Below are 57,671 nucleotides of genomic sequence, written 5' to 3'. Positions count from 1 at the left end.
CGGTGAGCGCGAAGGCCACCGTCAGCACCAGCCGGGGAGCCGTGCCGTGCAGCCTCTTGCCGGTGAGGGTGGAGGTGACGAAGGTGGCGGCCGCCAGCGGGAGCATTGCCAAACCGGCCCGGATGGGCCCCAGTCGGAGGGCGGATTGCAGCCAGAGCGAGGTGTAGACGAGACAGGCGAAGGCCCAGGCGGAGGTGATGGTTCCGAACATGACGGCCAGGAAGGAGCCATTGCGGAAGAGCGCGAGGTCCAGCATGGGACGGGCACGGCGGCGCTCCACGCCGAGGAACACCAGCAGCGCCAACGCGGACAGGGCGGCCGGGACCAGGGTGGCCGGCGCCGTCCAGCCGTCCGCGCCGGCCTTGATCAGTGCGAAGGTCAGGGCGCCGGAGCAGAGGCCGAAGGAGAGGATGCCGGGCAGGTCAACGGAGGCCCGCTCGCGCTGCCCCGCCTCCTCGACGGAGACCGCGGTCAGCACCACCGTCAGCACGGTCAGCGGCACATTGATATAGAAGACGGCCTGCCAGCCCAGGGCCTGGGTGAGCAGCCCGCCGAGCACCGGACCGGCCGCCGCCGCGGCGCCCACCACGGCGGACCACACACCGAGCGCGGTGGCCCGGGCCCGGTCCTGGTACATCCCGCCCAGCACGGCCATGCCGGTGACGAACACCGCCGAGCCACCGACGCCTTGCAGGCCCCGGGCGGCGATCAGCAGCCCGGCGCCGGGCGCCAGGGCACAGAGCAGGGACGCGGCGCCGAACAGGCAGAGGGAGAGCAGATAGACCCGGCGGCGGCCGAAGAGGTCGCCCAGTGAGCCCGCGCTGAGGGTGAGGGCCGCCAGTACCAGGGTGTAGATGTTCATCACCCACTGCAGGCCGGACAGCGAGGCGTTGAGGTCCCGCGCCATGTCCGGCAGGGCGACGGTCACCACCGTGGTGTCCGTGATCAGCATGAACGACCCCAGGCAGACCGCCGCCAATGGCCACCATTTGCGCATGAGAAGTCCTTTCGGGAACCCGGGGATCCGGGATCTGGAATCCGGGATCCGGGGATCTTTGGCAGACGTCCCACAGGCTCGGGGCCGGTGAGCGGCCCGCCCAGTCAGGGCGGGACGGGCGGCTGATTCCGGCACCAGGCGCCGGATGGTGACGGAATCAGGCTCCGAAGGGCAGCAGGGTCCCGGTTCGTTTGACCGTGCGGTCCACGGTGGCGGTCTCCACGGTGTGCACCTCGTCCAGCGCGGCCACGCGCTCGGTGAGATAGCGATAGAGATCCCCCGTGTCGCGGCAGACCACCGAGGCCATCACATTTGTGGGCCCCGTGGTGATCGCCACGAAGGACACTTCCCGATGCCCGGCCAGCGTCCGGGCCACCGACACCAGCGCGGAGGGCTTCACCGACAGCCACAGCCGGGCCTCGGCGTGGTAGCCCAGTGCCGCCATCGGCAGATCGACCTGGAAGGACAGCACCCCCAGGTGGCGCAGCCGCTCCAGCCGCCGCCGGACGGTGGACTCCGAAAGCCCGGTGTCGGCGGCCAGTTCGGCGTGGCCGGTCCGGCCGTCCAGGGACAGCAGCTCCAGCAGCGCCCGGTCGCCCTCGTCCAGGGCCGTCCGCCGCTCGTCCGGTGCCGGGGGCCGGGGACGCAGCAGCCGCTGCTGCTCCTCGCCGAGGCAGGCGAACCCGCTCCAGCTGCCGGGATCGGTGAAGCTCTGCAACAGCGAGTGGGCCGTCACCGAGTTGACCCGGCTGGTCCGGGAGAGCTTCTGCAACAGCAGACCCTCACCGCCCTCGCCGCCTCTGAGTGTCTGGGTGCCACAGGAGATCTCGGTGCCGCCGGAGAGCAGATGCACCCAGAAGGTGTCGTTCCGGCGGGCCAGGGCGGTGGCGATGGCGCCGGAGGCGTCCGGTGTGCACCGCAGCCGGATGGTCCAGGGCACATAGCCCAGCGGGCCCAGGTTGACCGAGGCGGTCACCCGCAGTACCCCGGCCGTGCGCAGCCGTCGGTAGCGGCGGGCCACGGTGCTCTCGGAGACCTCCAGCGCGATGGCGATCCGGTTGAACGGCGCCCGCCCGTCGATATGCAGCGCATGCACCAGCGCGCGGTCCAGCTCGTCCAGGGTGACGGTTTCCACCCGCCCGAGCCTAGACGGGGGCGGAAACCGTCACCAGCCGGTGTCAGTGCGGCAGTTGGCCGGGAGTGGGGTACGAGGGCTGGGCGCCTGCCCGGGTCACCGAGGCGGCGGAGACCCGTACCGCGAAGCGCACCGCCTCGGCCAGTGGCTCGCCGCGGGCCAGCCGGGCGGCCAGCGCGCCGGTGAAGGCGTCCCCGGCGCCGGTGGTGTCCACCGCCCGTACCTCGATCCCCGGAACGCGCACCGGCTCCCCGTCCGCGCCGTCCAGCGCCAGGGCGCCGGCCGGGCCCAGGGTGATCACCACCGACCGGGCCCCGGCGGCCCGCAGGGCCCGCGCCCAGGTGCCGGGGTCACCGTCCGCCGCGCCGGACAGCTGCCGGGCCTCGTGCTCATTGACCACCAGCGGGTCGGCGGCGGCCAGCAGCCGGGGGTCCAGTCCGTCCGGCGCGGGGGAGGGGTTGAGCACCACCCGGGTGCCGGTCTCCCCGGCCTGGGCGGCCGCCGCCCGTACCGTCTCCGGCGGGATCTCCAGTTGCAGCGAGATCACCGAGGCGGCGGCGAAGAGCTCGCGCGCCGCGGTCACATCGGCCGGGCTGAGGCGGGCGTTGGCGCCGGGGGAGACCACGATGCTGTTGTCCCCGTCCGGCCCCACCACGATCATCGCGGTGCCGCTCCGCGCCCCGGCCTCCACCAGGATGTGCCCGGTGTCGGCGCCGGCCTCGCGCTGGCCCGCCAGCAGCAGTTCGCCGAAGGCATCGTCGCCGATGCGGGCCAGCAGGGCGGTACGGGCGCCCAGCCGGGCGGCCGCCGCGGCCTGGTTGGCGCCCTTGCCGCCGGCCGACTCCACCAGGTCCGTGCCGAGCACCGTCTCGCCCGGCCCCGGCCGCCGCTCCACCCGGACCGTCAGGTCGGCATTGGCCGAGCCGACCACCAGCACGTCGTACCGCCGCCGGGCGTCCCCCGCGTCCTCGCTCATCGCCATGTCCTTGGTCATAGCCCCAGCCTCTCAACCCGTCCCACGCCGGCCCCCCGGCCCCCGTCGCCATCGCCCAGGGTGACGACCCGACCGCTCCAAGTCGCGCCCCGGGATGGGCCGGGGCATGCTGAAACGACCACGGCCGGTGCGCCGGCCGCCCTGTCACTGCCGCATCGACCTGCGGTGATGGACACCGCCACAGGGCGGGACCGTCCCCTCTGGTGCGCGAGCGAGGGGAGAACCGTTGAGATGGCCGAGACAGCGCTCCGTAAACGAAAGCGTGAACCGTCCGGCACCGAAGCCCTCTTCGCCCGGCTCGTCCAGCTCCCCGAGGGCGCCGAGCGCAGCAGGCTCCGCCAGGAGCTGATCGCCGCCTGGCTGCCGATGGCCGAGCGGATCAGCCTGCGCTACCGCTCCAGCGGCGAGAGCCCGGCGGATCTGCGCCAGGTGGCCGCGCTGGCCCTGGTGCGCGCGGTGGACCGGTTCGACCCCGCGCTGGGCTTCGCCTTCGAGTCCTTCGCCGTCCCCACCATCAACGGGGAACTCAAGCGCCATGTCCGGGACCATGTCTGGTCCTTGCACATCCCCCGCCGGGACCAGGAGCTGCGGGCCGCCGTACGCTCCGCCCGCACCCGGCTGGAACAGCAGGGCGGCGGCGCCAGGGTCACCACCGCGGCGCTGGCCGAGGAGACCGGGCTGACCGAGGCGGAGGTACGGCGCGGCATCGACGCGGACGGGGTGCACCACACCCTCTCCCTGGATCACCCGGTGGACGCGGCCGGGGAGCTGGCGCTCGCCGACACCCTGGGCCGTACCGACCGGGCGCTGGACCTGGTGATCGACCGGCAGTCGCTCCGGCCGCTGCTGCATGCCCTGCCCGACCGGGAGAAGTCCGTCCTGTACTGGCACTTCTTCGGCAATCTCACCCAGCAGCAGATCGGTGCCCGGCTGGGTGTCTCCCAGATGCAGATCTCCCGCATCCTCAGCCGCACCTGCGCTCAGCTGCGCCGCCAGCTGCTGACGCCGGTCTGAGCCGCGCGGCGCGGGGCGGGACCGATACGGACGATACGGATGAGGACGGTCCCATGACGGCACAGCACTCAGGGCTGACTCCGGACCTGCCGCCGGTCATCGAGGTGCCCGACCTGCCGGGCGCCAAGCTCTCCCGGTTCCCGGGCGGGGAGGAGTTCGCGGGCGGTGAGGAGTCCGCAGGCCGTGAGGACGAGGAGGAACCCGCCGCACCGGCCGGGGCCGGGCATGAGAGTGGCGCCCATCAGGAAGGCGATGGGCGCCACGGCTGCGCGGCCGGCGGTTCCGGCGGCTGACTGCGAACCGTCCCGCGCTGGTCGGCGATCCGGCAGTTGGTCCGCTGCGCGGTGATCCGTCAGGTGTTGATGCAGGTGTTGCCGAAGGTCGGGTTGAGCAGCCCGATGATGTCGATGGTGTTCCCGCACAGGTTGATCGGGATCTGGATCGGCACCTGGATGACGTCACCGGAGAGGACGCCGGGTGAGCCGGCGGCCACACCGTTGGCGTCCGCGTCGGCGAAAGCGACGCCGGTGGCGCCGGTGACGACGGCGCCTGCGGCGGCGGTCAGAAGGGCTGCCTTGGCGATACGCGACATGCTTGAACCTTTCTAGGGGGTGGTGAGCGTCAATTGTGACCATGGCTTTCATCAGCGAATGCACCAAATTGGGCCTGCGAAGCAGGAATTAACCCGTTAAGGGCAATAAGTCAGATGTGATACAAGGGATTTGAGCGTTGTATGCGGGCGCCGGGGCCGCCGGATGGGCCGTCCTGGGGTCTCGCGCCGTTGACGCCGGGTTTGGCGCGGCCGCCCTCGGCTACGTACCCTTCCCGGGAAGCTTTGATCGAACATATATATGGACTGGGAAACGACAGCGGCGATGACGGTCACTGAAGAGAGCCGCGGCGGGGCAGCGGACGAGGCGGGCGTGGAGCGGGGCATCGACCCGGAGCGCATGGCGGTCTGCCTGAGCGTGCTCCAGGAGCTGGACGAGCTGCCGCTGGACCACCCCGACGCGATCACCGTGCGGCGGGCCACCTCCGGCATCTACCGCATGGTCAAGCAGCGCCGGCGCCAGGAGCGCCGGGCCGCCAAGACCGCCCATGACAAGGCGGTGACCGAGGCCACGGCCACCGGCGCCGCGGACCGGATCGACGACGAGACCCGCGGCATCCCGCTGGCGGCGACCGCCACCTCCCGGATCGTCGGCATCCTGGAGCGCCCCCGGTCCTGCTACATCTGCAAGGGCCGCTACACCGAGGTGGACGCCTTCTACCACCAGCTCTGCCAGCCCTGCGCGGCGGAGAACCGGGCCCGCCGGGACGCCCGCGCCGACCTCAGCGGGCGCCGGGCACTGCTCACCGGCGGCCGGGCCAAGATCGGCATGTATATCGCGCTGCGGCTGCTGCGGGACGGGGCGCACACCACCATCACCACCCGCTTCCCCAATGACGCCATCCGCCGGTTCAAGGCCATGGAGGACAGTGCGGACTGGCTGCACCGGCTGAAGATCGTCGGTATCGACCTACGGGACCCCGCGCAGGTGGTGGCGCTGGCCGACTCGGTCAGCGCGGCAGGCCCGCTGGACATCCTGATCAACAACGCGGCCCAGACGGTACGCCGCAGCAATGCCGCCTACCGGGAGCTGATCAGCGCCGAGTCGGCGCCGCTGCCCGCCGGGGAGCTGCCCTCCTGTGAGGTGTTCGGCGCCTTCGGCAGCGGGGCGCAGCCCGAGCTGCCCGCCCCGGCGGGCAGCCGGCATGACGAGCTGACCCCGCAGGCGCTCACCGAACTGGCGCTGACCAGCGGCTCCGCGTCCCTGGCCCGGGTGGAGGCGGGCACCGCGATCGACGCGGGCGGGCTGGTGCCCGACCTGGACTCGACCAACAGCTGGATCCAGACGGTGGGCGAGGTCGATCCGGTGGAACTGCTGGAGGTCCAGCTGTGCAATGTCACCGCGCCCTTTGTGCTGGTCAACCGGTTGCGTCCGGCCATGGCGGCGGCCGCGGCACAGCGTAAGTACGTGGTCAACGTCTCCGCCATGGAAGGCGTGTTCAGCCGCGGCTACAAGGGGGCGGGGCACCCGCACACCAATATGGCCAAGGCCGCGCTGAACATGCTGACCCGCACCAGTGCGCAGGAGATGTTCGAGTCCGACGGAATCCTCATGACCAGCGTGGACACCGGCTGGATCACGGACGAACGCCCGCACCCGGACAAGGTCCGCCTGGCCGAGGCGGGCTTCCACGCCCCGCTGGACCTGGTGGACGGCGCGGCCCGGGTCTACGACCCGATCGTGCGGGGCGAGGCGGGCGAGGACCTCTACGGCTGCTTCCTCAAGGACTACCGCAGGGCGGACTGGTAGAAGGCTGCGTTCGGGCCGCGGGCCCGACCGGGGCGGGGTGTGCGCACGCGGCGGTGTGCGCCCATGCCCCTCGCGGGGCGCACCCGGCGACGCAACCTCAGGTGCCCGCCGGGCACAGCGCCGCGTACTCCAGTGGTGCCGAAGGGTCGATCGACACATTCAGCGGCGCGGGCGCGGCCCCCGCCCGCGCCAGCAGATCGCCCACCGCGGCGATCATCGCCCCATTGTCCGTGCACAACCGCAGCGGCGGAACCCGGAGTTCCACCCCCGCCGCCGCGCAGCGCTGCTGAGCCAGCGCGCGGACACGGGAGTTGGCGGCCACCCCGCCGACCACCACCAGCGTCCCCACCCCGTACTCCGTACACGCCGCGACCGCCTTCCGGGTGAGCACATCCGCCACCGCCTCCTGGAGGGAAGCCGCGCCGTCCGCGACCGGCAACTCCCGCCCCGCGGCCCCGTGTTGTTCCGCCCACCGGGCCGCGGCCGTCTTCAGACCCGAGAAGGAGAAGGCGTAGGGATCGTCACGCGGGCCCGTCAGCGGCCGCGGGAACGGCACCGCCCGCGGATCGCCCTCCCGCGCCGCCCGGTCCACCGCCGGTCCGCCCGGATAGGGCAGTCCGAAGACCCGGGCGACCTTGTCGAAGCACTCACCGGCCGCGTCGTCCAGGGTGTCCCCGAGATGTGTGATGGGGTCGCGCGCCAGGTCCCGGACCAGTAGCAGCGAGGTATGGCCGCCGGAGACGATCAGCACCACACAGGGGTTGGGCAGCGGCCCGTGCTCCAGGGTGTCGGCGGCCACATGCCCGGCCAGGTGGTGCACCCCGTACAGCGGTACGCCCAGGGAGTAGGCGAGCCCCTTCGCCGCCGCCACCCCCACCTGGAGGGCGCCGGACAGGCCCGGACCGGTGGTCACTGCCACCGCGCCGATATCGCCCATCGACAGCCCCGCCTCGTCCAGGGCGGCCCGTACCACCGGGGCCACCGAGTGCACATGGGCCCGCGCCGCGATCTCCGGGACCACGCCGCCATAGCGGGCGTGCTCGTCCATGCTGGAGGCCACCGCCTGCCCCAGCAGCCTGCCGTCCCGCACCAGCCCCGCGCCGGTCTCGTCACAGGACGACTCGATGCCCAGCACCACCGGCGAACGCCCCACGGCGCACCTCCTGCCTTTCATTGGTTATTGCACATTGTATGCAACAAGCTCCCGGGTGCCCGGCCGTCACCGCAGGTCAGTAGAGTTCCGACGTCCCCGTCACCGCCCCTTTCCGAGGTACGCCCGTGAGCCATGCGCCCGTGACCGTCGTAGGCATCGGCGCCGACGGCTGGCCCTCACTCGCCCCCGCCTCGCAGCGGGAGCTGCGCCGGGCCGAGGTGATCATCGGCGGGCCGCGCCAGCTGGACCTGCTGCCCGCGGACTGCCCCGGCGAGCGCGTCGCCTGGCCCTCGCCGCTGCGGCCCGCCGTCCCCGTCCTGTTCGCCCGGCACGCCGGACGGCGGATATGCGTACTGGCCAGCGGCGACCCCATGTTCTTCGGCATCGGCCGCACCCTGGCCGAGGAACTGGGCCCCGGCCGGCTGCGAGTGCTGCCGCACCCCTCCTCCGTCTCCTATGCCTGCGCCCGGCTGGCCTGGCCGCTGGAGGAGACCGAGGTGATCAGCCTGGTGGGACGGCCCCTGGAGGCGCTGGCCGCCGCCCTGCACCCGGGCCGCCGGCTGCTGCTGCTCAGCGCCGGGGCGGACACCCCCGCCCAGGCCGCCGGTCTGCTGACCCGGCACGGCTTCGGCCCCAGCCGGATGACCGTCCTGGCCCGGCTGGGCGCCGAACACGAAAGCCGCACCGAGGGCACCGCCGAGAACTGGCCGCATCCGCCCGGTGATCCGCTCAATGTGATCGCCGTGGAGTGCTGGCGCGCCGACGGTGCGCCCCGGCTGTCCCTCACCCCCGGCCTGCCGGACGAATTCTTCGAGCACGACGGTCAGTTGACCAAGCGTCATATCCGGGCCGCGACCCTGGCCGCGCTCGCCCCGGCCCCCGGTGAACTGCTCTGGGACATCGGTGGCGGCTCCGGCTCCATCGGCATCGAATGGATGCGCAGCCACCGCTCCTGCCGCGCCATCAGCGTCGAACGCGACCCGGTACGGGCCGAGCGCATCGCCCGTAACGCCCGCACCCTGGGCGTGCCCGGCCTGCGCGTCATCACCGGTGCCGCACCCGCCGCCCTCGGCCAACTCCCCGTCCCCGACGCGGTGTTCATCGGCGGCGGGCTCACCGCCCCCGGCGCGCTGGACGCCTGCTGGCAGGCCCTGCCGCCGGGCGGGCGGCTGGTCGCCAACGCCGTCACCCTGGAGTCCGAGGCCCTGCTCACCGACTGGTACCGCCGGCACGGCGGCGAACTCACCCGCCTCGCGGTGGCCCATGCCACGCCCGTGGGCGGCTTCACCGGCTGGCGGCAGGCCATGCCGGTCACCCAGTGGTCCGTGACCAAGAAGACCGCACGAACCGTGCGAACGGTACGAGGAGAGAACCAGCAGCCATGACGGTGTACTTCATCGGTGCCGGACCCGGCGCCGCCGACCTGATCACCCTGCGCGGCGCCCGCCTCCTCGCCCGGTGCGGGGTCTGCCTCTACGCGGGCAGCCTGGTCCCGGCCGAACTGCTCGCCGAATGCCCGCCCGGCGCACGGCTGGTGGACACCGCCCGGCTCAATCTGGACGAGATCACCGCCGAGTTCACCCGCGCCCATGAGGCCGGGCAGGACGTGGCCCGGCTGCACTCCGGGGACCCCTCGGTGTTCAGCGCGGTCGCCGAGCAGATGCGCCGCCTCGACGCGGCCGGCATCCCCTATGAGATCGTCCCCGGCGTCCCCGCCTTCGCCGCCGCAGCGGCCGCGCTCGGCCGCGAACTGACCGTACCCACCGTCGGCCAGACCGTCATCCTCACCCGCGTCGCCCAGCAGGCCACCCCCATGCCACCCGGCGAGGACCTGGCCACTCTGGGCCGCAGCGGCGCCCTGCTGGTGCTGCACCTGGCCGCCCGCTACACGGACCGGGTGGTCGCCGAACTGCTGCCGCACTATGGCGCGGACTGCCCCGCCGCCGTGGTGGCCCTGGCCAGCCGCCCGGACGAACTGGTGCTGCGCGGCACCCTGGCCGATATCGCCGGGCAGGTGAAGGCGGCCGGGGTGGTACGCACCGCGGTGATCATCGTCGGCCGCACCCTGGGCGCCGCCCAGTTCCCCGACAGCTACCTCTACTCACCCGCCCGCGACCGCGACCACTGCGCGGCCGGGGACCGGACCGGGGACTGAAACAGCCCTCAGGCGGCGGTCGGGTGGAGGTCCCGGACCTCCTTGCCGCTCTTCTCCCGCAGCTGCTCCGCCAGGTCCGCCAGCGCGCGGGCCCCGGCGAGCTCCTCGCCGATCATTGCCACATTGGGGTCCTTCGGGCTCCGGGTGGACTGCCCCTTGGCCCGCAGCTCCGTGCCATCCCGCAGCCGGAGCAGCGCGGCCGCCCGGACGTGGTGTTCGTCCTCGTCGAACTCGATCTCCACATGCCATCCGGCGACCTGCACGGGAATCACCTCCGCGAACACGGGACGCATGCCGCGACGCGGCACACGGCGGTGGCCGCTTCTCTCGGCTCCAGGCTACGTCCGGGGGGTGGCGGGTGCATGGCGGGTGGGGGGCCGCCCGGCGGCGATCCAGCACGGCGCACCACTCCGCCTGATCGCCCCGCCCCTGCCAGCTTGTCTCACCCTCGGCCAGGAACGACTTCACACGCTGGACCCTGGCCAACCGGTCCCGTGCCGACGGGGACCAGCGCGCACCAGGCTCAAGCTGCCCCGGCGGACGAGGCATCACCCTGCAAGTGGCCGGTCAGTGCACCAGCAGGTCGATCACACCCGTCAGATCCTCCTCGCCGCTGCCCGCGGCCAGGCGGCGGCGCATCAACTCGAAGTAGGGGCTGAGCAGTTGCGGGCTGACACCCTGTTCCTCGGCGGTGCTCAGGAAGGTCGGCGTGCCGGCCACCTGCATGGCGAGGTTGGAGACGACGCCCTTGGTGTAGTCGCCGCTTCGCAGATGGTCGGCGGTCCGGAGAACTGCCGGGGCCATCGCGACGAGCCAGTCGGCCAGCAGCGGGGCAAGCGACGCCGGGTCGATGTCCTCCTTGCGGATCAGGGCGAAGGCGTGTGCGGCCCCGGCGAACATCCCGTACATGGCGCTGAGCAGGGCCACGTCGTGCAGGGCCGCGAAGCCCGTGTCCTCGCCGACGTAGGTGGTGCCGACTGGGACGGCCAGGGTCTCCTGGTGTTGCTCGAACAGCTCGCGCGAGCCGCTGTAGAAGACATAGCCCCCGGCTTCGGGGACGCCGATCATCGGGGGGACAGCCATGATTCCGCCGTCCAGGTAGCGGGCGCCGCGCCGGCGGGCCCACTCGGCCCGGGCGCGGGCCTGGGCAGGGGTGCTGGTGGTCAGGTTGACCACGTCCTTGTCGGCCAGGTCGGTGCCGGCCAGCACCTCTTCGACCGAGGTGTCGTCCAACAGGCAAACGACGATCAGGGTATTCGCCGCGACCGCCTCAGCGGCGCTGTCCGCGACCCGTGCACCCTCGGCGGCGAGCGCCGCGGCGCGGGCCGGGGTGCGGTTCCAGACGGTGAGTGGGTGGCCGGCGGCAAGCCAGGTGCGGGCCAGCGCGGTGCCCATCGCGCCGAGGCCCAGCAGCGTGACGGAAGTTTTCTCAACAGTGCTCTGTGTCATGCCGATTAGGCTGGTCGCAGGGCCGGAGGTGATCAAGTACGCACTTGGTTGTGGGTGGTTACCCCGGGGTGAGTGAGCACGTCGGAAGGGTGGGGCATGACGACGCTGAACCGGCCGGGCGCACCGGACGGACATGTCTGCGGGATCGACGCCGCGATGGAGGTGATCGGCGGCAAGTGGAAGGTGCTGATCCTCTGGGCGCTCCATGAGCACCCTTACCGTCGCTTCGGCGAGCTGCGCCGATTGCTTCCAGGGGTCACCGAGAAGGTGCTGGCCTCTCACCTGCGTGAGCTGGAAGCGGACGGCGTAGTGCACCGCGTCTCCTACGACGAGGTGCCGCCCCGCGTCGAGTACTCACTGACCGCGGACGGGATGCGCCTCAACGACGCACTCCAGCCGCTGGCCGCCTGGGGACGCGAGCGGCCGACAACTCGCCTGGTGCGGGGCCGGCCCTGAACCTCTTTCTGCCTGTCCGGTGTTCAAGCCCGTCCCACGATCGTCCCCGCCCGGTCGATGCAGATGACGTCCACCGCCACCGGTGCCTCCCGCAGTACTGCCCTGGCCTGGTCGCGGGCGGTGGCGGCGACCAGGTCGCCCAGGGGGACGCCGCGGGCGGCGCAGCGCTGGAGGGCGTCCAGGCCGGTGTTGGCGGTGGCCACTTCGGCGGCCAGGGCCTCGTCCGCGCCGCCGGTACGGGCCAGTTGGGCCAGGAAGTTCTTGTCCACCTGGGAGCGGGAGGAGTGCAAGTCCAGGTGACCGGCGGCGAGTTTGGAGAGCTTTGCGAAGCCGCCGGCGATGGTGAGGCGGTCCACGGGGTGGCGGCGCAGGTATTTGAGGACCGCGCCGGCGAAGTCGCCCATGTCCAGGAGGGCGTCCTCGGGGAGGTGGTGGACGGCCACCGCGACCTTCTCGGAGGTGGAGCCGGTACAGCCGGCGACATGGGTGCGGCCGGCGGCGCGGGCCACATCGATGCCGCGGCGGATGCTGTCGATCCAGGCGGAGCAGGAGTAGGGGACCACGATGCCGGTGGTGCCCAGGATGGAGATGCCGCCCAGGATGCCCAGGCGGGGGTTCCAGGTGGAGCGGGCGATCTCCTCGCCGTGGTCCACCGAGATTTCCAGTTCCACATCGCCGGTGGCGCCATGGCGGGCGGCCACCTCGGCGAGGTGCTCGCGCATCATCCGGCGGGGGACCGGGTTGATGGCCGGTTCGCCGACGGGCAGGGGAAGGCCGGGGCGGGTGACGGTGCCCACGCCGGGGCCGGCCCGGAAGACCACGCCGGAGCCGGGCGGCAGGGCCCGTACCGTGGCGCGGATCAGTGCGCCATGGGTGACGTCCGGGTCGTCGCCCGCGTCCTTGACGATGGCGGCCATGGCGTGGCCGGCGCCCTTCTCCTCGGCGGCCAGGGCGAAGGCCGGGGTCTGGCCCTTGGGCAGGGTGATGGTCACCGGGTCCGGGAACTCGCCGGTGAGCAGGGCGGTGTACGCGGCGGTGGCGGCCGCGGTGGCGCAGGCGCCGGTGGTCCAGCCGTGCCGCAGCCCGGTGCGGGCGAGTTGCGCGGTGCGGCCGCCCGGTGTTTTGGTCTCAGTCACGTTCATCACCGAGGAAACCGACGAAGGGGCTGTGGAGAGTGACCGCCGAGCGGCATGTCCTGATCCTGGGCGGCACCACCGAGGGCCGTCGGCTGGCCGCCGAGCTGGCTGCCGTACCGGGGGTACGGGTCACCAGCTCGCTGGCCGGGCGGGTGGCACAGCCGCGGCTGCCGGTGGGACGGGTGCGCATCGGGGGCTTCGGCGGTCCCGAGGGCCTGGCCGACTGGCTGCGCCAGGAGCAGGTGGGCGCGCTCATCGACGCCACGCATCCCTTCGCCGGGAGGATCAGTTTCAACGCGGCCCGGGCGGCCGCCGACGTCCATGTTCCCCTGCTGGCTCTGCGCCGCCCAGGGTGGGTCCCCGGTGCGGGCGACCACTGGCATCCGGTGGCCTCCCTGGCCGAGGCGGCGGAGGTGCTGCCCGCGCTGGGGCGCCGGGTCTTTCTGACCACCGGGCGGATGGGGCTGGGGGCCTTCGCCCATCTGTCCGGGCTGTGGTTCCTGGTGCGTTCCGTGGACGCGCCGGAGCCGCCCGCGCCGCCGCGGATGGAGGTGCTGCTGGACCGGGGGCCGTTCACGGTAGAGGGGGAGCGGGAGCTGCTGCGGCGGTATGCGGTCGATGTGCTGGTCACCAAGGACAGCGGGGCGGCCGCCACGTCCGCCAAGCTGACCGCGGCGCGGGAGGCGGGCATCCCGGTGGTGGTCGTCCGGCGGCCACCGGTGCCGGAGGGGGTGCGGGTGGCCTCGGGGGTGGGGGAGGCGGTGGGGTGGGTGCGGGGTTTGCTGGGTTGACGGTTGCGCTCCGGGGCGTGGTGGCGGGCGGGTACGGTTCGTCGTGCGCCGTACCCGCACACGGAGGAGGACCGCATGACCGCACAGCCCGCCGAGGAACCGGCCGAGATCATTCCGCGGCCCGAGCTGACCTTTCCGGCCTTGCGGGCCGCCCTCGCCAAGGTCGCCTCCTCCCGGCTCGCGGAATTCCAGGCGGACCGCGACATGGCGTTCACGGCGGCGACGCAGCATGCGTCGTTCACTCCGATCCGCGCCTTCCAGCTGAAGTGGGCCACGGAGATCGAGATCGCCCGCCGCCCGGGCCTGGCGGCGCGCTACCAGGCGGCGCTGGACGCCGCCAACTCCCTGGACCGGGAGGATCCCAGATGGCGCGAGGCGATGGACACGTGCCTGGCGGTCCACAACGAGGCCCGCGCGTTTACCGGGCCACCCCCGTCGGCAACGAGTCTGTATTGTCAATGGGTCTTGCTGGGCTTTGAGTTGACGATTCGGCCCGCTGCTCCTCTTGGTGCCGCAGGCGCGCGCTGACCGGCGGGCCTTCGCTCATGGGCGCGGCTTGGTCGGGCACCGCCGGACCGAGCCGTGGCGGCTGATCGCCGTCGCGGCGGGGAGAGACCCGGGGGCTTGCGCCCCCGGAACCCGGGACCGTGGGGCGGCGGCCGGAGCTCTCTGCGGGACGGACGCATGAGCGGCTCCGGCCGTGCCCCCGTCACCCCTCCGGATACCGCCGCGGCGTCCACACGATCCGCTCGTCACCGCCCGGCCCCCGCCGCACCGTACGCGTCTGGCTGGAGCCGACGATCAGCAGTGTGCGCATATCGACCTCGGCGGGGTCGAGTTCGCCCAGGGCGACGATGCGCACCCGCTCCGTGGGGCCGCCCACATCGCGGGCCAGGACCACCGGGGTCTCCGGGGCGCGGTGCTCCAGCAGCAGGTCGCGGGCCTTGCCGACCTGCCAGATGCGGCTGTGGGAGCCGGGGTTGTAGAGGGCGAGCACCAAGTCGGCCTCGGCGGCGGCGCGCAGCCGGGCCGCGATGACTTCCCAGGGCTTGAGGCGGTCGGAGAGCGAGACCACCGCGTAGTCGTGGCCCAGCGGCGCGCCCGCCCGGGAGGCGGCGGCGTGGGCGGCGGTCATGCCGGGAACGATACGGACCGGGACCTCGCGGTACGGGTCCTCGGCGGCGACCTCCAGCACGGCGGTGGCCATGGCGAAGACGCCCGGGTCGCCGGAGGAGACCACCGCCACCCGCCGGCCCTGGCGGGCCAGGTCCAGGGCGAACTCGGCGCGTTCGGACTCCACCTTGTTGTCGGAGGAGTGCCGCAGCTGGCCGGGGCGTACCGGCACCCGGTCCACATAGGTGCTGTAGCCGACGATGTCCTGGGCCGCGGCCAGGGCGCCACGGGCCTCGGGGGTCAGCCACAGCGGCCCGGCGGGCCCGAGGCCCACCACCACGACCTCGCCGGCCGCCACGGCGGGCGGCGCGTCAACCCGGCTCGGCAGCACGGCCATCGAGAAGTACGGCACCGAGGCGGGATCGATCTCGCCCAGGGCGCCGGTGCGTTCGCCCGGCATGGTGGCGCGCTCCACATAACGCGCCTCGGGCAGACGGCCGGAGGCCTCCAGCGCGCCGCGTACGGCGGGGAAGGTGCGGCCCAGCTTCATCACCACCGCGGAGTCGGTGGCGGCCAGCCGGGCCGTCAGCTCCTCCTCGGGGAGGGTGCCGGGCAGGATGGTCAGCACCTCCTCGCCCTCCACCAGCGGTTCGCCCAGCCGGGCCGCCGCCGCGCTGAACGAGGTGACGCCGGGCACCACTTCGGTCGGGTAGCGGTGCGCCAGCCGCTTGTGCATATGCATATAGGAGCTGTAGAAGAGCGGATCGCCCTCGGCCAGGACGGCCACACTGCGCCCGGCGTCCAGGTGCGCGGCCAGCCGGGCGGCGGCCTCCGCATAGAACTCCTCCATCGCGCCCCGGTAGCCGCCGGGGTGATCGGTGGTCTCGGTGGTGACCGGATAGACCAGCGGCTCCTCGATCTGGCCGGGCCGCAGATGCCGTTCGGCGATGGAGCGGGCGATGCTCCGGCCGTGCCGGGCGCTGTGATACGCGACCACATCGGCGGCGCCGATCACCTCGACCGCCCGCACCGTCATCAGCGAGGGGTCGCCGGGGCCCAGCCCCACCCCGTACAACCGGCCCGTGGTCAAAGGCTGTTCGCTCACTCTTCCTCGCTCGCTATCGCATTGATCGCGGCCGCGGTCATCGCGCTGCCGCCCCGCCGGCCCCGTACCACCAGGTACTCCAGGCCCAAGTCGCTTTCCGCCAGCGCCTCTTTGGACTCGGCGGCGCCGATGAAGCCCACCGGGATGCCGAGCACCGCCGCCGGGCGCGGGGCACCGGCCGCCACCATCTCCAGGAGGTGGAACAGCGCGGTGGGCGCGTTGCCGATGGCGACCACGGAACCTGCCAGCCGGTCCCGCCACAGTTCCAGGGCGGCGGCGCTGCGGGTGGTGCCCAGTTCGCGGGCGAGGCCGGGCACGGCGGGGTCGGTGAGGGTGCACAGCACCTCGTTGTCCGCGGGCAGCCGGCGGCGGGTGACGCCGCTGGCGACCATGTTCGCGTCGCAGAGGATGGGCGCCCCGGCGCGCAGCGCCTCCCGGGCGCGGGCCACCACGCCCGGCGAGTAGGCCAGGTCGCGCACCAGGTCGGTCATGCCACAGGCGTGGATCATGCGGACCGCCACCTGGCTGACATCCGGCGGCAGTTGGCCGAGGTCGGCCTCGGCGCGGATGGTGGCGAAGGACTGGCGGTAGATGGACGCGCCGTCCTTTTCGTAGTCGAACACGGTTCCCTCGTCGTTCATCGGGTGGGGATACGGGCCGTCGCCACCGCGCCGGCCAGGTCGGAGGAGGCCACGGTGGTGGTGCGGCCGCCTGCCGTTACGCGGTAGCCGTCGCCGGTGGCCAGTACATCGACCCAGTCGCCGTCGGCCGGGTGGCCGCAACGCCGTTCACAGCCGGACCAGTACACCGGCAGTGGGACGGGCCCGCCGGGTTCGCCGGGACGGGCCGAGGCCAGGCAGGCGGCGGCGTCCGCCCGTACATCCGCCAGGGACTTGGCGCAGCCGGGACGGCCCGCGCAGGCGCCCGCGCGGTGCCAGGGGGAGTCGGCGGAGGTCACCAGTCCGGCGGCGGCCAGCCGCGGCAGGAGGTCCCCGTCGGTGCCGGGCAGCACAATGCCGCGCCAGGGCGTCACCCGGAGCTCGTCGCGGCCCGCGACGTCGGCCAGCAGGCGCCATTGGGCGGTGGTCAGGCGGCCCAGTGGTGCGGCCACCGAGAGGGAAGGGGTGTGGTCCGGCGCGGTGACCATGCCGGGCCGGGGCGGGCTACCGTGCGGCGGCTGGAAGCGGGGGAGGGGGGTGGTGGCGATGCCCGCGATGGCCAGCCGGGCCGCCAACGTCTCGGCGGCGGGCAGCAGTTCACGGGGCAGCTCGTGTATCCGCCAGGCCTGGATGCCGGAGGTGCGCAGCACGGCGAGGAATTCGGCGGCGGCCAGCAGGGCGGCGCGCGGGGCGTCCTCGGCGGCGAGCTCCAGTGCCGGGCCGGTGGCGGCGAGGCGGAGCGCGGCCCGGCCGTGCGACGTTGCGATCAATGTCACATCGGGGGACAGGGCCGTGATGTCACCCCGGCCGTCGTCCAGCCCGAAGAGGAACCTGCCCGATAGTCCGGACAGTTCGGGCAAACGGTCCTCATGCGAGCAGAGCAGGGCGTCCAGGGTGCGGGCCCAGCGCTGGACGTCGGCACCCATGCCCTGTCCGTCCAGGCCGCACAGCGGTGAGGCGGCCACATTGCGCACCCGGTCATGCCGGTCCGAGGGCAGCAGCCCCGCCCCCCGCAGCCGGGCGCCCAGTTCGGCCCCGCAGCCGGAAGCCAGGCCGCGCAGTTGGAGGTTGCCGCGCGAGGTGAGGTCGAAGTGCCCGTCCCCCAGGTCATCGGCCGCGTCCGCCAGGGCAATTGCCTGACGGCTCGTCAGCAGTCCGGCGGGAATCCGGATGCGGGCCAGCGCGCCGTCGGCCGCGGAATGCAGCCGCAGGGCGCCCGGGCAGGCGTCACCTCCGGGGCTGCGGCCCTGGTGGGCGGGGGGTACGGGCTCGACGGGCATGGCGGCGAGCATACCGACGGTTGGGGGTGGGGGTGCGTTGTGGCTTGTGCGCCGGGTGCGGGCCCGGTGGTGGGGGATTTCGCCCGGGCCGCACCCTTCGCTGCTTCCCTGGGAGCTCCGCCCCCAGGGGTCCGCCTCGGGGCCGTTGTCAAGTGCGGGCCTGCGGTGGCCGGTCGCACCCCGCGGCGGAGCCGCCCCGCGCCCCTGACAGGGCGCAGCCCCTGGCTACTATGGGCATCCGCCAGTAGACGGCGACAGGGGAGGAAGCCGGTGAGACTCCGGCGCGGTCCCGCCACTGTGAGCCCGGCAGCGATGCCGGGCGAGTCAGGAACTCCCGCCGTCTCCCACCGCCCGGGGCGCGGACCCCGAGGAAGGCCAAGCCTCGCGTGATCCTTCTCCTGTCCACTTCCGACACCGACCTGCTCAGTGCCCGCGCGGCTGGCGGCCCGGTGCCGTACCGGCTCGCCAACCCCTCCCGGCTGGTCCTCGATGACCTCCCGGCGCTCCTGGAGGGCACCGAGCTGGTTGTGGTGCGTCTCCTCGGCGGCATCCGCGCCTGGCAGGAAGGGCTGGACCAACTGCTGGCGGGTGACCGCCCGGTGGTGGTGCTCTCCGGCGAACAGGCCCCGGACGCCCAGCTGATGGAGGCGTCCACCGTCCCCGTCGGTATCGCCGCCGAGGCCCATGCCTATCTCGCCCACGGCGGCCCGGCCAACCTGGAGCAGCTGGCCCGCTTCCTCTCCGACACCGTGCTGCTCACCGGCCATGGCTTCGAGCCCCCGGCCGCCGCCCCCGCCTGGGGCGAGCTGGAGCGCACGCCCAGGGCCGCCAACGACGGGCCCACGGTGGCCGTGCTCTACTACCGCGCCCACCATATGAGCGGCAACACCGCGTTTGTGGACGCCCTCTGCGGCGCCATCGAGGAGGCCGGGGGGCGCGCGCTTCCGCTGTACGTTGCGTCGTTGCGCGCGCCGGAGCCCGAGCTGATCGACGCGCTGCGCGGCGCCGACGCCATCGTCACCACCGTGCTGGCGGCCGGCGGCACCCGCCCCGCCGAGGCCTCCGCGGGCGGCGACGACGAGTCCTGGGACGCGGGCGCCCTGGCCTCGCTGGACGTCCCCGTACTCCAGGCCCTCTGCCTGACCGGGTCGCGCAGCACCTGGGAGGACAACGACGAGGGACTCTCCCCGCTGGACGCCGCCACCCAGGTCGCCGTCCCCGAGTTCGACGGCCGGATCATCACCGTCCCCTTCTCCTTCAAGGAAGTTGACCCCGACGGCCTGCCCAGCTACGTCGCCGACCCCGAGCGGGCCGCCCGGGTCGCCGGGATCGCGGTCCGGCACGCCCGGCTGAAGCACATCGCGCCCGCCGGGAAGCGCATTGCGCTGGTCCTGTCCGCCTACCCCACCAAGCACTCCCGGATCGGCAATGCGGTGGGCCTGGACACCCCCGCCAGCGCCGTCGCCCTGCTGCGGCGGCTGCGCGAGGAGGGCTATGACTTCGGCACCGAGCCCGTACCCGGCCTGGAGTCGGGCGACGGCGATGAGCTGATCTACGCGCTGATCGAGGCCGGCGGCCATGACCAGGACTGGCTCACCGAGGAGCAGCTGGCCCGTAACCCGGTACGCATCCCGGCCGCCGACTACCGGCGCTGGTACGCCCGACTCCCGCGCGAACTGCGGGAGTCGGTGGAGGAGCACTGGGGCCCGCCGCCCGGCGAGATGTTCGTGGACCGCAGCCGCGACCCCGAGGGCGAGATCGTGCTGGCCGCGCTGCGCCGCGGCAATCTGCTGATCCTCATCCAGCCGCCGCGCGGCTTCGGCGAGAACCCGGTGGCCATCTACCACGACCCCGACCTGCCGCCCTCGCACCACTACTTGGCCGCCTACCGCTGGATCGCGGCCACCCGCGAGGACGGCGGCTTCGGCGCGGACGCCATGATCCACCTGGGCAAGCACGGCAATCTGGAGTGGCTGCCGGGCAAGAACGCGGGCCTGTCCGCGGCCTGCGGCCCGGATGCCGCCCTGGGCGATCTGCCGCTGGTCTACCCCTTCCTGGTCAATGACCCGGGCGAGGGCACCCAGGCCAAGCGCCGCGCCCATGCGACCCTGGTGGACCACCTGGTGCCGCCCATGGCCCGGGCCGACTCCTATGGCGATATCGCCCGCCTGGAACAGCTGCTGGACGAGTACGCCGCCATCTCGGCCATGGACCCGGCCAAACTCCCCGCCATCCGGGCCCAGATCTGGACCCTGATCCAGGCCGCCAGGCTCGACCACGACCTGGGCCTGGACGACCGCCCGGACGACGACGGCTTCGACGACTTCCTGCTGCATGTGGACGGCTGGCTGTGCGAGGTCAAGGACGCCCAGATCCGCGACGGCCTGCATGTCCTGGGCGGCGCGCCCACCGGCCCGGAGCGGGTCAACCTGGTGCTGTCCATCCTGCGCGCCCGCCAGATCTGGGGCGGTACCACCGCCCTGCCGGGGCTGCGCGAGGCGCTGGGGCTGGACGAGTCCGCGGCCACCCGCACCGACGCGGACGCCGCCGAGGAGCGCGCCCGCGCCCTGGTGGAGGCCATGGAGGAGGCGGGCTGGGATCCGTCCGCGGTGGCCGGGGTGGCCCAGGGACACCCCCAACCGGTCGCGGACATCCTGGAGTTCGCCGCCCGCGAGGTGGTGCCCCGGCTGGCCGCCACCACCGATGAGCTGGAGCACGCGGTGCACGCGCTGGCCGGCGGGTTCGTCCCGGCCGGGCCGTCCGGGTCCCCGCTGCGGGGCCTGGTCAACGTCCTGCCGACCGGCCGCAACTTCTACTCCGTCGATCCCAAGGCGGTGCCCAGCCGCCTGGCCTGGGAGACCGGCCAGGCGCTGGCCGACTCGCTGCTGGAGCGCTACCGCACCGACGAGGGCAAGTGGCCGGAGTCCGTGGGGCTTTCGCTGTGGGGCACCAGCGCCATGCGCACCGCCGGTGACGATGTGGCCGAGGCACTGGCCCTGCTGGGCATCCGCCCGGTCTGGGACGACGCCTCCCGGCGGGTAACCGGCCTGGAACCGGTGGCACTTGCCGAACTGGGCCGTCCGCGCATCGATGTCACCCTGCGCATCAGCGGCTTCTTCCGGGACGCCTTCCCGCATGTGATCGGCCTGCTGGACGATGCGGTGCGGCTGGCCGCGTCCCTGGACGAGCCGGACGCCGACAACTTCGTACGCGCCCACACCCGGGCCGACCTGGCCGAGCACGGCGATGAACGCCGGGCCACCACAAGGATCTTCGGCTCCCGGCCGGGCACCTATGGCGCCGGTCTGCTGCAGCTGATCGACAGCCGGGACTGGCGTACGGACGCGGACCTCGCCGAGGTCTACACGGTATGGGGCGGTTACGCCTACGGCCGGGGACTGGAAGGCCGCCCGGCGCGTGCGGAGATGGAGACCGCCTACAAGCGGATCGCGGTGGCCGCCAAGAACACCGACACCCGTGAACACGACATCGCCGACTCCGACGACTACTTCCAGTACCACGGCGGCATGGTGGCCACCGTACGGGCGTTGAAGGGCACCGCCCCGGCCGCGTACATCGGCGACTCCACCCGCCCGGAGACGGTGCGCACCCGCACCCTGGTGGAGGAGACCTCCAGGGTCTTCCGCGCCCGGGTGGTCAACCCCCGCTGGATCGAGGCAATGCGCCGCCACGGCTACAAGGGCGCCTTCGAACTCGCCGCCACGGTGGACTACTTGTTCGGCTACGACGCCACGACCGGCGTGGTGCCCGACTGGATGTACGACAAGCTCACCCAGACCTATGTGCTGGACGAGGAGAACCGCGCCTTCCTCCAGGAGGCCAACCCCTGGGCGCTGCACGGCATCGCCGAGCGGCTGCTGGAGGCGGAGAGCCGGGGCATGTGGGCCAAGCCGGACCCGCAGACCCTGGAGGGCCTGCGGGCGGTGTTCCTGGAGACTGAGGGGGAGCTGGAGGGCGACGGCTGACCGTCGTGTGCCGCCTCGGACGGCGGGGTCGTGATCACGTTGTCCGAGGCGCCCCGTAAGGTAAGCACTGGATAAAGACCAGTGAAAATTATGGGGGATTGTTTTACATGGCACCGAAGCGCAGCGTCGTGGTGGTGGCCGCCTGTATGGCGGCGGTGGTGGGGCTCTCGGCGTGCGGGGGCAAGAGCGGCGACAACAAGTCGGATGCCAAGGACGGCGGTTCGTCCAGCAGCGCCCCTGCGGCGCAGCAGCCGCACGGCGAACTGGACAAGCTCTCCGGCAAGGAGATGGCGGACAAGGCCAAGCAGGCGCTGATGTCGGCCACGTCCCTGCATATCAAGGTGGCCCGGGCCGATGGGACGGGCAAAACCGTGGATCTGTCGGTGAACCGGCAGGGCGACTGCATGGGGACGGCCTCCAACCAGGGCGCCTCGGTGGAGCTCATCAAGATCGGCGACAGGGTGTGGATGAAGCCCGACGACGCCTACTGGCAGCAGCACAGCAACCGTTCCGAGGCCGGCAAGCTGTTCAAGGGGCACTATCTCTACGGCACCACCGCTGACGACAAGCTCAAGAAGACGACCAGGATGTGCAATCTGGCCGCCGTTCAGGCCAGCATGGCCAAGGACAGCGACAGCAACGACGGTTTCACCAAGGGCGCTCCGGCCACCGTCAACGGTCAGCCGGTCATTCCGCTCACCAACCCCAAGAAGACGGTCATCGACGTGGCCGCGACGGGCAAGCCGTACCCGCTGGAGATCATCGAGGCCGGCAAGAGCAAGGTGGACTTCTCCGACTTCGACAAGCCGGTACAGCCCAAGGAGCCCCCGGCCGACCAGACCGTGGATATCGCCAAGCTGAAGGAGCAGCAGGGGAGCTGAACAGCGCGGGGGCCAACTCCCGTTTTGAGTCGGCCCCCCACCGCTCACTAAGATCCTCGGATGATCATCACAAAACGGCTGGCGGCGGGCGTCTGTGCCCTGCTCGCCGCCCTGGCCGGGAGTGCCCTGCCGGCGAGCGCCGCCGAGGGGCCGCCCAAGGACTCCCCCAAGGTCGAGCTGGTGCTGGACGTCAGCGGCTCGATGCGGGCCCGGGACATCGACGGCCAGTCCCGCATCTCGGTGGCGCAGCAGGCGTTCGACGAGGTCATCGACGCCCTCCCGCAGGGCGTACGGCTGGGCATCCGCACCCTGGGGTCCGAATACCCCGGTGAGGACAAGACCGTCGGCTGCAAGGACACCAAACAGCTCTATCCCGTCGGCCAGGTGGACCGCACCGAGGCCAAGACGGCGGTGGCCACCCTGCGGCCCACCGGCTGGACGCCCATCGGCCTGGCGCTGCGCAGCGCCGACCAGGACCTGGGCACCGACGGCGGCACCCGCCGGGTGGTGCTCATCACCGACGGCGAGGACGACTGTGCCCCGCCCGACCCCTGCGATGTGGCCCGCGAACTCGCCGCCAACGGCACCCACTTGACCATTGACACCCTGGGCCTGGCGCACGACGACAAGACCCGCGCCCAGCTGGAGTGCATCGCCGGGGCCACCGGCGGCACCTATACCTCGGTGCGGCACAAGGAGGAACTCTCCGGCCGGCTCAAGCAGTTGGTGCGCCGCTCCAAGGCGCCCGACGACACACCCCGGCCCGCACAGGGCGGCAATGACTGCCCGTCCGCGCCCGAGATCGGCACCGGTATCTTCACCGACCGCGAGAAGTTCGGCGAACACCGCTGGTACAAGGTCAAGGTGAAGCCCGGCCAGGAGCTGCGGGCCGCCGCCAGCGTGACCGCCGACCGCCAGGTGGACCGGGACTACGGCGTACTGGTGCGCGCGGTGGGCGACAACGGGCAGGAGCTGGTGCGCGGTTCGGACGCGGGCAGCGGGCGCACCGATGTGATGTCCTCCGGACTGCGCTACCCGGTGGGCAAGGCCAAGAAGGGCGGCGACGACCAGGCCCGGACGGTCTGCCTGGAGGTCTCCAGCTCCTTCTCCGCGCCGCCCTCGGTCAAGCGTGACCCGGGCCTGCCGGTGGAACTGGCCGTGGACCTGGTCAAGGGGCCGGACAACCCCTCGGACCTGGCGGCCTTCGGGCTGGGCCGGGGCTGGATCCTGCTGCTGGTGCTGGGCGGCACCGGGCTCATCGCAGGTCTGCTGTGGGGCTGGCTGGCCCGCTGGCGGGTCGCCGTCTGGAGGGAGAACTGATGCGTGCCTTCCGAGTGTTGAGCCATGCCGTGCTGGCGGTGACGGCGCTGCTGGCCGCCGCCGTACCGGCCTCGGCCAAGGGGGAGGACGGCGCGCCCACCGAGGCCGGCACCACCTTCCGTACCGCCACCGCCGTCAAGCAGGGCCAGAAGGCCACCGCCAGTGCCTCCGCCGGTGACTACCTCTACTGGCAGTTCCCGGCCGGGGCCGGCCAACGGCCCACCGCCACCGCCACGGTGAATCTGGCGGACGTCTCCGCCCGGCATGGCGCGGCCACCTGGCGGCTGGATGTCTTCGACGGGCTGCGCCGCCGCCAGCCCTGCGCCTCCGGCGAGCCGGAGAAGAAGGCCGGGCAGCAGGACTCCTCGGTCACCCTCACCTGCACCCTGCGCACCGTGCGGCCCTGGGCCGAGCGCTGGTCCGATGACCCGCTGCCCGGCGCGTATTACCTGCGGCTGACGGTGGCGGACGGCCCCGAGGAGGACTTGGGCCTGCCGGTCAGGGCCGAGGTGGAGGCCACCGCCGGGGACGCGGGCGGTGCCCATGCCGGAGGCGGCGAACTGGGCGCCCCGCTGCACGCCGGGGCCGTCGCCGAGCCCAAGGACGGCTGGACCGGCGGCTGGTGGTCGGACCGCTGGCTGTGGACGGGCGGCGGTGCGCTGCTGGCCGCGCTGGCCGGGATCGGGGGATACACCCTGACCCGGCACCCGCACCGGTTCCGCAGCCGGCCCGGCGCCGGCTAGGGGCTCTCCGATGGCTCTTGGGGCACCCCGTAAGGGGCGCGGGGCGGCTGTTCGATAGGCGGCTCCGCCGCGTGGGCGCGACCAGCCACAGACGGCCCGCACTTGACGCGTGACAGGTGGAGGGGGCCGCTCACCGGAGGAACGGCACCCGCCGCCGGCACGGTCCACGAGCCGTCGGACACCGCCCAGCCGGACGCGCCAAGGGGCTCCTCGGACCACATCCGAGGAGCCCCTTGGTCTTGGCGCGGCACCGGCCGGCCGGGCCGCACCGGGCCGGTCAGGGCTCGGCCGGCTTCTCGCCGCGTACCGCGCTCACATACAGGTCCCAGATGTCCTCGTTGAAGTAGGCACTGTAGGAGATGTCCGGGGTGTCCCCGCCGGTGTGGTAGCCGCCGATGACGCCGATCACCGCATAGCCGTACCCGACCAGGTCCCGCACCAGGAACGGCCCCCCGGAGGTGCCGCCGATATAGCCGGCGCAGGCGATCTCCAGGAAGTCACCCGGCGCCCGGGGGTCGGTGCTGGTGTAGCGGTGGGTGGAGGAGGAACAGTCCAGCGGCTTGGGGTACTTGGCGTCACTGCTGCCGGGGTAGCCGATCAGCCGTACCTTGCGATGGCTGTAGCCGGGCCGTACGGCCAGGTCGAAGCCGCCCACCGCGCGTTCCACCGAGGTCCCGTCGCTGCGGGCGCCCAGCCGCACCACCGTGTAGTCCCAGCGGGCCCCGCCATCGGTGCCCAGGTCGTAGTAGCGCGGGTCGATATAGATCAGCTTCACCGGGAAGACGCCATACGGCTTGCGCCCGTCGTGGTACTGCGGCACAAAGGACAGCTGCTTCTTGGTGTCCGCGCGGCGCAGGCAGTGCGCCGCGCTCACCGCCAGGTCGTGGTACGCGCTGCGGACGACCGTGCCGCCGCAGAACCGCCCCTTGTTGTGCCCGTCCGTCCAGAAGAAGGTGCCCACTTGGGGCAGCCCGTCGAAGGAGTGGCTGGGCGGCGCCGGCTGCGGCCGGCCCGGAGCGGACCTGCGGTGCTCGTCCTCGGCCGGCAGGGCCGCCGCCATCCGGCCGGGCGTCCAGTAGCCCTCCGCCGCCACCGCCGTGGCCCGCCAGCCGGGCTCGGCCCGGGCGGCGGGCACGGGAAGGTTCACGGCCGGCAGAGCGATTAACAGGGCGACGAGTCCGCGTACGGCGAAGGGTCTGCTCATCGGCCAAGTCCTCCCTGATGCGCGGGGGCACGTATGAGGCGAGCGTGCCATCGTCCGCCCGGCGCCGGGCCGGTGCCGGGAGCCGGACGCGGCAGGATTCACCAGGACAGCGGGGGCGATCAACCCGTGGTTAAGTCCTTCATCGCTCGTTTACCGGCCAAGGACTAGTGCCCCGTGGAAAGCCGTGGCAGGATGCCCATCACGGTCGGCCACGGCTTAACTGGCCGTGAAATCATCGCGGGAACACCTGCGGCAGGACGGGGGCGCAGATGGCGGTCGGGAGGGAACGGCAGCCGGCGGAGCCCGGCAGTCCGCTGGCGGAACGGCTCAACTACCTGTTTGCGAACGTCCATCCGCGCGGCGCGCCCTACACCAATGGGCATGTCGCGGAGGAGATCAGCCGGAACACCGAGGAGTACGGCGGTGTCACGCTCACCGAGCAGTATCTGTCGATGCTGCGCAACGGCAAGCGGGCCAACCCCAGCGGCGATGTGCTGCGGGCGCTGGCCAAGTTCTTCGCGGTGCCGGTGGGCTATCTGATGGGTGATCTGTCCGCCTCGCAGACCGCGCGGGTGGAGGAGGAGGTCAGGTTCCTGGTCGCCATGCGCGACCAGCGGGTGCGGGCGATCGCCCTGCGCTCGGTGGGCCTGCCGCCGGAGGTGCAGGACAGCCTCACCACCATCATCTCCCAGTTCCGGCAGCAGATGAACCTCCCCTCCGAGGCACCCGGCCCGGGTGGTGAGGAACGCCCGTGAGCGTCGTGGCGGACGACCGGCTGTTCACTTACTGGCGGCGTACCGAGGACGAGGACGGTGCAGGCATGCGAGTGGGGCGGATACGGCGCCGGTGCAAACAGCTCATAGCCGAGCTGGCGCTGCCCGCGTCGATCGACCTGCCGGGCCTGTGCGAGGTGGTGGCCGCCCGGGTGGGACGGCCCATCCACCTGGTGCCGATGGGCCTGGACGGGGTGGTCTCCGGCATGACCGCCACCACCGACGACGGCTACTGGGTGGTCTATGAGCTCAAGACCTCGCCCTGGCACCAGGTGCATATCGTGCTGCATGAACTCGGCCATCTGCTGCTCGGCCACGACCAGGACCCCGCCGTCACCGAGAACGCCCTCAGAATGTGGACGCCCTCGGTGGATGTGGCCACCGCCATGCGCCGGATGGGCATGACCATGGGCCTGGCCCGCCACCACTGCTATGACGACCTCACCGAGCGGGAGACCGAGATCCTGGGCACCCTGCTGATGGAGAAGGTGGTGCCCCCGCCGCCGGACCAGGAACTGCCCGCCGCCGGAGTCGCCGCCGAACTGGCCGCCTCGCTCGGCCCGGCCCTCCAGCATGTACGCCAGGAGCTGCGGCGCCGGCAGGCACCGGGGGAGGAACCCGGCGGTGTATGACCTCATCTATCTCACCTTCAGCGCCGTCACCTGGGTCATCGTCGGCTACAAGGCCGCCGCCTGGTTCCGCGACCGCGGCAACACCGATCTGGGCCTGACCGCCCTGATGACCGCCGGGGTGCCGGTGGTCTTCCTGTTCTCCGCGCCCCGCGTCTACCGGGCCTTCGACCGGCTGACCGGAGTGGCCAACCTGGCCATGGTCTTCCTCTACTCGGCCGTGGTGCTGTTCGCCTCCGGAGCCACCGTGCTGCTGCTGCGCTGGACCAGCCGGGGCGGTGAACAGGACCGCGCCCGGGCCGCACGGCGCGCCCGGACCGCCATCGCCGCCGTGCTGGTGGCCTGGAGCGCCGCCATCGTCTGCTTCGCGGTGGGCCGCCCCGACGCGGTGGAACACCCCCGGGACTTCAGCACCGCCTATGCCGACGCCCCCGGGGTGGTCGCCTTCCTGGTGCTCTATCTGGCCATCTTCGGCACCAGCCTGGCCGGTCTGGGCACCCTGTGCCCCCGCTACGCCGCCACCCTGGGCCCCTCCTGGCTGTCCAAGGGGCTGCGCACCCTGGCCCTGGGCTGCTGGCTGGGACTGCTGTACTGCGCCTGCAAGCTGACCGGTTTCCTGCTGTCCTGGGCCGGTCATCCGCAGGGCTGGCTGTCCAATGGGGTGGCGCCGCTGAGCGCCTCGGTGGCCGCGCTGCTGGTGCTGCTGGGCTTCTCGCTGCCGGCCGCCGGCCCCCGGGCCGCCGCCTGGCGACGGCTGCGCCGGCTGGAACCGCTGTGGCGGGAGGTGACCGCCCAGGCGCCCGAGGTCACCATTGCCGAGTCCCGCTGGAGAAGCCGCTGGCCCTTCGCCGACCTGGAGTGGCGCGCCAACCGCCGGATGGCCGAGATCCGCGACGTCCAGCGCGGCGTAAGGCGCCATGTGGAGCCCGCCGCCCTGGAGATCGCCCGGCGCAAGGGCCAGGACGCCCGGCTGGACGAGCGGTCACTGGCCGCCGTGGTGGAGGCCGCGGCTCTGCGGCGCGGGCTGGCCAACCGCGGCACCGGACATGTGCCCCGGCCGCACGCCGACAGCGTGGTGGTCACCGTGAGCGCCGACCCGGCGGAGGAACACGAGCACCTGGCCAGGGTGGCCGATGTCTTCCACCACCGGCTGGTGGACGCGGTCCTCGGCGAACTACGGGAGATCAACGCCTCACACCGTCCCTGACGGCACCTCAGCCAACCGGACCGGGCGGCCATGGACGGGGGTCACGGCCGCCCCTGACACGGGCCGGCACCGGGTCCGTACCCCGAAGTACGGACTCGGTGCCGCCCGTTGGAACCCCGGACCCTAGAGTCGGATGCCATGCGACCCATCGACGTCACCCCGCTCATCACCGACCCCTACGCCACCTACGCCGGGCTGCGCGAGGCCGGACCGGTGCACCGGATCACCGGGCCGGACGGCCGTCCCGCCTGGCTGGTGACCCGCTATGCGGATGTACGCCGGGGCCTGAACGACCCCCGGCTCTCGCTGGACAAGCGGCATGCCCTGCCGGGCCAGTACAGCGGCTTCGCGCTCCCGCCCGCCCTGGACGCCAACCTGCTCAATATGGACCCGCCGGACCACACCCGGGTACGGGGTCTGGTGGTCAAGGCGTTCACCCCGGGCCGGGTCGCCAAGATGCGCGCGCCGCTGGCGAAGACGGCCGGCCAACTGCTGGACGCCATCGAGCCGGACGGCCGGGCCGACCTGCTCACCGGCTATGCCGGCCCGCTGCCGGTGATCGCCATCTGTGACCTGCTGGGCATCCCGGAGCGGGACCGGCGCGACTTCCGGCAGTGGACCGACACCCTGCTCACCCCCGACCCCGCCAACCCGGCGGCCATCAAGGAAGCCGTGGTGGCCATGATGCGGTTCTTCGGCGGGCTGATCGGGAGCAAGCGCGCCGAGCCGGGCGACGACCTGCTCTCCGATCTGATCGCGGTCCGCGACGACGAGGACGGGGCGCTCTCGGCGGACGAGCTGACCTCGCTGGCCTTCCTGCTGCTGCTCGGCGGCTGTGAGCCGACCGTCCATCTGATCGGCAACACCGTGCTGGCCCTGCTGGACCATCCCGAGCTGATGCGGGAGGTGCGTAAGAATCCGGACAGTCTCGCCGCGGTGGTCGATGAGGTCAACCGCTGGGACGGCCCCTACCCGCTGGCCATCCGGCGCTTCCCGGTGGAGGAGGTGGAGATCGGCGGGGTACGGATCCCAGCCGGTGAGACGGTGCTGCTCTCCCTGGCCTCGGCCAACCGCGACGAGCAGCAGTTCCCCGAGGCCGACCGCATTGACCTGCACCGGGACCGCTCGGGCAATCTGGCCTTCGGTCATGGAATCCATCACTGCCTGGCCGCCTCGCTGGCCCGGATGGAGGCCGAGACCGCCCTGGCCGCCCTGCTGGAGCGCTTCCCGCACCTGGAACTGGCCGTTCCGCGGGAGGAACTCCGCTGGCGTCCCACCATCAGGGCGCGTGGCCTGATTTCGCTCCCCGTCCGCTGGGATTCCACCGAGCGAGCCGGTTTTTGATGCATAACCCATCCTGATGGGGTAGAACTGTGTTCGAGCCCGCCCGGTGTGCATCCCCCGTCGCACCGGGCGGGCCTTCGCATCCCGCCGCTGTCACCAGCTGCCGGGCGGGAACTTCAGCAGGGCCACCGCCGCCAGCATCTGGATGCTCACCGCCCCCACCGCCTTATGGGTGGGCAGATGGTGCTGACCGCGGATCAGCAGAGTGGCCAGCGCGTAGCCCAGGGCGGCCGTGGCGCAGGCGGCGGCGCGCACCGGCATGGAGCCGGCCGGCAGCCCGGTGGCCAGCGCCAGCCGGGGCAGGTCGGTGGCCCAGAAGACCACGACAAACAGGCTGGCGGTGGGCCCGAAGCGGCCATTGCCGCCCAGCCGGCGGGCGATGGCGTGGGTGACCGCCCCCAGCAGCACACTGGCCAGCAGCATCACCGCCGAGCCAATGGCCATCGCCTCCAGGGCCAGCACCCGGTCGTTGTCCCACTGGACCCAGAAGGAGTCCTTGGCCAGGGTGCCCAGTGCGCCGCACACCAGGCTCAGAAAGGTGGCCGCCCCCCAGACGCTCCGGTCCCGGGCCTCGTCGAGCATCTCGACGGGCCGGTACCAGAGCCCGAATATCAGCCGGTGCCAGTGCAATCGGCGCCGGGCGGCGGTGCTGGTCTGGGGGGTGGATGCGGTGGTCAAAGGCATGATTGAGGTTTTATCACCGCTCTGTCCGGAGAGCCCAATGGCCCTTGACTACAAGCCAGTAGACGAGGTATCAGGCGGGGGCCGGTTCCACCGGCCCGGCACCCGGGTCCGGCTCCTGGTCCAAGGCGTCCCGCGGCAGATACTCCTCGCTGATCTCCCGTGGCCCGAAGGGCCAGATCCGCTCGTAACGGGCCCACAGCAGAAAGGCCGCACAGCCCGCCGCGAACCAGACCAGTGACCATTCGATGGGATGGCGGCCCGGCGAAGCCTTGTCCGCGTAGCCGTAGATGACCAGCCAGCCGGTCAACGCCACCACGCTGGGCAGCGGATAGAGCCACATCCGGTACGGGCGCGGCAGCGCCGGCTGGCGGCGCCTGAGCACCGTGACCGCCGCAATCTGCCCCAGCGCCTGCACCAACACCATGACGGTGGTGAGGAGTTGGATCAGCGTCGCCAGGTCCGTATGGCGGCCGAGCATAAAACCGGCGATGCCGATGGCCCCCATGGCCAGCAGGCTCAGCCAGGGAAAGCGGTGGCGCGGATGCAGCCGGCCGAAGGGGCGGAAGAACACCTTCTCCCGGGCCGCGTCATAGGGGATCCGCGAAGCCCCCAGCAGCCCGGTGAAGATGGAGGCCACCGCCGTGATCAGCACCAGCACGGTGGCCACATCCGCCGCCCCCTTGCCCCAGGTCTTCTCCAGCACCGCCGAAGCGACCGAGGACGAGGCGTTGTTGTGCGGATCCAGCATGTCCTGCCAGTCCACCACGCCCAAGGTGCCGATCTGCAGCAGCAGATAGATGGCCATGATGCCCAGGATGGAATAGATGATGGAGCGCGGCAGCACCCGTCCCGGGTCCTTGATCTCGGCGCCCATATAGGCGGTGGTCCAGTAACCCCCGTAGTCGTAGATGCCGATGGTGAGCCCGGCCGCGAAGCCGATCCAGAAGTGATTGGTCGTCAGCTCGAAGGCGTGGGGGGGGTAGGTGAAGGCCCGGTGCGCGCTGAAGTGGGTGTAGGCGGCGATGATGACCATCCCCACCGCGGCGATCATCACGCACCACAGCACCACACTGATCCGCGCCAGGGCCTCCACCCGCCCCCACAACAGCCCCACCACCAGCACGATCAGCGCAATGCCGGTGAGATCGCCCTGAGTTGGCGTCATACCCGGCCAGAGATAGGCCAGATACTGCACAAAGCCGATGACCCCGGTCGCCATGGCGAGCGGGATATAGAGCATCGCCGTCCAGACGAACAGGAAGGGCATCAGCTTGCCGGTGCGGTACTGGAACGCCTGCCGCAGATAGATATAACTGCCGCCGGCCCCGGGCAGCGAGGCGCCCAGCTCGGCCCAGACCAGCCCGTCGGCCAGGGCCAGTACCGCCCCCGCGACAAAGCCGATGACGGCATGCGGACCGCCGAAGGCGGCGACCATCAGTGGAATGGTGACGAAGGGCCCAATGCCGCACATCTGGGCCATATTGATGGCGGTGGCCTGGAAGAGGCCGATGCGCCGGAGGAATCCGGCGTGCTGCTCCGGTGCTGGGGCGGGTTCTGCTGCCATCTGTGGTCGGCCCTTTCTGGAAGCACACACTGCAAGCACACTGCCCGGGAGGCCAGGGACGCTAAGGACTCGTAAGGGCCATGTCAATGATCTGTACCCAGAAAGCAGTCGCATTGTCACGCTAAGGTGGGCGGGCCGTGGTGCTCGGGAAGACCGGTGACGGACCTTCGGGTCCGGAGTCCGGAGCGGCCCTCGCCACTGTGATCGGGGAGTTACCGTCCACTTCGTACCCGCCCCCGGGGCGGATACGAAAGCCACTGGCAGCAGCCGGCTGCCGGGAAGGCCGGACGGGCGCGAGCGCCAGCGAACCCGTAAGCCAGGAGACCGGCCACGGCATCTCACAACCGATCCACGAGGTGCTGGAGCGTGAACGGCAGATGACCCTGCCCATCGATACCACCGGCGGTACGCCGGTCCCCTCCTTCCGCTGGCGACGCCAGGACACCGTGCGCACCGCCGGTCTGCTGGCCGTGATAGCCGCCCTGCATATCGTCGCCTTCGGCGTGCTCTTCCTGCTGATCGTGCCCAACCACTACAAGGTGGGCAGCGAGGTCTATGGCATCGGCCTGGGCGTCACCGCCTACACCCTGGGCATGCGGCACGCCTTTGACGCCGACCACATAGCCGCCATCGACAACACCACCCGCAAGCTGATGGCCGACGGCAAGCGGCCGGTCTCGGTGGGCTTCTGGTTCGCCCTGGGGCACTCCAGCGTGGTGGTGGTGATGGCCGCCCTGGTCTCCGGTGGCACCCATCTGGCCGGGACCCTGATGAACGAGGAGTCCACCACCCACCAGACCCTGGGCGTGGTGGGCACCACCGTCTCCGGCGGCTTCCTCTATCTGATCGCCGCCCTCAACCTGGTGGCGCTCGCCGGGATCATGCGTATCTTCCGCGCCATGCGCGAGGGCCGCTTCAACGAGGCCGAACTGGAACGGCAGTTGGACTCCCGCGGCTTTATGAACCGCATCCTGGGACGGCTCACCCGCTCCATCTCCCGGCCGGGCCAGATGTATCCGCTGGGCTTCCTCTTCGGGCTGGGCTTCGACACCGCCACCGAGGTCACCCTGATGGTGATGGCGGGCAGCGGGGCCGCCGCCGGGCTGCCCTGGTACGCCATCCTCTGCCTGCCGCTGCTGTTCGCCGCCGGGATGAGCCTGTTCGACACCCTCGACGGGACGTTTATGAACTTCGCCTACCAGTGGGCGTTCTCCAACCCGGTGCGCAAGGTCTACTACAACCTCACCATCACCGGCCTGTCCATCGCGGTCGCCTTCCTCATCGGCACCATCGAACTGGTCGGTGTGCTGCACGAGAAGCTGGGCCTGGACGACGGCCTCACCGGCTGGATCGCCGGGCTCAACCTGGACAATGTGGGCTTTGTCATCGTCGGCCTGTTTGTGGCCGTCTGGGCCGCGGCCCTGGCGTACTGGCGCTTCGGCCGGGTCGAACAGCGCTGGGCGGCGCAGACGGCCGAGGCGTCGCCGGAGGGCTGATCCGTCCGGATGGACGAGTCCGGCAAGCGCAACCGGACACGGCGGCGGTCCACTGAGGGGGAAGCGACCCGCCCCCCGAAAGGACGCCGCCGTGGCCGAGCGCGAGCCCGAGAACAAGCGGAAGAAGCTCTCCGACAACGCCAGGTTCTTCCTGAGCGGCATGCCCAGCAGGGCGGAACGGGAGAAAGCGCTCCGCGAGAAGACACCGGAGGAGCTGGACAAGGCGGGGGAGGAGGTACGGAGCGCGCTCGCGGAGGGGGAGGAGGAGCGGGGCTGATGCGTCCTGCGACCGCGGGCCGTCGGTGGCTGGTCGCGCCCATGCGGCGGAGCGGCATCGCTCATGGACCGTGCCATCGCCGAGTCGCGGCGGCCCCGTACTCTCGCGGGTCATCTGCGGGCCGTGGGTGGCTGGTCACGCAGTTCCCCGCGCCCTTATCGGGCGCGCCGGTGCGTGGCCAGCAGGTAGCCCAGCAGTACGGCCAGCACGGCCCCCGTGTCCGCCACCAGACAAGTGGTGAGGCCGCAGAGCCGCAGCAGCCAGGCGCCCGCCAGGGCGCCGGTGAACATCAGCGCCACCGAGCCCAGGCGGCGCCGGAAGCGGGGGTTGGCGCCGCCGGCGGCCGAGGACTCGGCGGCCAGGCCGGTGAGCGTCCCGGTGAGGACCGTGGTGGTCAGATCGGGCAGCCCCACCCGGCGGGTCATCGCATTGCGGCAGCCCATGGCCAGGGCGAGTACGCCGATGACCGCGTACCGCACCTGGTCCAGCGGGGCCAGGGCCGCGATGGCCGTCGCCACCGCGGTGCCCGCGGTCTCCACGGCCAGCGCCGCGCCCACCCAGCGGCGCCGGGCGCCCAGATGGACCGCCAGCCGGCCGCCGGTCACCGCGCCCACCAGGAATCCGGTCAGCGAGACGCCCGAGGCGAGCAGGGAGAAGCCGGGGGTGCGGGCGGCGGCGAAGCCCAGGACCACCACATTGCCCGTCATATTGGCGGTGAACACATGGCCGAGGCCGATATAGCTCACCGCGTCCACAAAGCCGCTCACCACGGTCAGACAGGCCAGGACCGCCGGGAGCAGGACTGCCTCGTCCGCCTGGTCCGCCGTGGTCGCCGGGTGCATGGCCAGCTCCTCTCCGCGAAGACCAGCGGTCTTCGCGCCGGGTTGCCCGCGGAAGGGTCCGCGGCAGACTTGAACCATGCCCGAACTGCCGGAGGTGGAGGCCCTCGCCGGGTTCCTGGCCGAGCGGCTGGCGGACCGTACCGTCGAAGCCGTGGTGCCGGTCGCGATCAGCGTACTGAAGACCTATGACCCGCCCCTGAGTTCCCTTCAGGGGCGTGCCGTCACCGGAGTGCGCCGGTACGGCAAGTTCCTGGACCTGGCCACCGGCGGCCCCGATGGCCCGCACCTGGTCATCCATCTGGCCCGGGCCGGGTGGCTGCGCTGGCGGGAGGAGCTGCCGGCGGCACCGCCCCGGCCGGGCAAGGGGCCGCTCGCCCTGCGGGTGCGGCTGGCCGGCGGCGGGGGCTTCGACCTCACCGAGGCGGGCACCCAGAAGCGGCTGGCCGTCCACTGCGTCCGGGACGTCACCGAGGTGCCCGGCATCGCCCGTCTGGGACCGGACGCGCTGGCGCTCGGCCGGGAGGACTTCGCCGGTCTGCTGCGGGGTGGACACCGGCAGATCAAGGGGGTGTTGCGGGACCAGAGCGTGCTGGCCGGCATCGGCAACGCCTACTCCGACGAGATCCTGCACGCCGCCCGGCTCTCCCCGTTCCGGCTGGCGGACTCCCTCACCGGGGAGGAGACGGCCGCCCTCTTCGAGGCGATGGGCGGCGTCCTGCGCGAGGCGGTGGAGCGCTCGCGCGGGCAGGCGGCGGCGGAGCTGAAGACGGAGAAGCGGACCGGGATGCGGGTACACGGCCGTATCGGCGAACCCTGCCCGGTCTGCGGGGATGTCATCCGGGAGGTCTCCTACCGGGACTCCTCGCTCCAGTACTGCCCCACCTGCCAGACCGGCGGCCGGCCGCTGGCCGACCGCCGCCTGTCCCGGCTGCTGAAGTAGCGGCGGACGGTCAGTCCCTGGGGATGCCCCGGGCATCGGCGTGGGCCAGCTCGGAGTGGCGGTAGGAGTAGCTGAAGTAGACGGCCATGCCGATGAGGAACCACACCGCGAACCGCACCCAGGTCTGCCAGGCCAGATAGGTGATCAGCCAGATCGAGGCGGCCACCCCGATGCCGGGCACCAGTGGCACCGCCGGGCAGCGGAAGGACCGCGGCAGCTCCGGCCGCTTGTAGCGCAGCACGATCACCGCGGTGCACACCACCGCGAAGGCCAGCAGGATGCCGATATTGGTCAGCTCGGCCGCCTCCCCGATGGGCACCAGCCCGGCCAGCACCGCCGAGGCCACCCCCACGATCCAGGTCACCCGGACCGGCACATGCCGGGTGGGATGGGTCTTGGCGAACCACTTGGGCAGCAGCCCGTCCCGGCTCATGGCGAACCAGACCCGGGTGACGCCGAGCATAAAGGTGAACATCACGGTCAGGATGCCGATGATGGCGCCCACCGCGATCACATCCGCGATCCCGCTCAGCCCCACCGCCTTGAAGGCGGTGGAGAAGCCGCTCTCGGGGTTGATGTCCTTGTAGTTCTGCATCCCGGTCAGCACCAGGCAGGCCAGGACATAGAGCACCATGGAGACGGCCAGCGAGAGAATGATCGCCCTGGGCATATGGCGCTGGGCGTCCTTGGACTCCTCGGCGGCGGTGGACATGGCGTCATAGCCGAAGACCGCGAAGAAGACGGTGGCCGCCCCGGTAAAGGCACCGCTGATGCCAAAGGGAAAGAAGGGGTGGTAGTTGGCGGTGTTGATATGGAAGAAGCCCACCACGATCACCAGCAGCACCACCACGACCTTCACCCCCACCACGGCCGTCTCAAAGCGGGCCGCGTTCTTGATGCCCAGGGTGAGCAGATAGGCGATCAGCAGACAGAGGACCGCGGCGAAGACATCCACCCGGTGCCCGTGCCCGGTGCCCGGGGCGCCCAGCATCCAGTCCGGCAGCGGCGCCCCGGCCTCCTTGAGCAGGAAGTTGACATAGCCGGAGATGCCGATGGCCACCACCGAGACAATGGCGGTGTACTCCAGCAGCAGATCCCAGCCGATGAACCAGCCGCCGATCTCGCCCAGCACCGCATAGCCATAGGTGTAGGCCGAGCCGGCCCGCGGGATCAGCCCGGCGAACTCCGCGTAGGAGAAGGCCGCCGCCGCGCTGGCCACCCCCGCGATCAGGAAGGAGACCAGCACCGCCGGCCCCGCCTTCCCATGGGCGATGGTGCCCGCCAGGCTGAAGATGCCGGCGCCGATGATCCCGCCCACCCCGATGGCCGTCAGCTGCCACAGACCCAGGGTGCGGGTGAGGTGCTCACCGTGCGCCTCGGTCTCCTCCGCCTCCGCAATGGTCTCGATCGGTTTACGGCGCAGTACGCCCTGACCTGCCCGGAGCCCGGCCATGTCAAGTCCTCTCGTCGATCGACGTGACGGCGGCTCATCATGGCCGAGCCCGGGCGGCGACGGAAGGCGCCGCCCCGGGCGGCCCGGCCGGGTCAGCCGATGGCGGGCGGGGCCGCGGAACGGGCCGTACCCCAGCGGGAGGGCGCGGGCCCGACCGTGAACTCCAGCTCCTCGCCGTCCCGGATGGCCGCCGTGGTCAGATAGGTCCGGTCGAAGGCGAACCCGTCCAGCCGTGCCGACTGCACATAGCGGCCGTCCGCCGAGGCGCCCGGGGCACTCACCGTGAAGTGCCCCTCGGGGAACCAGCGCCGGTCCAGCCGCAGTTCGACCCGGTCGAAGGCCGGAGTGCTCAGCCCCCACACATCGGTGCCCGGCTGGACCGGGTAGAGGCCGATCGCCGAGAGCACCAGCCAGGCCGACATGGTGCCCAGATCGTCATTGCCGGGAATCCCGTCAGGGCTGTCGGTGTACAGGCCCAGCGCGGCACGCACCACATCGGCGGTCTTCCACGGCTGGCCGGTGGAGAGATAGGTGTACGGGGCGTTGATGTCCGGCTCGTTCTCCGGGTTGTAGTGCTCGGCGCTGTAGTAGTCGTACGGACCATGCACCCACACCTCACGGGCGGTACGGGCCGGGTCGGCGCGCAACTTGTCGTAGGCGAAGAAGGAGTCCAGCCTCCGGTTGGCCGCCTCCCGGCCGCCGAGCAGCTCGATCAGGCCCGGCAGGTCCTGCTGCACCAGCCACTGGTACTGCCAGGCGGTGCCCTCGTGGAAGCCGGGGCTGCGGGCCGGGTCCGCGGAACCGGTGAAGGCACCATGGGCGTCCCGCGGCCGGAAGAAGCCGGTGCCGGCGTCGAAGAGATGGCGGTAGTTGCGCGAGCGGTCCGCGAAGCGGTCGGCGTCAGCGCGGTGCCCCAGGTCATGTGCCATCTCGGCCAGCGCGCCATCGGCCAGGGCATACTCCAGGGTGGCCGAGGCACCCTGCTCCAGATCCGACTCACCCGGCTTGTGCCGCTGGGAGCGGGGCATCAGCGGCACATAACCGTCCCTGAGATAACGGGGGTTGCCATCCCGCCCCACCGAGGGCGAACCGGCCGGCGGCACCCCGTCGGCGTTTCTGCGCAGCGCCTGGTACGCCTCCTCCTCGTACCCCGTCAGCAGCCCTTGCTGATAGGCGTTGGTGAGGTAGGGCGTCACCGGGTCACCGGTCATCACATTGGTTTCCACCGTCCCATAGCCCCACTTGGGCAGCCAGCCGCCCTCCTGTTCCACCCGCAGCACCGAACGGGCCATATCGCGGGCCTCGCGCGGGGCGATCAGCGACAGCAGCTGCGCCTGGCTGCGATAGGTGTCCCACAGCGACCAGTTCTGGTAGTAGGTGAAGCCATTGGCCCGGTGGACGCGCTGGTCCCAGCCGGTGTAGCGGCCGTCCGCGTCACTGCCGATATTGGGGGACAGCAGGGCGTGGTAGAGCGCGGTGTAGAAGGCCCGCCGCAGAGTGCGCCCGCCGCCCTCCACCCTTACATCCGCCAGCCGTTGCTCCCACTCCTCACCGGCCGCCTGGACAATACGGTCGAAACTCCCCCGGGTGGCCCGGAGGTTGGCCTCGGCGCCCGCCGCATCCACATAACTGATCGCGGTGGTCGCCTCCACCCGGCGGTCCCTGGTGGTGTCGAAGCGAACCCAGGCCCCGCTGCGGCCGGTTGTGGCCGAGGCCCGCCGGGCCGTGGAGAGCTTCTCGCCCTCCCAGGTGCCATGGGCGGTGAACGGGCGGTTGAAACGGGTCACCGTGTACACCGTGTACGGGAGGGTGTCCTGGCCGCAGAAGCCGCGCCCGGTGATGGCGGAGCGCACCGTGTGGTCGTCCACCACCTCGATACTGCTGGCCACGGTGCGGTGCAGCGGCTGCCCGGAGTTGAGCAGCACATTGGCCTTGTCGGTGGCGGGGAAGGTGTAACGCTGCAGCCCGGTACGGGCGGTGGCGGTCAGCTCGGCGGTGATCCCGCCATAGGAGGCCAGCCGGACCCGGTAGTAGCCGGGCCGGGCGGTCTCCTCCCGGTGGCTGAACTCGGCGGCGTAGCGGGCGCTGTCGGTCTGGGTCACCTCACCGGTGGTGGGCAGCACCGGAAGGTCACCGCCCAGCGCACAGCCCACCCCGGACAGATGCACGGCGCTGAAGCCCCGGATATGGGTGTCCTGGTAGTCATAGCCGGTGGCGTGCCCGGTGTCCGGGGAGAGCTGCACCATCCCGAAGGGGACGGCGGCACCGGGGAAGGTATTGCCCTCATGCGCGGTGCCGATGAAGGGGTTGACCAGCGAGGTGAGGTCCTCCTCCGCCCGGGCCGAGGAGGGCTGCGGCGGCAGCAGCCCGGCACCGGCCAGCGCGGCGGCGAGGACGAGGACGGCCTTACGGCCGCGCCATGCCGGGGGTCTGGTGGCTCTCCGTCTCATCCTTCACACCCTTCTCGCCGCCCCTCCGTCGCTGTCAGGGGCGAGGCTCACCCGGGGGACAGGGGGAGTCAAGGATGCGCGGAGTGGTGGGCGTGGTCACCGGGGCCCGGATCCGGCCGGTGGTGTTTCGGCCAACTCCCGGGCTCCGGGCCCCCGTCGGAGGAGCATCACCCCTGCCAGCGCCGGCGCGCCCCGTGTACAGTGGCGGCGTTCCGTTCGATTTGTCTGACGGGGTGACAACTGGATGCGAACACGGGGAGAGCCGGTGACGGACCGGCGCTGACCGCAATCCTGAGCAGCCGGCCGAAGCCGGTCGCGTTCGACGCGCCGGTCGCATTCGGCACCCGCCCGCCGCTGAACTCCCGAGGAGAGCGCACCATGTCACTGCCCGCACACCCCAGAGCGGCCATAACGCTGCCCACAGCGCTGCTGGGGTCCGCCCTGCTGCTCACCGGCGGGGTCGGGATGGCCTTCGCCGACGGCACTCCCGCGAAGGGGTCGAAGCCCGGTACCGCGCAGTCCGCCCGGGCGGGCGGCGCGGCCGGGGCCGCGGCCGCCTGGGCCGCCTCCCGGCTGAATGCGGACCCCGGCACCCTGCGCGACCACGATCTGACCGCCGACCTGGTGATGGGCCTGGCGGCCGCCGGCACCCAGCCCGACACCGCCCGCCGGGCCACCGGGGACCTGGCCCGGCACGCCGAGGACTACCTCAGCCAGGGCACCAAGGGCCGGATCAGCGTGGCCAACACGGCCAAGCTGGCGCTGGTCGCCGCGGCGATGAAGCAGGACGAGTCCAAGAACGCGGCCGGGAAACAGGACGAGTCCAAGAACGCGGCCGGGAAGCAGGGCCCGACGAACTTCGGCACGGGCCATGACCTGATCGCCACCCTGAAGGACAGGCTCCAGAAGGACGGCCGCTTCACCGACCTGGTCCCGCAGGACCACGGCCTGGCCCAGCAGGACCACTCCGACCGGATCAGCCAGGCCCTGGCCGTGCTGGCCCTCAAGCGCGCCACCGGAACGGTGCCCGCCGAGGCCCTCGACCGCCTGGCCGCAGGCGCCTGCACCGACGGCGGCTTCCCGCTCGCCCTGACCGGCACCTCCGCCACCTCCTGCACCTCCGACCCCGAGGCCACCGCCATGGCGGTCCAGGCCCTGACGGCCGCGGGCGGCAAGGACGAGCAGGCCAAGGACGCGGTGAAGTGGCTGACCGGCCACCAGCACCGGGACGGCGGCTTCGCCACCGCCAAGGGCGAGGTCAACGCCCGTAGCACCGCCCTGGGCGTCCAGGCGCTCAACGCGGGCGGCAGGACCGCCCAGGCCGCCAAGGGGCTGGCCTGGCTGCGCAGCGTCCAGGTGAGCTGCACCGGCAGCGCCGCCGAGCGGGGCGCGGTCGGCTGGAACAAGCCGGTGATCGACGGCAGGACGCTGAGCGCCACCGCCCAGGTGCTCCCCGCCCTGGCCGGGAAGTCCCTGGGCCAGGCGGAGACCTCCGGTATCCGTCCGGCCCTGGCCGCCACCGGCTGCGGCGAGGACGCCCCCACGGACGACGCCACCTTCGAGAGCCGTCCCAGCACGCCCGGCATGGACGCCACCCGGCCCAGCACGCCCGGGACCGACCCGACGGCCACCAGCACGGCCACCGCCACCGAGAGCCCGGCACCCACCGGGACCGCCACCGCCACCGCCGAGCCCTCGGCCACCGCGACCGACGGCACCACCGGCTCCACCGACGGCAGCAACGGCAGCAATGGCAACAACGACGGCCTGGCCGCCACCGGAATGAGCGCCGCCTACCCCGCCGCCATCGCCGCCGGCGCCCTGCTTCTCACCGGCACCGCCGCGGTCACCCTCTCCCGCCGGCGCGGCCGGCGCTGAGCCCGTCCGCACCCATGAACCCCGTGCGCCTCGCGGAACTCGCCGCCGTGGGCCCGTTCTTCGCCCTGCGGACCGAGGACCCGCCGGAAGGCGCACCCGGCGGGCCCGGTGAGCCCGGCTATCTCCGGCTCGCCGGGCCCGCCGTGCGGCTGCGGGTGGACACCGTGGCCCGCCGGCTGGCCACCGGGGACCGCAGGGCGGCCGCCTCCATCGCCTTCCAGGGCATCGCCGGGCGGCTGCTCTCCCTGGCCCTGGGCTCCGCCGTGCTCACCGGCTCCGTCCCGGACCTGACGGCGGACGGACCCTGGTGGCACCCGGAGCGCACCGCGCCGGACGACCTCTGGCTGCCCCGCCCGGCCGCCCTCCCGCTCGCCGGGGACGGGGCCGAGGAGATCACCGCCACCGTGCTGGACGGCACCCTGCCGCGGCTGCACACCGCATTCCGGGCCGAAGTGCCCATCTCCTCCCGGCTGTTGTGGGGCAACGCGGGATCCGCCCTGGCGGGCGCGGCACGGGTGCTGCACGGCTGGTGCGCCGGGCAGGGCCGCACCGCGGACGCGGCACGGACCCTGGCCCTCACCCGTTCACTGCTGGCCCGCCCCCCGCTGCGCGGCACCGGAACCCTGGGCCCGGCGGGGGAGTTCACCCGCCGCACCTGCTGCCTCTACTACCGGGTCCCGGCCGGCGGCAAGTGCGGCGACTGTGTGCTGCGCCATCCGCCCGCTCAACGGCCCACGGCCGCCATATAGTCGCGCCAGATCTTCGGCGTCAGGTCGTTGCCGTACCGGCCCTTCTGCCCGCCCAGGTCGGCCATCGGCAGCAGCTGGGGCTCATCCGGTTTGGTACGGAACAGGGTCACCGCCGTGGACAGATCCCGGTCGAAGCCCACAAACCAGGCGGAGCGGAACCGGTCCTGCTCCCCGGTGCGCCCGGCGGCGGCCGGGCCCACGCCCGCCTTGCCGCCGGACTCCCGCAACACCTCGGTGACCTGGGCCGCCACCTGCTCATCCAGCGCCCGGCTCGCCGGGCCACGGCGGAAACCGTCCAGGGTGACGCCGTCCTTGGCCAGCCTGGTCACCGAGTAAGGGCTCTGCGTCAGGCCCTGGTTGGCGAAGGTGCCATAGGCGCCCGCCATCCGGACGGCGCTGGGGGTGGAGGTGCCGATGGGGAAGGTGGTCTCCAACGGGGCCATGCTTTCCGGCAGCAGGCCGGAGCGCACCGCGGTGTCCCGCACCCGTTGCAGTCCCACCTCGCGGCCCAGCCGGACAAAGGTGGCATTGCCGCCCGAGAGCAGCGCCTGGCGCAGACTGGGGTGCTCGTCATCCGACCCGCCGCCCTCGGAGCGCAGGGTGCCGGCCGCGTCGAAGTAGCTGTCCGGCACCACGGGCCTGCCGCCCGCCCCGTACTGCAACGCCGCCGCCAGGACGAAGGGCTTGAACGCGGAGCCGACGGGAACGCCCGAGGTATCCGCGTTGTCGGCGAAGTGCTTTGTGGCATCCGGGCCGCCATAGACGGCGAGCACCGCCCCGTCCGAGGGCCTCACCGAGGCGGCGCCGGCCTGGACATCGGAATCCGAGGCGGAGCGCTTCTTTGGATCGAGATCCCTTTTGAGCTCTCCCTCCACGGCCTGCCGCAACTGCTCGGTGCGCTGTTTGTCAAAGGTGGTGTGCACCCGGTAACCGCCGTGCGCCAGTTCCTTGTCGGTCAGATCCGTGCGCTGCTTGATGTATTTATTGGCCACATCGACGAGATAGCCGATCTGGCCGCCCACACTGGTGGAGTTGGACTGCTTGTGCGGCTCCGGGAACGTGCGGTAATTGTCCCGTTCCGACGGGGACATCAGCCCCACCTTGACCTGCCGGTCGAGAATCCATTTCCAGCGCTCCTCGGCCCGCTGGTGGTTCTTCGCCCCGACCGAGGGGTCGTACTGCTCGGCACCCTTCAACAGCGCCGCCAGCAGGGCCGATTGACCGGGATCGAGCTTCCGGGCCGGAATTCCGTAGTACGCCTGGGCGGCGGCCTCGATACCATAGGCGCCACGGCCGAACCAGCTGGTGTTGAGATAGCCCTGGAGAATCTCGTCCTTGCTCTTGCGCTGGTCCAGCTTCAGCGAGATGACAAACTCCTTGATCTTCCGGGTGGCGGTCTGCTCCTGGGAGAGATAGGTGTTCTTCACATACTGCTGGGTGATGGTCGAACCGCCCTGGGTCTCCTTCCCCTCGGCCATGCTGACCACGGCCCGCAGCAGGCCCTTGAAGGAGACCCCGGCATCGGTGTAGAAGCTGGCGTTCTCCGCCGCGATCACCGCGTTACGGGCCGACTTGGGGACATCCGCGAGCTGGACCACATTCCGGTTGACCGGCCCCACGCTCACCATCTGCGAACCGTCGGACCAGTAATAGGTGTTGGCCTCCTGCCGCGCCGCGACATTCTCATCGGGAATGTCCACGCTGACATAGACATAGGCGAACAGCCCCGCCAGCGCGCCCAGTCCGAGCGTCACCGAACCCAGCAACAGCCGCCACGACGGAAGCCAGCGACGAAATCCGCGCCTCCCCTGACGCGGGTAGTCGATGAACCGCCACTCGGGCCGCTCCGCCGCACGGCGGCGGTGGCGGGGCTTGCGTCGTCGTATGTCCATGGTCCCATCAGCCTCTCGTGCTGATCACTCTACGAACAGAGAGGGGGCTGCCGGGAGGCGGGTTGGCCGGACTTTTATGAGAATTCAGTGACAGAGAGTGCGCTTCGCCGGGGCGCGGGACGGGTATGGTGTGCGGCTCCGCCGCGTGGGGCGGGACCAAGTGACTGCGCTACTGGTCGCGTTCCAGGACCCGTCAGGGGCGCGGGGCAGTTTCATGTGCGGCTCCGCCGCGTGGGCGCGACCAGCCACCCACCGGTCCGCGGAATGAAACATAGCCGGAGGCCGGGGGGCCGCCTCACGGAACTCAGACACCTCCGCCAGTCCGGGGCGGCCACTGGTCCGGGGCCAGGACGCCCAACACATACGCCTTGGCAACCAGCGCCGTCCGGTTGCGAACCCGCCAGCGGCGGGAAAGCCGGGTCAGGTGGTAGTTGACGCCGTCCACGGTCAGCCCCACCGCCTTGCCGACGGCCGCCGTCGTGGCCCCCGAGGCGACCAGGGCCAGGATGCGCTCCTCCACCGGGGAGACCTCCGCGCCGGGAAGCGGCGGATCGGGCTCCCTGGTGCGCAGCACGGCCAGCAGCACCGGGCTGCCCCGCGACGGCTCGTCCACCAGGTCGATCAGGAACTCCCCGGAGCGCTGCGGACCGTCCCCGGCCGGCGGCCAGCACACCTCGATGGCGTAGCGCGAGCGGCGTCCCAGCCGCAAGGCGTCGGCCAGCCGGTCGAGTTGGGCCACGGATCTGGGCCGGAAGAACTCCTGAAGCCTGCGGCCGCGCAGCCGCCCCGGCACCGTGCCCCACTCCACCGCCATGGCCAGATTGGCGATGGTGATCTCACCGTCCTGCTCACAGACCGCGATCGGCGTCGGCACCCGGTCCAGCAGCACCAGGAAGTGGTTGCGCCAGATGTAGTTGTCCTCACCGTTCAGCACCGCCGCCACCCCTCCCCGGAGCATCCGCCGCCCTCGCGCAAGGGGCGGTCACCGCCCCGTACTGCACAATCATGCAGTCGCCCGGTCCGGCGTCCCCGGCCGGGGCGGTCACCCTGGGCATATGACGGACACGAGCCAAGACCTGGCAACGATCCCCGTGGTGGACGTCTCCGACGTGGGACTCACCGCCACCCCGCTCCAGCAGGCGATGCGCCTGGCCCGCACCCATGGGCCGGTGTTCCGGCGCCGGCTGCACGACACCGACCGGCTCTTCGTCTGCTCCCCGGACCTGGTCGCCGAACTGTCCGACGAGGACCGCTTCACCAAACATGTGGGCCCGGCCCTGGAGAACGTCCGCGAGTTCACCGCCGACGGATTGTTCACCGCCTACAACGACGAGCCCAACTGGGCCAAGGCGCACGACATCCTGCTGCCCGCCTTCGCCCTGGGCTCCCTGCGCGCCTACCACCCGGCCATGGTCACCGCCGCCCGGCGGCTGATCGACGCCTGGGACGGCCATCTGCGGCGGGGCAGCGCGGTGGACGTCGCCGAGGACATGACCCGGATGACCCTGGACACCATCGGACTGGCCGGATTCGGCTATGACTTCGAGTCCTTCGCCCGCCGGGAGCCGCACCCCTTCGTCGGCGCCATGGTGCGCTGCCTGGAGTGGAGCATGAACCGGCTGGGCCGCGCCCCCGGCGCCGACCACAGCGCCGAGGACGCCGCCTTCCGCGACGACGCCGGCTATCTGGCCGCGGTGGTGGACGAGGTGATAGCCACCCGCCGGGCCTCCGGCGAGCGGCGCACCGACGACCTGCTGGGGCTGATGCTGGGCGCCCCGCACCCGGCCGACGGCACCCTGCTGGACGCGGCCAATATCCGCAGCCAGGTGATCACCTTCCTGATCGCCGGACATGAGACCACCTCCGGCGCCCTGTCCTTCGCCCTCTACCACCTGCTGCGCAACCCCGTGGCGCTGCGCCTGGCCCAGCGCGAGGCGGACGAACTCTGGGGCGACACCGAGGACCCGGAACCCTCCTTCGAGGACGTGGGACGGCTGCGCTGGACCCGCCAAGTGCTCAATGAGGCCCTGCGGTTGTGGCCCACCGCCGCCGCCTTCAACCGGGAGCCCAGGCAGGACACCCTGCTCGGCGGCCGCTACCGGCTGCGCGCCGGAGAAGGGGTGACCGTGCTCACCCCCATGCTGCACCGGGACGCCGCCGTCTGGGGCGACAACCCCGAACTCTTCGACCCCACCCGCTTCGACCCCGAGGCGGAGGCGGCCCGCCCCCCGCACGCCTACAAGCCCTTCGGCACCGGTGAACGCGCCTGCATCGGGCGGCAGTTCGCGCTGCATGAGGCCACCATGCTGCTGGGGCTGCTGGTGCACCGCTACCGGCTGACCGGCGACAGCGGATACCGGCTGAAGATCAAGGAAACCCTCACCCTCAAGCCCGAGGGCTTCACCCTCACCCTCGCCCGCCGCACCACCCGCCACCGCACCCCGCCCCCCGCCGCCCCGGCCGCGTCCGTACCCACCGGCCCGTCCCGGGTCCGGCCCGGCACCGGCCTGCTGGTGCTGCACGGCTCCAACTACGGCACCTGCCGCGAGCTGGCGCAGGCCCTCGCCGAACGGGCCACCGCGCTGGGCTGCGAGGCCCGGACGGCCCCGCTGGACGCTTACGCCGGCCAACTGCCCGCCGGCCCACCCGTGGTGATCGTCGCCGCCTCCTACAACGGCCGTCCCACCGATGACGCGGCCGCCTTCGCCCGCTGGGCCGAGCAGGCGGCGGACGGGGCCGCGAAGGGCGTGCGGTACGCGGTCCTGGGCGTGGGCGACCGCAACTGGGCCGCCACCTACCAGCGCGTCCCCACCCTCCTCGACGAGCGCCTGGCCGCCCTCGGCGGCACCCGGCTGCTGCCCCGGGCCGAGGCCGACGCCTCCGGCGATCTCACCGGCGCGGTCGATGAGTTCACCGGCGCCCTGTGCCGGACCCTGCTGGAACACCACGGCGACCCGGCGACCACCGGCGCCCCCGAGCAGGCGGCGGACCAGCCCGCCTACACCGTCACCGAACTCACCGGCCCCCCGCTGGGCGCACTCGCCGCCCGCCACGGGGTGACGCCGATGACCGTCACCGAGGCATACGACCTCACCGCCCCCGGACACCCGCGCGTCAAGCGCTTTCTGCGCCTGGCCCTTCCGGAGGGCGTCAACTACCGCACCGGCGACCACCTCGCGGTACTCCCCGTCAACGATTCCCGGTCGGTGGACCGGGCCGCCCGGCTGTTCGGCGTGCACCCCGACACCCTGCTGTCCATCCAGCCCCGCCGCCCCGGCCGCCAGTCGCTGCCCGTGGACCGGCCGCTGACCGCACGGGAGTTGCTCACCCACCACCTGGAACTGCACCGCAGGCCCACCGCACGGCAGACGGCCGCGCTGGCCGAACGCAACCCCTGTCCGCCCGAACGGGCCGCGCTGCGCGCCCTGTCCGCCGAGGACCCGCGCACCCTGCTGGAACTGATCGAGGACCACCCCGCCCTGCACGGCACCCTCGGGGCGGCCGCACTGGTGGAACTGCTGCCGCCGATGCGGCTCCGCCAGTACTCCATCTCCTCCTCACCCGCCGTGGACGCCCGCCATATCGACCTGATGGTCTCGCTGCCCACGGACCGGACGGCCACCGGCCCCGGCCACCTCGCCCGGCTGCGCCCCGGCGACACCCTGCTCGCCCGGCTCCAGCCCTGCCGGGAAGCGTTCCGCATCGACCACCGGCGGCCCCATCCCGTGGTGATGGTCGCCGCTGGCACCGGCCTGGCCCCCTTCCGGGGCGCCATCGCCGACCGCACCGCCCTACTGGCCACCGGCACCGAACTCGCCCCCGCTCTCCTCTACTTCGGATGCGACGACCCGGAAGCCGACTATCTGCACACCACCGAACTCCACGCCGCCCAGGAGGTCGGCGCCGTCTCCCTCCGCCCCGCCTTCAGCCAACGCCCCGGCCCGGACGGCCCATTCGTCCAGCACCGCATGGCCGCGGAGGGCGCGGAACTATGGTCACTGCTCAAGGCCGGAGCGAGCGTCTATGTCTGCGGTGACGGCGCCAGAATGGCCCCCGGCGTGCGGGCCGCCCTGCGCGACCTGTACACCCGCCAGACGGGGGCACCGGCCCGCCACGCGGACGAGTGGCTGCGCCAACTGACCGATGAGGGGCGGTACGTGGAGGACGTCTACGCGGGGTAGGGCCCGTGCTGACTCGCCAGCCCATTCCTTGTGCGAGGTGCACCACTCCGGGCATCGGCGTCGCTGCGGCGCGCCGATGCCCGATATCCATCTCCCAGGGCGCAACCATCCGGCTACCAAGACTCACCCAACACTCGCCCTGGGTAGAGCAATCCAGCCAAGAGCCCAGACTTCCGCCAACTGTGTCTGAGTACGCAAAGTGACCGTAACCCGTCGCGTGGTTTGGGCGCCAGTGCCCCCTCCCGGGGCGAAGCGTGGCTACCCCACGGCGCGCAGCCGCAGGATGCTCGGCCGTTGGGTGAGTGTCGTTGCCATTTCAAGAACTTTGCCGATCGAGGATCGGCCGCTTTAGATCGTCACAGTGTGCAGCCTCCGGCGCTGAGGGAGGCTGGCGGAATAACCCCTGCTGTAACCGGCGTGTTACCGATAAATTTTCGGCGATCAGTTGAGGAGTGCGGAAAGGGGTGCATCCAGCTTAAGGTTTCACCTTTGCTTTGCGGTGTTTATTCTTATTGTTGCGTCGGCCGCGGATGGCAATAGGCAATTGTCGGTCGATTTGTGTAATCTTGTATTTCGTGGTGCATGTAGCCGTCCTGGGGCGTGGCGTCAACAGTTGAAGGTTGCCGGAGCCGGCTGGACTTCATGGATGCGATCATGGCTGCTGCGCCAGTTGTGATTCCACAGCCAACGGTCACCGCTGTCTGAAGTATCGGCACTCTCGCGGCGGGATCTCTGGCATCAAGAAGTGGCAGGGGCGCATGTAGTCCGTGTAATCGGCTGCGTTCCGCAAATCCTGGCCCTGTCTCGCGCCTGCCCATTTTCAATTGCTTAGCGCTTCACCATCACCGTAAAAACGTCGGGCGTCTACACAGGATGCTGGAGAGGTGACTGAATCGGTATGGCTAAAAAATGTCTGACTTCTGCTCGGGTACGGTCGATCGTTGGGCGAGGGATTTTCGCGAGCGTCGCGATTGCTGCCGTCACCGGAGTGGCTTTACCGGAGACTGCGGTGGCCGGGCCGTCACAAGCGGTGGCCGAGGCGGACGGCATCGGGACCACTGAAGCGCAGCGCGTTGATGCGGCGGCTGTGGTCCATCTCGATCCCACTCCGGACGTGCTTCTGCTCAGCGATTACGACTTCATACACGCGCTGTGGCAGAAGGCCAGGGACGGGGGTGAGAAGTTGGAAGCGGTGCGAACGGCGGCTGAACAAGCCATGGCCAGCACTTCGGCCGATGCTCACGTGCTCTTCATCACCACCGGTATCCATCAGGCGTATGAGATCGACAAACAGCGGGAGAAGGACCGGGCCGATGCCGACCGGGCGGCCAGGCTCGCCAAGTCTCAGGCCCTGATGGCGGTCGGGATTCCCAACAACCCTGACCTACTGGCCCTCAGCGACGACAATTTCATCCGCGCGGTCATGAAACACGACGCTGCCGGGCCGGAAGTCAAGGCAGCGGCCGCACTCGCACTGGCCGGGAGCCCGGCCGCATGGCGGGAATTCATCACCAATGGCGCCCGGGAGGCACATCAGCGCGACGTGGCCAACGAGTTGAAGGAGCTGGAGAAGAAGAGCCGCGAAGAGGCGGAGCATCGAAGAGAGTTGGCAGCACGCACAGATACCGCAGCGCTATTCCACCTCACACCCTCGGCTGCCATGCTCAATCTTGGCGACGACAACTTCATCCGCGAGCTGCTGCGGGGGTCTTCTGAGGACATGCGCAGCAGCGAGCTCTACCTCGCGGGTCAGCGCGCGCTGCTCAGTTCCGACCCGGCGGATTGGAAACAGTTCATACACACCGGGGCCGAGCAGGCGTACAAGCGCGATGACGAGATCCGGCGTCAGAAGATCGCCGACAACAACCGGAGGCTGGCCCTGCGAATCCAGGCCGCGGCCGAGAGTTCCGGGGTGAATCCTGGCCTGGCAGCCGCGGCAAAGGCGGCGCTGGCCGGAAGTGACGAAGACGTCGCGCGATTCCTCAGGGAGGACAGCCAGTACCGCGCGAAGCGTCAGTCTCTCCAGATGGCCGGCCCGGAGATGGCTGGTTGGTATATCCGCCAGTCAAGTCCTGACGGTGGGGCCGCATTTGTCGCTCCCGCCAATGAGAAGAGCAAGCAGGCTGACCGCGAGGATGCAACCTGGGTCATTGTGCCAGCACTGGCCAACCAACCCGGGTGCTTTTCCTTTGAGTCGGTGCGTAAGGCTGGGTATTACCTGACGGTGCAGCCGGACAGGCGGGTCCGGATATCTCCTGAAGACGGCAGTGCCGAATCCCGCCGCCGTGCCACCTGGTGTGCCGGCGGCAATGTTCCGGGCTTGGGGGTCACCATCCAGTCGGCGTCCCAGCCGGGCGGGGGTCTGCAGTCGGTGCGCGGCGAGCTCTATGCCAACGGCCCAGCCAACTCTGTCAAGGCCGCTGCCTGGCAGCAGTTCTGGCGCATCTCTCCTCCGCTGGCGCCCTGACCTCAGTCCCGCACCGAGTCTCCCTCCTGAGAGGAACGGAATCATGATGTCTCGGACCCTCCGAGCTCTGCTGGTCACAGGCGTCAGCGTCGCCGCGTTGGCCGTCGGCACAAGCACCGCTCAGGCAAATGCCATCACATCTCGGGCGGCTGCTGAGGCGCCGAACTATGTGCGGCTGCAGGTGGAACAGAGTGGTCAGTGCCTGACCATAAAGGACGGCACCATGCAGGAAGGACCTTACGGGGTCCAGTCGAAGTGTGCTGACGAGCTGGATTACCAGCTCTTTGAGCTACGGCCCAACGGCGCGGCAGCTTTTGAGATAGCTGCCAAGCACAGCGGTAGATGTCTGAGCACCGGCCCTGACTTCGAATGGAAGGTTGGCCAACGATGGTGCTTCGACTCTTCCGAGCACCGATACTGGCGGGTGCAACTGGTCGAAGTCTCCAAGGACCTTTACGAGTTGCGTCCCATGGAAGCCTTGAACTACTGCCTGAGCATCAGCGGCGGCAGTCTTGAGGATGGCGCGTTCGCGCACGTCGGGAACTGCGCCGGTGTACCCAACCAACGCTGGCGGATCCTTCCGGCCAGTTCCTGAGTGCAGTGCAAATCCCGCAGGCGGGCGTCAAGCGGTGCGGTTGTACTCTCACCCTCTCCCCCTGCCCGTTGATCTCTGGAAGAAGTGGATTAAAAAATGGCAGGACTCATTCGGTTCGCCCTGATCTTTGGCGTCGGTGCTGCTGCACTGGCCGGCAGCACAGTCACTGCGCACGCAGAGGGAGGTGTTCCGCTGTCCGCTGCACCCGCGGAGGAAACCATTGTCCAGTTGAAGGTCACGCACAGCGGGAAGTGCCTGGACATTCCCCAAGCCAGGACGGAGAACGGTGTGCATGCCTGGCAGTGGGAGTGCAACGGTTCCGCCGCACAGCGATGGCGTGTGGTCCCTATGGACAACTCATCCTTCCAGCTTCGATTGGTGGCCAGTGATAAGTGCCTGGAGGTGGAGAACAGCGGCAGGCAGGAGGGTGCCGTTGTGCAGCAATGGGCATGCACAAATGGGCAGCAAATGCGCTGGCGGGCAGTCCTTGTTGACCCGGTCAGAAAACTCTTCGAACTGCGTCCCGCCCATGTGGAGGACCGCTGTCTGGACATTGCCAACTCGATGACGGAGAACGGCGCGCCGGCGTGGCAGTGGGCGTGCAATCAGACCAACACCCAGTTGTGGCAGATCCTGGAAGTCAAGTGACCCGGCGCAATTTTGAGCGGCCTGTCGTGAGGCGCCAGTGGTGGGTCGCGCAGGCGTTGGCCCTCGTCATGCTGAGTGGTGTTGGTGTCGTAGCGGGAGGTGTGCCGGCCTGGGCCAATTCACCGGTTTCGGTAGGTGCTTTCGGCCAGCGGTCAGCAGACCAGCCCCCGCTTACCGTTGTGACTGCCGAGGAGGCGCGTAATTGGGTTTTGATTTTGGCTAAGACGCATCCTTTCGCTGAGGTGCGAGTGTCTGCGTGGAACGCGCTGCGGAGTACTAGGGGTGCTGATGCGATTGCGGAGTGGTTGGCGCCGGGAGGTGGTTTCGATTACGCCAAGCAGCGGGCCCGGGAGACCCGGTCGCGTAACAGGGCATTCTGTGAGCGGGTGTTGCGTACGCACACAGTGGAATTCTCCCCTCAGGTACATGAGGCCGCTGAACGCGCGTTGAAGGGAACGGCAGCGGACCAAGCGGCGTTTGTGGCCACCGGCTATGCCGACGCCCAGCGTCGGGACCGTTCCTCAAGAGAGGCGGACACCCAGCACAAGTACGAAGTGGCGGCACACGACCGGGACTTTGTGCGTATGCGCGCCGAGCACGATCCGGGTGAGCAGGTGCGGGTGGCGGCGCAGTGGGCGCTGCGGCCCGGGGCCGGTGATGCCGATATCGCTGAGTTCTTCGGGTACGGCTGGACGGCCGGCGCGGCTTTGGACCTGGAGGGTTTCCGGGCACGGGTGGCGGATGCCGAGGTGTTGCGGCGTCACACATTGTCCCGCCTGATCAAGGAGGCCGAGGCGGCGGAGGCCGCGTTGCAGGGGGCGGCGGACGCGGCGAAGGCCCGGGCTGAGGCGGAACGGGCCTGGCGGGCGGTGGCTGAACATGCCGATGCCGCGCGGAAGGCATGGCTTGCTGAACAGAGCACCGCCATGGCGCAGGCCGAGAACTGGAAGAACGTCGTCAACGCCGCCCGGGCGAACCCGGGCGATGTCTGGAAGAACATCGCGGATACCGCGGTCGCCAGTCAGGATGCCTGGGCCAAGGAACAGGCCTTGGCCGGAGAGGCGGTCAGGTTCTGGCTGGACCTGAGTACTCGCGCCCAGGAAAACGGCGACCGCCTGAAGAGCTGACTCATTCTCAGCTCGCGCAGGGTTTTCTCGCCGGTTAGCGCTGGTTGCGCGATCGTCCTGGCTTCCCGCTGCTCTCCCATCCTGACGGGTCGGGTGCAGGGATGCCTGTTGTTGTTCATTCACGAGGGGGTGCTTCTGTGAATTCCAGATTCCGGCCGAGAACAGGCCGATTACATGGTGGCGCAGCGGGTATGGCGAGAACGGTCGTCTCCGCGGCAGTGACCTTGGCGCTGCTCAGCGGTATGACATCGCAGGCCGCTGCCGCTTCCGGTAATTCGGTGAAGGCGGCCACAGCCGTTCAGGCGGCGAGCACTTCGAAACATCGCTCCACCGCGTCACCGAAGCCGGCCAACACTTCGGTGGCAGCGCCAAAGTCCAGGTTGCAAAAGCTCAGTGACGATCGCGACCGTCAACTTGTCGAGGACTTCGCCGAGTTCGATGAGGAAGAGGAAGTCCGCGACGCCGCCAAGAAAGCCCTGGAGAGCAAGGATCCGAATGCGATCCGGGACTTCCTGGCCCATGGCGAAGCCGAGGCCCGCAAACGTGCCAAGGACAAGAAGGCTGCCACCGACGCCAAGAACCGCCAGCAGATCGAGGCGATGCGCAACACCGGTGGACCGTACTTCAATTCCGAGGTGGAGCGTGTTCTGAAGGGCTCGGCCCGGGACCGCGACGACTTCCTGGCTTTCGGCGCCGAGCTCGCCCGGCAGCGGGACAAGAAGGACGAGCAGAACGCCAAGGACCGCGCGGCGGAGCTGCGCAAACGGGTGGAACTGCTGGCAGCTTCCGGCGGTCCGGAAGTGAAGAAGGCCGCCCAGGCCGCGCTGGACGCCCACGATGACAAGGCGATTACGGAGTTCCTTGAAAAGGGCTACCAGATCGCCGCGCAGAAGGACGCGGATGACCGGGCCGCTGTGGAGAAGGCGCAGAAGGACGCCCAGGAAGCCGCCGAGAAATTACTGAAGTTGGCGGAGAACACCGCTCGCGCGGCCGAGGCCCGCACCAAGCTGATCGCGGTTCACGGGGACGCGGTCAGAGCGCTCAAGGATGCCTCCAACGCAATGACGTCGGCGGCTTCGGCCTCCCGTGAGGCCGACCGGATGCTGTCGGCCGACCGGGCCGGCCAGCGGCAGTCCGACTACGACAACATCAAGGCCGAGGTCGCCCGCCAGGTCGGCATCGCCGGCGATGCGGCCAAGCAAGCCCAAGTCGCGGCCGCACGGGCCAAAGTGCAGGCCGACATCCTGGTGGAGACCGGCCTGACCTACGGCACCCAGTGGTCCGACGTCGCATCCGGCATCGCGGCAGCGGCCGACGCGGCGGCCAAGGCAAGCGAGACCGCGCAGCACGCCGTCGATGCCACCGCGGCCGACGCCGCCGGTCTGAACGCCAAGAACCAGGCCGAACTGCACGAGGAACAGGCCAAACAGTGGCGGGCCAACGCCGAGGAGCACGCCAAGGCCGCGGCCAAAATGGCCGAAGCCGCCGACAGGCAGGCCAAGATCGCCGCTAACGCGGCAACCAAGACCCGCCAGGCCCGCCTCGACGCGGAAAAGGCCGAACTGGATGCCTGGGAACACGCCAAGAAGACCCGCGAAGCCCGGGTTGAGGCCCAGCGTCAGGCCAAGATCGCCGCTGAGCAGCGCCAGATCGCCGAGAACGAACGCAAGCTGGCCGCCGAAGCACGCGCCCGGGCCGAGAAGGAGCGGGACGACGCCGCAGCGGCCCGGCAACGCGCGGACGCCGAGGCGCAAACCGCCAAAGCCAAGCGAGCCGACGCCGAAGCCGCCGCGGCCACCGCGGCGGAAAAGCGCGCTCAGGCCGCCGAGCAAGAAGGTAAAGCCGCCAAGGCCGACGAGCGGGCCTGTACCGACGAGGCCAAGGCCCACGAAGCCAGGGACAAGGCGGTCAAGGCCGAGCAGGAGCATAAACTCAAAGAGTCCGAGGCTGGAGCTGCCGAGGCTATAAGGCAGGATTTTCGCGGCACCGAGGATGCCGCTCTGGCGGATTCCTACGCTCAAGTGGCCCGGGCAGATGCCAAGGCATCCGGTGAGGCGGCCAACCAGGCTCGCAGCGCCGCGGACGCGGCGGGTGACGCGGCGGTACGGTCCCGCTCAGCAGCGATCGAGGCTGCGGGAGCTGCATCTCGTGCCCGGGCCGACGCGGAAGAGGCCGCCGCACATGCCGCGAACGCCAATGCCGCCGCCAACAAGGCCGAGGCGGCTGCTGCTGCTGCCAACGCTGCGGCGAACAAGGCCGAGGCCGAGGCTGCTTCCACCCACGCTGCTGCGCAGCGGGCCAATACCAAGGCGGCCGAGGCCACTGCGCAGGAAGCTCGTGCGGGAATCGCTGCCCATGAGGCCGCCCGGCTGGCTGGGCTGGCCGCGGTTGAGGCCAACCAGTCATTGCAGGCAGCCAATCGCACCAGGGACGAGGCAGACGGTGCGGTTCGCGAGGCCGCGATGGCCAGGATCCAGGCCGCCGTTGCGGTGCAGGCATCCACGGCGGCCCGGAGCACCGCGGCGGGTATCGCCGACCCGGCGAACACCGCCATCGCACTGACCGCGCCCTTCTCAGGCAAGGACGTTGACGCCGACTTCGCCGCCGCGGTGGCCACCGCGGCCCAGGAGACCGGACAGGAGCAGGTCACCCAGGCCGAAGCCAGGGCCGACGAAGCGGTCAAGGCCGCCAACGCCGCCGAGGACGCCGCCAAGGGCGCCAACGCCCAGGTCGCCCCGGCCTTCAAGGCAGCGGCAGACGCGGCGCATTCAGCGGTGAACGCCGCGCGCTCGACAGCGGCAGCGATGAAGTCAGCAGCCCAGGCCGCCGAAGACGGAGCCAAGGCCAGAGCCGCCGCGGCACGCGCCAACCAGGCCGACGCACAGGCCCAGGAGGACGCCAAACAAGCCCGCCAAGCCGCACTCGACGCCTATGCCGACGCCGACGCGGCACGCCAGGCAGCCACCCAGGCCGAGGCCGACGCAGAACAAGCACGCAAGGTGGCCGCCGAAGCAGATGGCCAGGCCGCTGCTGCCAACGGTGCCGCCGACCGGGCCGAGAAAGAGGCCACCGTCGCCCAGGAGGCAGCCGCTCAAGCGGAGAAGGACGCCACCGACGCCAGCAAGCTGGCTGACTCCGCCGAAGCGCACGCCAAGTCGGCGGAAGACGCGGCCAAAAACGCCGACAAGTACGCCCGCGAAGCCGACGTGGCAGCCAAGAAGGCCGAGGAATGGCAGCGCGAACAGGATCGAAAGGATCGGGAAGACGCCGCAAAGGCCGGTAAGTCGGGTACTTCCAAAGCGGATTCGGATGATGAGCAGGACCTTATAGATTCCGGTGTTTCGCCCGAAGAGTACGAGGAGCTTCGACAGCTCGCAGACAAAGACCTTATCGACTATCTGAAGGAAAACGGCGCGGAAATCCTCGTCGATTACTTTGCGGCGGAGATCAAAGAATGCATGGAGCATCCTGGCATTGAGAAATGCCTCGAAGCATTGGCCAATAACTTGCCATGGGCGAAGATCGGCAAGGCGGTTTTCAAGGCAGGTCCAAAGATCTTCAAGGCCATCTGGGGTGTTGACAAGTTCCTCGAAAAGACGGCTGCGGCGCGGAAAAAGCTCAAGGAGATCGAGGAAAGTCTCGACAAGGCATGGAAGAAGCTTCCTGCGTGTAGGAAAAGGAAGAAGAACAGCCTTGCTTCGACGGACTCAGCGTTCACGGCCGGCGGTGCACGCCATCCAATCGGGCTGGTGCTCGCTCAGGGTGATGCAGGTGATCTTGGGGCTACTCGTGAGCAGTACATCGCAAAGCTTGTAGGCGGCAGCGTCCCCAAGGACGCCAAGGGGCAGGATATTAAGCTGGTCATGCCGAATGTGGGGTCGACCGGCCTTGACGTTCTTGGGCCGAACGGGGAATATATCTTCGTTGGTGGCGGAGCCAAAGCCAAGAATCGAGCCAACTTCGGCAAGCTTCTCAAGATATCCAAGTATGCCGCTGATCAAGCTGGCGTGAAGGCTATCTACTATCTAGCCGACAACACTCCGGATTCGGCTGTGGAACAAGCTCGCAAGGTATTCGGAAACGAGAACGTGCACATCTTCACACTGCCGAGGTGCAACTAACATGTCTGATGGGTTCATTCGGTGGTACCGTGAGTCGGCCGCTACGCTGATGTTCGATGAGCAGGTGAGCCTCTTCTCGGAGAGCGGGATTCAGCTCCTGCATCCCGTAAAAAGAGCTGCGATGGTGCTCGACGTGGACGGTAATGATGTCCCATTCGGGCGCGAAGAACTGAGCCGTCTGCTCGGGCTTCGAATTTCGTCCATCAATGTGAACTGGTGGCTCTCGGCGGATGTCAACATCGTGGACGAGTATTCCTACGAACCGCTCGGCTGTGAAATCCAGACGTTCTGGCTGCATGGTCTTGACTCCGGGGAGACCCAAACATTGGAGACCGCTCTCCTGGCTGCTGCGGCAGAGTTCCCCGTGCCCACTCGTGCTCTGATTGTCGATCGGCATGGCAAATCAGATCCTGAAGACTGGGA

The 57,671-nt window shown here is 70.7% G+C and carries 47 protein-coding genes and 2 riboswitches (2 of these 49 cut by a window edge); of the genes, 28 read left to right on the top strand and 19 right to left on the bottom strand.

All coding sequences use genetic code 11. The annotated features are described in order from the left end of the window. The 3 genes from CV755_RS07910 to CV755_RS07900 form a co-directional block, all read right to left on the bottom strand. On the bottom strand, positions 1-997 hold the 5' portion of the coding sequence (locus tag CV755_RS07910) for an MFS transporter (RefSeq protein ID WP_109279457.1). It extends 383 nt beyond the left edge of the window; the window shows 997 of its 1,380 coding nt (coding positions 1-997); the start codon lies at positions 995-997; the stop codon falls past the left edge of the window. A gap of 157 nt (positions 998-1,154) precedes the next feature. After that, on the bottom strand, positions 1,155-2,132 hold the full coding sequence (locus CV755_RS07905) for an Lrp/AsnC family transcriptional regulator (protein WP_109279456.1): 978 nt from the start codon (positions 2,130-2,132) through the stop codon (positions 1,155-1,157). 43 nt (positions 2,133-2,175) lie between these two features. After that, positions 2,176-3,126: a ribokinase gene (locus CV755_RS07900; protein WP_241561042.1), complete on the bottom strand. Its 951-nt coding sequence runs from the start codon at positions 3,124-3,126 to the stop codon at positions 2,176-2,178. Between the two features lie 231 nt (positions 3,127-3,357). On the opposite strand from CV755_RS07900, the gene CV755_RS07895 reads away from it, so the two are divergent. Both CV755_RS07895 and CV755_RS07890 read left to right on the top strand, forming a co-directional pair. Next, positions 3,358-4,140 carry a sigma-70 family RNA polymerase sigma factor gene (locus CV755_RS07895; protein WP_109279455.1) on the top strand — a complete coding sequence of 261 codons (783 nt, stop codon included), beginning with the start codon at positions 3,358-3,360 and terminating at the stop codon, positions 4,138-4,140. 53 nt (positions 4,141-4,193) lie between these two features. Then, positions 4,194-4,433 (top strand): hypothetical protein, encoded by a 240-nt coding sequence (locus CV755_RS07890; RefSeq protein WP_109279454.1) that lies wholly within the window; start codon positions 4,194-4,196, stop codon positions 4,431-4,433. 59 nt (positions 4,434-4,492) lie between these two features. Here the strand turns inward: CV755_RS07890 and CV755_RS07885 are convergent, their stop codons facing one another. After that, positions 4,493-4,732: a chaplin gene (locus CV755_RS07885; RefSeq protein ID WP_109279453.1), complete on the bottom strand. Its 240-nt coding sequence runs from the start codon at positions 4,730-4,732 to the stop codon at positions 4,493-4,495. 283 nt (positions 4,733-5,015) lie between these two features. Here CV755_RS07885 and CV755_RS07880 point away from each other — a divergent pair, with 283 nt between their 5' ends. Beyond that, positions 5,016-6,500 (top strand): SDR family NAD(P)-dependent oxidoreductase, encoded by a 1,485-nt coding sequence (locus tag CV755_RS07880; RefSeq protein ID WP_109279452.1) that lies wholly within the window; start codon positions 5,016-5,018, stop codon positions 6,498-6,500. A gap of 97 nt (positions 6,501-6,597) precedes the next feature. Here the strand turns inward: CV755_RS07880 and tsaD are convergent, their stop codons facing one another. Then, the gene (gene tsaD / locus CV755_RS07875) at positions 6,598-7,638 is read right to left on the bottom strand and encodes a tRNA (adenosine(37)-N6)-threonylcarbamoyltransferase complex transferase subunit TsaD (protein ID WP_422070523.1); all 1,041 of its coding nucleotides are present in this window, start codon (positions 7,636-7,638) and stop codon (positions 6,598-6,600) included. 140 nt (positions 7,639-7,778) lie between these two features. On the opposite strand from tsaD, the gene cbiE reads away from it, so the two are divergent. Together cbiE and cobM are read left to right on the top strand one after the other, a co-directional pair. Next, on the top strand, positions 7,779-9,038 hold the full coding sequence (gene cbiE / locus CV755_RS07870) for a precorrin-6y C5,15-methyltransferase (decarboxylating) subunit CbiE (RefSeq protein ID WP_109279450.1): 1,260 nt from the start codon (positions 7,779-7,781) through the stop codon (positions 9,036-9,038). Beyond that, positions 9,035-9,808 (top strand): precorrin-4 C(11)-methyltransferase, encoded by a 774-nt coding sequence (cobM, locus tag CV755_RS07865; protein WP_109279449.1) that lies wholly within the window; start codon positions 9,035-9,037, stop codon positions 9,806-9,808. The genes cbiE and cobM overlap by 4 nt, the downstream gene beginning before the upstream one ends. Before the next feature lie 8 nt (positions 9,809-9,816). Here cobM and CV755_RS07860 read toward each other — a convergent pair whose 3' ends face one another. Together CV755_RS07860 and CV755_RS07850 are read right to left on the bottom strand one after the other, a co-directional pair. Next, positions 9,817-10,101 (bottom strand): DUF1876 domain-containing protein, encoded by a 285-nt coding sequence (locus tag CV755_RS07860; protein WP_109279448.1) that lies wholly within the window; start codon positions 10,099-10,101, stop codon positions 9,817-9,819. Between the two features lie 274 nt (positions 10,102-10,375). Then, positions 10,376-11,257: an NAD(P)-dependent oxidoreductase gene (locus tag CV755_RS07850; RefSeq protein ID WP_109279447.1), complete on the bottom strand. Its 882-nt coding sequence runs from the start codon at positions 11,255-11,257 to the stop codon at positions 10,376-10,378. A 96-nt stretch (positions 11,258-11,353) separates the two neighbouring features. On the opposite strand from CV755_RS07850, the gene CV755_RS07845 reads away from it, so the two are divergent. Continuing rightward, the gene (locus tag CV755_RS07845) at positions 11,354-11,713 is read left to right on the top strand and encodes a winged helix-turn-helix transcriptional regulator (RefSeq protein ID WP_109279446.1); all 360 of its coding nucleotides are present in this window, start codon (positions 11,354-11,356) and stop codon (positions 11,711-11,713) included. A 23-nt stretch (positions 11,714-11,736) separates the two neighbouring features. Here CV755_RS07845 and CV755_RS07840 read toward each other — a convergent pair whose 3' ends face one another. Then, complete coding sequence (locus tag CV755_RS07840) at positions 11,737-12,849, bottom strand: cobalt-precorrin-5B (C(1))-methyltransferase (protein WP_241561040.1); 1,113 nt, start codon at positions 12,847-12,849, stop codon at positions 11,737-11,739. Positions 12,850-12,887: 38 nt separating this feature from the next. Here CV755_RS07840 and CV755_RS07835 point away from each other — a divergent pair, with 38 nt between their 5' ends. Together CV755_RS07835 and CV755_RS07830 are read left to right on the top strand one after the other, a co-directional pair. Beyond that, complete coding sequence (locus CV755_RS07835; RefSeq protein WP_109279444.1) at positions 12,888-13,640, top strand: cobalt-precorrin-6A reductase; 753 nt, start codon at positions 12,888-12,890, stop codon at positions 13,638-13,640. A gap of 75 nt (positions 13,641-13,715) precedes the next feature. After that, complete coding sequence (locus CV755_RS07830; RefSeq protein ID WP_241561039.1) at positions 13,716-14,168, top strand: hypothetical protein; 453 nt, start codon at positions 13,716-13,718, stop codon at positions 14,166-14,168. 181 nt (positions 14,169-14,349) lie between these two features. Here the strand turns inward: CV755_RS07830 and CV755_RS07825 are convergent, their stop codons facing one another. Genes CV755_RS07825 through CV755_RS07815 form a run of 3 tightly spaced genes read right to left on the bottom strand, consistent with a single transcriptional unit; the run spans position 14,350 to position 17,797 of the window. Continuing rightward, positions 14,350-15,858: a precorrin-2 C(20)-methyltransferase gene (locus CV755_RS07825; RefSeq protein WP_109279443.1), complete on the bottom strand. Its 1,509-nt coding sequence runs from the start codon at positions 15,856-15,858 to the stop codon at positions 14,350-14,352. After that, complete coding sequence (locus CV755_RS07820) at positions 15,855-16,499, bottom strand: precorrin-8X methylmutase (protein WP_193553370.1); 645 nt, start codon at positions 16,497-16,499, stop codon at positions 15,855-15,857. The genes CV755_RS07825 and CV755_RS07820 overlap by 4 nt, the downstream gene beginning before the upstream one ends. Next, positions 16,496-17,797: a cobalamin biosynthesis protein CobG gene (locus CV755_RS07815; protein WP_241561038.1), complete on the bottom strand. Its 1,302-nt coding sequence runs from the start codon at positions 17,795-17,797 to the stop codon at positions 16,496-16,498. Before CV755_RS07815 ends, CV755_RS07820 begins: the two co-directional genes overlap by 4 nt. A 225-nt stretch (positions 17,798-18,022) precedes the next feature. Beyond that, positions 18,023-18,143: riboswitch (cobalamin riboswitch) on the top strand. 40 nt (positions 18,144-18,183) lie between these two features. On the opposite strand from CV755_RS07815, the gene cobN reads away from it, so the two are divergent. The 4 genes from cobN (at position 18,184) to CV755_RS07795 (ending at position 24,727) form a co-directional block, all read left to right on the top strand. Beyond that, the gene (gene cobN, locus CV755_RS07810) at positions 18,184-21,783 is read left to right on the top strand and encodes a cobaltochelatase subunit CobN (RefSeq protein WP_109279441.1); all 3,600 of its coding nucleotides are present in this window, start codon (positions 18,184-18,186) and stop codon (positions 21,781-21,783) included. Positions 21,784-21,890: 107 nt separating this feature from the next. Then, a complete protein-coding gene (locus CV755_RS07805) occupies positions 21,891-22,664 on the top strand; it encodes a hypothetical protein (protein WP_109279440.1) in 774 nt (257 codons plus the stop codon). Positions 22,665-22,724: 60 nt separating this feature from the next. After that, entirely contained in the window at positions 22,725-23,984 is a 1,260-nt protein-coding gene (locus CV755_RS07800; RefSeq protein ID WP_109279439.1) for a VWA domain-containing protein, read from the top strand. After that, positions 23,984-24,727 carry a hypothetical protein gene (locus tag CV755_RS07795; protein ID WP_109279438.1) on the top strand — a complete coding sequence of 248 codons (744 nt, stop codon included), beginning with the start codon at positions 23,984-23,986 and terminating at the stop codon, positions 24,725-24,727. Before CV755_RS07800 ends, CV755_RS07795 begins: the two co-directional genes overlap by 1 nt. Positions 24,728-25,004: 277 nt before the next feature. Here the strand turns inward: CV755_RS07795 and CV755_RS07790 are convergent, their stop codons facing one another. Then, complete coding sequence (locus tag CV755_RS07790) at positions 25,005-25,931, bottom strand: trypsin-like serine protease (RefSeq protein WP_109279437.1); 927 nt, start codon at positions 25,929-25,931, stop codon at positions 25,005-25,007. A 269-nt stretch (positions 25,932-26,200) separates the two neighbouring features. Here CV755_RS07790 and CV755_RS07785 point away from each other — a divergent pair, with 269 nt between their 5' ends. From CV755_RS07785 to CV755_RS07770, 4 genes are all read left to right on the top strand, one after another. Next, complete coding sequence (locus CV755_RS07785; protein ID WP_109279436.1) at positions 26,201-26,686, top strand: helix-turn-helix domain-containing protein; 486 nt, start codon at positions 26,201-26,203, stop codon at positions 26,684-26,686. Next, entirely contained in the window at positions 26,683-27,336 is a 654-nt protein-coding gene (locus CV755_RS07780; RefSeq protein WP_109279435.1) for a hypothetical protein, read from the top strand. Before CV755_RS07785 ends, CV755_RS07780 begins: the two co-directional genes overlap by 4 nt. Further along, complete coding sequence (locus CV755_RS07775) at positions 27,329-28,540, top strand: MAB_1171c family putative transporter (protein ID WP_164503274.1); 1,212 nt, start codon at positions 27,329-27,331, stop codon at positions 28,538-28,540. The genes CV755_RS07780 and CV755_RS07775 overlap by 8 nt, the downstream gene beginning before the upstream one ends. A 138-nt stretch (positions 28,541-28,678) precedes the next feature. Then, positions 28,679-29,884, top strand: coding sequence for a cytochrome P450 family protein (locus tag CV755_RS07770; RefSeq protein ID WP_109279433.1), 1,206 nt, complete (start codon positions 28,679-28,681; stop codon positions 29,882-29,884). Between the two features lie 93 nt (positions 29,885-29,977). Here CV755_RS07770 and CV755_RS07765 read toward each other — a convergent pair whose 3' ends face one another. Together CV755_RS07765 and CV755_RS07760 are read right to left on the bottom strand one after the other, a co-directional pair. Beyond that, positions 29,978-30,568, bottom strand: coding sequence for a YIP1 family protein (locus tag CV755_RS07765; protein WP_109279432.1), 591 nt, complete (start codon positions 30,566-30,568; stop codon positions 29,978-29,980). A gap of 70 nt (positions 30,569-30,638) precedes the next feature. Continuing rightward, the gene (locus CV755_RS07760; RefSeq protein ID WP_109279431.1) at positions 30,639-32,132 is read right to left on the bottom strand and encodes an APC family permease; all 1,494 of its coding nucleotides are present in this window, start codon (positions 32,130-32,132) and stop codon (positions 30,639-30,641) included. 121 nt (positions 32,133-32,253) lie between these two features. Then, positions 32,254-32,479: riboswitch (cobalamin riboswitch) on the top strand. 30 nt (positions 32,480-32,509) lie between these two features. Here CV755_RS07760 and nicT point away from each other — a divergent pair. Together nicT and CV755_RS07750 are read left to right on the top strand one after the other, a co-directional pair. Further along, a complete protein-coding gene (nicT, locus tag CV755_RS07755; protein ID WP_109279570.1) occupies positions 32,510-33,628 on the top strand; it encodes a Nickel transporter NicT in 1,119 nt (372 codons plus the stop codon). A gap of 91 nt (positions 33,629-33,719) precedes the next feature. After that, the gene (locus tag CV755_RS07750) at positions 33,720-33,905 is read left to right on the top strand and encodes a hypothetical protein (protein ID WP_109279430.1); all 186 of its coding nucleotides are present in this window, start codon (positions 33,720-33,722) and stop codon (positions 33,903-33,905) included. A gap of 155 nt (positions 33,906-34,060) precedes the next feature. Here the strand turns inward: CV755_RS07750 and CV755_RS07745 are convergent, their stop codons facing one another. Beyond that, positions 34,061-34,747: a YoaK family protein gene (locus tag CV755_RS07745; protein ID WP_109279429.1), complete on the bottom strand. Its 687-nt coding sequence runs from the start codon at positions 34,745-34,747 to the stop codon at positions 34,061-34,063. A 76-nt stretch (positions 34,748-34,823) separates the two neighbouring features. Between CV755_RS07745 and CV755_RS07740 the strand changes: the two genes are divergently transcribed. Beyond that, entirely contained in the window at positions 34,824-35,687 is an 864-nt protein-coding gene (locus tag CV755_RS07740; RefSeq protein ID WP_109279428.1) for an Fpg/Nei family DNA glycosylase, read from the top strand. Between the two features lie 10 nt (positions 35,688-35,697). Here CV755_RS07740 and CV755_RS07735 read toward each other — a convergent pair whose 3' ends face one another. Together CV755_RS07735 and CV755_RS07730 are read right to left on the bottom strand one after the other, a co-directional pair. Beyond that, complete coding sequence (locus CV755_RS07735; protein WP_109279427.1) at positions 35,698-37,140, bottom strand: amino acid permease; 1,443 nt, start codon at positions 37,138-37,140, stop codon at positions 35,698-35,700. Between the two features lie 92 nt (positions 37,141-37,232). Then, positions 37,233-39,590: a GH92 family glycosyl hydrolase gene (locus tag CV755_RS07730; protein WP_109279426.1), complete on the bottom strand. Its 2,358-nt coding sequence runs from the start codon at positions 39,588-39,590 to the stop codon at positions 37,233-37,235. 378 nt (positions 39,591-39,968) lie between these two features. Here CV755_RS07730 and CV755_RS34115 point away from each other — a divergent pair, with 378 nt between their 5' ends. Continuing rightward, the gene (locus CV755_RS34115; protein WP_153068608.1) at positions 39,969-41,468 is read left to right on the top strand and encodes a prenyltransferase/squalene oxidase repeat-containing protein; all 1,500 of its coding nucleotides are present in this window, start codon (positions 39,969-39,971) and stop codon (positions 41,466-41,468) included. 14 nt (positions 41,469-41,482) lie between these two features. Further along, complete coding sequence (locus CV755_RS07720; RefSeq protein WP_109279425.1) at positions 41,483-42,217, top strand: (2Fe-2S)-binding protein; 735 nt, start codon at positions 41,483-41,485, stop codon at positions 42,215-42,217. Here the strand turns inward: CV755_RS07720 and CV755_RS07715 are convergent. Next, on the bottom strand, positions 42,193-44,109 hold the full coding sequence (locus CV755_RS07715; RefSeq protein ID WP_109279424.1) for a transglycosylase domain-containing protein: 1,917 nt from the start codon (positions 44,107-44,109) through the stop codon (positions 42,193-42,195). The two genes, CV755_RS07720 and CV755_RS07715, sit on opposite strands and share 25 nt — an antisense overlap. A gap of 304 nt (positions 44,110-44,413) precedes the next feature. Next, a complete protein-coding gene (locus CV755_RS07710; protein WP_241561037.1) occupies positions 44,414-45,043 on the bottom strand; it encodes a helix-turn-helix transcriptional regulator in 630 nt (209 codons plus the stop codon). Positions 45,044-45,164: 121 nt separating this feature from the next. On the opposite strand from CV755_RS07710, the gene CV755_RS07705 reads away from it, so the two are divergent. From CV755_RS07705 to CV755_RS07675, 7 genes are all read left to right on the top strand, one after another. Beyond that, the gene (locus CV755_RS07705; protein ID WP_109279422.1) at positions 45,165-48,290 is read left to right on the top strand and encodes a bifunctional cytochrome P450/NADPH--P450 reductase; all 3,126 of its coding nucleotides are present in this window, start codon (positions 45,165-45,167) and stop codon (positions 48,288-48,290) included. An 898-nt stretch (positions 48,291-49,188) separates the two neighbouring features. Beyond that, complete coding sequence (locus CV755_RS07700) at positions 49,189-50,757, top strand: AbfB domain-containing protein (protein WP_109279421.1); 1,569 nt, start codon at positions 49,189-49,191, stop codon at positions 50,755-50,757. A gap of 43 nt (positions 50,758-50,800) precedes the next feature. Continuing rightward, positions 50,801-51,352, top strand: coding sequence for an RICIN domain-containing protein (locus tag CV755_RS07695; RefSeq protein ID WP_161968615.1), 552 nt, complete (start codon positions 50,801-50,803; stop codon positions 51,350-51,352). 96 nt (positions 51,353-51,448) lie between these two features. Beyond that, positions 51,449-52,000: an RICIN domain-containing protein gene (locus CV755_RS07690; protein WP_109279419.1), complete on the top strand. Its 552-nt coding sequence runs from the start codon at positions 51,449-51,451 to the stop codon at positions 51,998-52,000. A 68-nt stretch (positions 52,001-52,068) separates the two neighbouring features. Then, positions 52,069-53,127 carry a hypothetical protein gene (locus tag CV755_RS36890; RefSeq protein ID WP_109279569.1) on the top strand — a complete coding sequence of 353 codons (1,059 nt, stop codon included), beginning with the start codon at positions 52,069-52,071 and terminating at the stop codon, positions 53,125-53,127. 191 nt (positions 53,128-53,318) lie between these two features. Beyond that, entirely contained in the window at positions 53,319-57,248 is a 3,930-nt protein-coding gene (locus CV755_RS07680; protein ID WP_109279418.1) for a hypothetical protein, read from the top strand. Position 57,249: 1 nt separating this feature from the next. After that, positions 57,250-57,671, top strand: partial view of a hypothetical protein gene (locus tag CV755_RS07675; protein WP_109279417.1) — the 5' portion only. It continues 160 nt past the right edge of the window; the window shows 422 of its 582 coding nt (coding positions 1-422); the start codon lies at positions 57,250-57,252; the stop codon falls past the right edge of the window.

The organism is Streptomyces orinoci (genome assembly GCF_003121295.1).
Classification (GTDB): Bacteria; Actinomycetota; Actinomycetes; order Streptomycetales; family Streptomycetaceae; genus Streptomyces; species Streptomyces orinoci.
This window is presented reverse-complemented; position numbering and strand designations above follow the sequence as displayed.

Bases quoted from the DNA above. Each gene is read 5' to 3' on its own strand.
- CV755_RS07900 (WP_241561042.1), bottom strand. From the start codon at position 3,126: ATGACCAAGGACATGGCGATGAGCGAGGACGCGGGGGACGCCCGGCGG.
- cobM (WP_109279449.1), top strand. From the start codon at position 9,035: ATGACGGTGTACTTCATCGGTGCCGGACCCGGCGCCGCCGACCTGATC.
- CV755_RS07705 (WP_109279422.1), top strand. From the start codon at position 45,165: ATGACGGACACGAGCCAAGACCTGGCAACGATCCCCGTGGTGGACGTC.
- CV755_RS07730 (WP_109279426.1), bottom strand. From the start codon at position 39,590: ATGAGACGGAGAGCCACCAGACCCCCGGCATGGCGCGGCCGTAAGGCC.
- CV755_RS07740 (WP_109279428.1), top strand. From the start codon at position 34,824: ATGCCCGAACTGCCGGAGGTGGAGGCCCTCGCCGGGTTCCTGGCCGAG.
- CV755_RS07760 (WP_109279431.1), bottom strand. From the start codon at position 32,132: ATGGCAGCAGAACCCGCCCCAGCACCGGAGCAGCACGCCGGATTCCTC.
- CV755_RS07735 (WP_109279427.1), bottom strand. From the start codon at position 37,140: ATGGCCGGGCTCCGGGCAGGTCAGGGCGTACTGCGCCGTAAACCGATC.
- CV755_RS07745 (WP_109279429.1), bottom strand. From the start codon at position 34,747: ATGCACCCGGCGACCACGGCGGACCAGGCGGACGAGGCAGTCCTGCTC.
- CV755_RS07815 (WP_241561038.1), bottom strand. From the start codon at position 17,797: ATGCCCGTCGAGCCCGTACCCCCCGCCCACCAGGGCCGCAGCCCCGGA.
- CV755_RS36890 (WP_109279569.1), top strand. From the start codon at position 52,069: ATGCTGAGTGGTGTTGGTGTCGTAGCGGGAGGTGTGCCGGCCTGGGCC.
- CV755_RS07695 (WP_161968615.1), top strand. From the start codon at position 50,801: ATGATGTCTCGGACCCTCCGAGCTCTGCTGGTCACAGGCGTCAGCGTC.
- CV755_RS07715 (WP_109279424.1), bottom strand. From the start codon at position 44,109: ATGGACATACGACGACGCAAGCCCCGCCACCGCCGCCGTGCGGCGGAG.
- CV755_RS07890 (WP_109279454.1), top strand. From the start codon at position 4,194: ATGACGGCACAGCACTCAGGGCTGACTCCGGACCTGCCGCCGGTCATC.
- CV755_RS34115 (WP_153068608.1), top strand. From the start codon at position 39,969: ATGTCACTGCCCGCACACCCCAGAGCGGCCATAACGCTGCCCACAGCG.
- CV755_RS07845 (WP_109279446.1), top strand. From the start codon at position 11,354: ATGACGACGCTGAACCGGCCGGGCGCACCGGACGGACATGTCTGCGGG.
- CV755_RS07800 (WP_109279439.1), top strand. From the start codon at position 22,725: ATGATCATCACAAAACGGCTGGCGGCGGGCGTCTGTGCCCTGCTCGCC.
- CV755_RS07795 (WP_109279438.1), top strand. From the start codon at position 23,984: ATGCGTGCCTTCCGAGTGTTGAGCCATGCCGTGCTGGCGGTGACGGCG.
- CV755_RS07860 (WP_109279448.1), bottom strand. From the start codon at position 10,101: ATGCGTCCCGTGTTCGCGGAGGTGATTCCCGTGCAGGTCGCCGGATGG.
- CV755_RS07805 (WP_109279440.1), top strand. From the start codon at position 21,891: ATGGCACCGAAGCGCAGCGTCGTGGTGGTGGCCGCCTGTATGGCGGCG.
- CV755_RS07850 (WP_109279447.1), bottom strand. From the start codon at position 11,257: ATGACACAGAGCACTGTTGAGAAAACTTCCGTCACGCTGCTGGGCCTC.
- CV755_RS07700 (WP_109279421.1), top strand. From the start codon at position 49,189: ATGGCTAAAAAATGTCTGACTTCTGCTCGGGTACGGTCGATCGTTGGG.
- CV755_RS07770 (WP_109279433.1), top strand. From the start codon at position 28,679: ATGCGACCCATCGACGTCACCCCGCTCATCACCGACCCCTACGCCACC.
- CV755_RS07720 (WP_109279425.1), top strand. From the start codon at position 41,483: ATGAACCCCGTGCGCCTCGCGGAACTCGCCGCCGTGGGCCCGTTCTTC.
- CV755_RS07690 (WP_109279419.1), top strand. From the start codon at position 51,449: ATGGCAGGACTCATTCGGTTCGCCCTGATCTTTGGCGTCGGTGCTGCT.
- CV755_RS07830 (WP_241561039.1), top strand. From the start codon at position 13,716: ATGACCGCACAGCCCGCCGAGGAACCGGCCGAGATCATTCCGCGGCCC.
- nicT (WP_109279570.1), top strand. From the start codon at position 32,510: ATGACCCTGCCCATCGATACCACCGGCGGTACGCCGGTCCCCTCCTTC.
- CV755_RS07820 (WP_193553370.1), bottom strand. From the start codon at position 16,499: ATGAACGACGAGGGAACCGTGTTCGACTACGAAAAGGACGGCGCGTCC.
- CV755_RS07765 (WP_109279432.1), bottom strand. From the start codon at position 30,568: ATGCCTTTGACCACCGCATCCACCCCCCAGACCAGCACCGCCGCCCGG.
- CV755_RS07885 (WP_109279453.1), bottom strand. From the start codon at position 4,732: ATGTCGCGTATCGCCAAGGCAGCCCTTCTGACCGCCGCCGCAGGCGCC.
- CV755_RS07790 (WP_109279437.1), bottom strand. From the start codon at position 25,931: ATGAGCAGACCCTTCGCCGTACGCGGACTCGTCGCCCTGTTAATCGCT.
- CV755_RS07680 (WP_109279418.1), top strand. From the start codon at position 53,319: ATGGCGAGAACGGTCGTCTCCGCGGCAGTGACCTTGGCGCTGCTCAGC.
- CV755_RS07880 (WP_109279452.1), top strand. From the start codon at position 5,016: ATGACGGTCACTGAAGAGAGCCGCGGCGGGGCAGCGGACGAGGCGGGC.
- CV755_RS07895 (WP_109279455.1), top strand. From the start codon at position 3,358: ATGGCCGAGACAGCGCTCCGTAAACGAAAGCGTGAACCGTCCGGCACC.
- CV755_RS07785 (WP_109279436.1), top strand. From the start codon at position 26,201: ATGGCGGTCGGGAGGGAACGGCAGCCGGCGGAGCCCGGCAGTCCGCTG.